This is a genomic window from Marinospirillum sp., from assembly GCF_035271045.1.
Taxonomy (GTDB): domain Bacteria; phylum Pseudomonadota; class Gammaproteobacteria; order Pseudomonadales; family Halomonadaceae; genus Marinospirillum.
The window spans coordinates 57672-115342 of sequence record NZ_DATESC010000018.1 but is presented as its reverse complement, the minus strand read 5'-3'; the positions used below and the strand labels follow the sequence as shown (position 1 = coordinate 115342).

Here is a 57671-nt window from a genome sequence, read left to right as displayed (position 1 = left end):
TCGACTTGCTCAGTACCCAAGGCTGCTTCTTCACCACCCACTTGTGCAGCATCCGATGCCTGTTGTGCGTGACGGGCTACTTCTTCAACCGTAGCAACCAGCTGATTCATTGCCACAGCAACTTGGTCAACTTCGGCTTGCTGCTTATACATTGCCTCGCCCATATTATGGCTGCTATTTTCAACTTGATTAGCACTAGTAGCCAACTGCTGAGCATTAGTACCGATGGTTTGAATCAACTCACGAATGCGTTCAACAAACTGGTTAAAACCTTTAGCTAACTCACCCAACTCATCTTGGCGATCAATGGTTAAAGTTTGCGTTAAATCGGCATCACCTTCGGCAATTTCACGCATCCGTTGCACCATATTACGAATCGGTAACACCTGCTGACGCGCCACAATAAAAATAATCAGCACCAATACTGCTACAACCACTAAAATTACCAAGCTGATGCGTTGCAGCAAGTTAGTAGTGGTGGCAGTAAAAACGGCTTTGGGTACGCTAACGCCGACTGTCCAGTTAGGAGTATTAGCAATAGGATGCCAAATCATCGTAACTGGCTCTTGTTGCAGGTTAAGAATATCGCCAATGCCTGACACACCAGTAATAAACTTCTTACCTAAAACACTAAGGCCGGTATAACCCTTGTTATCACCTTCGGTGACATTAATTTTCATACGTGCATTGGGTGACGGGTGAGCAACTAAAATACCGCTGCCATCCACTACCCAACCGTAACTACCCACACCCATTTCTAGGTTATTAGCGATATTAGAAAGCTCGTTCATGGTCAACGCAATGCCCAACATACCAATGCGATTGCCTTGTTCATCTTTAACCACTTCGCCTAATACCGCGATAGGATTACCGCTAGAAAGAGAAATAAGCGGATTGGTTAATACACGTTGTTTACTGCCTTTACGCACCAACTCGTCAAAATAAGAACGACTACCCACATTGGCAATCACACCATTATGAATAACAGCATCACCATCTAAGTCAGCAAAATAAAGGTTTTCAACAGCTTCATCTTTGCCTCTTTGCAAAGCCAACCAAGGTACTAGGTCTTCAAGGTTGGTCACGTTTTTTAATTCTTGAGCAGTGGCTAATGACCTTAACCATTTTTGATACCCTTCTAACCAACGACTTATTTCTGCACCTCTAGCCTGCACTTGTGCGCTGCTCGACTTTTCAATCAATGGCGGTAAGCTGGCATTTAGCTGATAAGTAATCAGCCAGCCAAGTATTAAAAAACCAATAAAAATAGGCAGCAAGATAGCCAAAAGCAGGCGCTGCATCATCGAAAGCTTACTAAACATAGGGTGTATTCCTTTTAAAACCTAATGGTATTTTTTTTAGTTTACTACAACAGTAAACTTTAGTTGAGTCAATATGCACAAATGTCAGTCAATTAACCTAATTTAACTGGTTGACATCAATATCAAGATAGTATTTATTGGCGTGCTGATTTTAGATAAAAAAAATAGTAAAAAATCTTATAGGATATTGATTATCATGGTTATTGCTAATTTACGTGTCACTCACCGACTAGCTATTATTATATTGCTTTCTGTTATTTTCTTGACCCTCGTCATAGCTTTATCATTATTTAATCAACGTAATGCAATGCTTGAAGAGCGTAAATCTCAATTAGTTAATTTAATTGATAGTAGCCACAGTATTTTACAAGCATTAAACCAAAAAGTTGTTAATGGTAAAATGACTTTAACACAAGCTCAAGAACAGGCCCGTTGGATCATTCACCAAATGCGTTTTGGTGATAACGAGTATTTTTATGCTTTAAACTCTCAGGGTGTAACCATGTTACATGGGGGTAATCCTGCTTTAGTTGGTGTTGACTTATCTAAAAAATCCCTACCTGATGGTCGTTTTATTTTTAAAATGATGGGTGAAGTCACCAGTAAAGGTGAAAATGCCGCTGAGTTTTTTGAGTATGAATACCCAAGACCAGGTGGCGAAGCGGTTTTTTTAAAGTTAGGTTATGTCAAGGGTTTTGCCCCTTGGGGCTGGTCTTTAGGTGTAGGAATTTACCTTGATAACCTTCAAGCTGACTTTAGAGCAAATATACAACGTATGGGATTGTTATTAATGGCTAGTTTGTTGGTATTAGCCTTGGTTACTATCCCCATTGCTCGCTCCATCATTTGTCCCTTACAGCACATTGGTCAAATTATGGATGAAGCCGCCAACGGGAACCTTAGTTTACGAACGAGCTTAACCAGTCGTGATGAACTGGGAGCTTTAAGTCGTCGTATTGATACTATGCTGGATCGGTTTTCTAAATTAATTAGCCACTTAACCGTTACTTCAGGTCATTTATACACTTCATCAGATCAATTGGCTGCCAGCGCAGAACAAGCAGGTGTCGCTTTACAGCATCAAATTGAAGAAACGAATCAGCTATCAACAGCAATGAATCAAATGACGGTAACGGTACACGAAGTAGCTAAATCTGCAACTGAAACGGCCAATGCTATTGATCAAGTTGATCTTGATGCGGAGGATGGCAATAAAAATGTCGTTATAACCATTACTAAAATCCAACAACTTGCCACTGAGATTAATGCGGCTGCTGAAGTTATTCGAGATTTAGAAACCAGCACGGATGAAATTAATCGTGTATTAGAAGAAATTCAGGGCATTTCTGAACAAACTAACCTTTTAGCATTAAATGCAGCGATTGAAGCAGCAAGGGCGGGTGAATCTGGACGAGGTTTTGCTGTTGTTGCTGATGAAGTGCGCCAGCTCGCTTTAAGAACACGCCATTCAACCGAAGAAATTGGCCGGATGAATGAATCATTAAGTAAAGCAGCACGACGTGCCGTAGGTGTAATGGAGCAATCACGCAAAACCGCAGAAGATAGCGTAATTTCAGCCAATCAAGCGGGTTCTGAACTAGAGAAGATAGTCAATAGTCTGGATTATGTTCGAAAAATGGGTATTCAAGTCGCTACGGCTACCGAACAGCAAAGCCATGTTGCAGAAGCAATGAATACTAGCCTAGGATCCATTTCTGAAGTATCACAGCATAGCCACCAAGCTGCTAACGCTGTAGCGGTTAGTAGTGAAGAACTATCCCGCTTAGCAACCAGCCTCCAACAAGCAATTAACCAGTTTAAAACTTAGTGGCTATTGTATTAAACTAAACTTTTACAAGGCAATACCAAGCACTTTGGCAATGCCTTGTTCTTTAATCACTTCAGCAAATTTTTCTATCGCTGCGATTTCTGCTAGCTCAAAACCACGGGTTGCATGGCCGGTCAGGTTTACATTATTTGCACCGACTAGCCTACCTTTATAATCAGTAACACTCACCTTAACTAGCATTTCAGCAATTTGAAAACCCATTGAAGCATTTCTTTGTGCATTTGTTTGCAAGTTAATGATTAAAACACCTTCACGCCGCACTGAATCACCTACGCTAAAACCTTGCTGCGACAGTGCATTTTTAATAGGTGCTGCTGCTTTATTACTTTTTGCATCCGTTTTTATAATAAATAAAATGTGCCGCCTTGCTTGTTCAACTTGTGTTTGTAAACTTTGAATTTCTTTTTGGTAATAGTCATTATCAAAATCTTCATCCATACTGCTTAAAACAATAAGGGTTGGCGCTAATTTTTTAGATTCTTCAGCAGCAATTTTTATTAGATGGTAACGCTTTAATGCATTATCAGCACTCGCATTCTTTATGGCTTGCTTTTCATTAGCTAGCAAATTATTAACTTGTTGTTTTAAATCTTTTATAAACTGCGTTCTTTTAGATTTAACCATTACAACAAATTGATTGTATTTTATTTGTTCAGAAAAAACCAATTCATAATTACTGATGCGAATTTTTGAAACCTCACTTTTTATGTATTCAACAGAATTATTAGAATAAGTATATTTTGTACTTTCAGTAACCGACTCAAACTTAGATTCAATACTAACACCCAAGCGTGAAACCAAATTACTTAAAGCAGAATCCGTGGCTTGCTCAAGCGTTGCACCGCCACCAATACCTGTCAGCACATCAAAAGAATTAGCCGGTGGATTCAAATACCAGTCAGGTAAGGGCTTTTCAGGTTGTAAAACTAATGCTGGTTTATTCGAACAGCCAATTATTAAGAATAGACATAATAAAGCAGTAAAAATTATTTTTGATTTTTGATTGACCATTATTTTCCCTTTTATCCGTAAAAAAAGGAACCTATTTAGGTCCCTTTTTTTATTAAATCATTAACGTTTAGCTTGTCGACCGATCTGCTCAAGCGCTACTTTGTGATCCGATATTATTTTATTAATGCGTACTAGCGCAAGATTAATATTTTTCTCTGGTGACAAAGTTAGCTTATCTGCTGTTTCATAAAGTTTCTTTGCTTCTTCAAACTTACCTTCAGCTTCTTTTATTACACCATAATTATAAACAACAGCAAAACTTCTAGCTTGCGTTGCATCCATTAATAGAGCAAAAAAATCTTCTGCACGATCCATACGACCCGCTTTAATGAACTCAATACCGGCTTTAAATTGATCCGCTTGTAGTTTTTCTAATTTAACTTCGGCTTTTTTATATAACTCTACTTTAAAAGTAATGTAGCGAGGTACTAAACGAAATACAAATGCCGTAGCAATTTCATCCGCTAAAACTTCTAAACCGTGACTTTTTGATGGAAGGCTACTGCTATTATCTTCACAAGTTCTCCAAGTTTTATTTTGATTGTAATTATTAGCAGTAATAAAGTCGCCACGCTCAACATCGGTTAATTTAACTTGAGCACCTAAATTAACCGTCCGAGATTTACAAGAAACCGTATATTCTCGCCTAGTACAGTTCTTACCTTTACTATCACAGTTAACATACTTAACACGGTCTTCACGGTAATTATTGTCTTCAATACCCGCTGAACTTACGTTGCCAACAACTAGCGCTTGAGCACCTGAAAGCTTACCAATCTTGGTTGCTTGGCTTTTATCTGTTAAACCTGATAATTGGAATTTTTGTTCTTTAATGATGGTTTCTAAGTTAGCACGATCAACAACATTATAATAATTAACGCCTTGCTCTAACTGATAGTTTGCTAATTCGGCTTCAATTTTAGAGTCTAAACTAACATTTGTTTTAGCTTGCTGATCAAAAGGCGCAACACCCACTCTTTTTAATGAAGCTGCAGCGCCAACTTCTGCGGGTTGCAATGCTCGAATATCAGTGGTGGTTGCACAACCAGTGGTTATCAATACAAGGGCTACCATTGTAACCAAACTGTGAAAAGATTTAAAAACCATCACATTCATCCTAACATTAAACAACAGTTAAATTAGATTATAATTTAACTGAATGATTTTTTTTACAAGTGCCTTTAGACTAATGATTGATAGTTATGATACAGGTGCATACCTAACCCACTAAAGCACAATAACCAGGCAAACATATTTAATAATTTAGAATCAGCTCTTAATGTTGTGATTTGTAATCTAGTTTTTAAAGGCCATAAGATTCTTAACCCTTCAGTGGTCATGGCATCACCAATTAAATGTGATAAAAAGCCAAAAATAAACGCTAGCATGGCTAAATAACCCACGCCATAAATAGAACCTTGCAAGGCATTATCTGCCATCCAGCCTAATTGCTCATTGTGACCTTGCATTAGCCAGCCTGCAAAAAACAGCATAGGAATCACTAATAAGGCTGAATGCGTAAAACCTCGATGTCCACCACAAAAGCTGTAAAAAAAGTGGCTAATGCCCGGTAGCCAACGGCCTACTTTAGAGCGGGGGTGATCGGCATCAGGAATTAACGAACCTAATGCTGCTGCGGCTAGCTCTATAATGCCTGGTGTATGCCCAACAAGGCTGGTGACAATTAAAAAAGACCCAGTACCAAAGGCTAGGTGTGCATTTCCCATCATAATCGTTTTACTCTTTAATAGTTGTTCTTCAAAAATAGCTCTTTAAAAATAGCTCTTTAAAAACAGTTAATAACCAGCAGCCTTTAAAAGCGCTTTCGTATAATGACTACTTGGCTGGCTAAAAAGCTGTTCAGTCATAGCACTTTCAATTTGCTTACCATCTTTAAGTACCAAAATACGGTGGCTTAAAGCTTTAATCACTTGTAAATCGTGGCTTATAAACAGGTAGGTTAACTGGTGCTTTAATTGCAGTTCCCTTAATAGCTCAATTACTTGCGCTTGCACGCTACGGTCAAGCGCTGAAGTCGGTTCATCCAGCACTAATAAACGGGGTTTAAGAATTAATGCTCTAGCGATGGCAATGCGCTGGCGTTGCCCACCCGAAAACTCATGCGGGTAGCGGTGGCGAGTTGAGGTTTCTAAACCCACTTCGGTTAATACTTCGCACACGCTTTCTTCTACTGCTTGTTTACTAAGTTGGGGCTGATGAAGTTTAAGCCCTTCAGCAATAATTTCTGCCACACTCATGCGGGGGCTAAGGCTGCCGTAGGGGTCTTGAAATACCAGCTGCATTTTACGCCGCCAAGGTAATAACTGCTTTTGTGGCAAGCTTTGTAATTCTGTACCCTCCATCTTAATAACGCCGCCAGCATTAGGTAATAACCTTAATAAAGCCAAAGCTAGGGTAGTTTTACCTGAACCACTTTCACCAACGATACCCAGGGTTTCGCCTTCTTTTAGAATCAGTGATTGGTTTTCTACCGCTACAAAAGGTGCGGGTTTTTTCCAAGGCAAAATACTGGTGGCTGGGCGAGCAAATTCTACTCTAAGGTTGTTTACTTCTAATAAAATCGGGCTGTTAGGGTCGATAGCTGGCGCTTGGCCGCTGGGCTCGCTGCCTAGTAGCTGCTTAGTATAATCAGCTTGAGGATTGGCAAATAATTCGGCAGTGGCTTGGGTTTCTACCATTAAGCCTTGGTGCATCACTGCCACTCGGTCACTGTGTTTACGCACTAGGTTTAGGTCATGGGTAATCAGTAAAATCGCCATACCAAATTGTTTTTGTAAGTCTTTTAACAAGTATAAAACTTCTTGCTGTACGGTAACGTCGAGCGCTGTGGTTGGCTCATCGGCTAATAAAATATCCGGATTATTAGCCAGCGCTATCGCTATCATCACCCGCTGGCGCTGACCGCCAGATAACTGATGCGGCCAAGCTTGGGCTATTGCAGTAGGGTTGGGTAGTTGCACTGCTGCTAATAGCTCTAAACAGCGCTGCTGAGCAGCTTGTCCGGTTAAACCTTGGTGCAAGCGCAGGGTTTCATTAATTTGCTTAGCAACTCGATGCAGCGGGTTTAACGAGGTCATGGGTTCTTGGAAAATCATCGCTATACGCTTGCCACGTAAGTAACGAAATTGGTTTTCATTCATGCCCACTAACTGTTGGTCTTTTAACAGTACACTGCCAGTTACCTTGGCATTAGCAGGCAGTAAGCCCAGCGTGGCTAAAGCAGTGACTGATTTCCCTGAACCACTTTCGCCGACCAGTGCTAGGGTTTCACCGGCATTAAGCTGTAAAGAAACGTCTTTTAAAGCGGGTGCATTATCACCAAAGCTAACCCTTAGGTTTTGAATAGTCAGTAAAGGCTTGTTAGGTAAGGCTTGATTAGTCATTTTGCATGGCCTTGCGTGGGTCAAAGGCATCCCGTACACCTTCACCAATAAATACCAACAGGGTTAGCAGCAAAGCCAAGGTCGCAAAAGCGGTTAATCCCAACCAAGGCGATTGTAGATTAGCCTTACCTTGGGCAACCAGTTCACCTAAAGAGGGTGTTCCCGGTGGCATTCCAAAGCCTAAAAAATCTAATGCGGTTAGGGTGGTGACTGCACCAGTAAATAAAAAGGGTAAAAAAGTTAGCGTAGCTACCAAAGCATTGGGCAAAACGTGCCTGAATAAAATTAAGTGATTGGGTAAACCTAACGCCCGTGCTGCGCGTACGTATTCTAAATTACGCGCCCTTAGGCATTCAGCGCGTACTAAATCGACCAAAGCTGTCCAACTAAATAGCAGCATAATTAATAACAGCCACCAAAAACCCGGTGCAATCATGCTGGCTAGAATAATTAGCACAAACAAGGTAGGCAGCCCTGACCAAATCTCGATAAAGCGTTGTCCCCATAAATCTAACTTGCCGCCGTAATAACCTTGAATCGCACCAATAAATACCCCAAACACGCTGCTGCCAAAAGTCAGCAACAGTGCAAAAACAATGGATAATCTAAGGCTGTAAATAACCCTTGCTAGTACATCACGGCCTTGGTCATCAGTACCTAACCAATTTTCACTTGAAGGCGGCGCGGGTGCAGGTTGGGTTAAATTATAATTAATGGTTTCATGGCTAAAGGGAATCAGCGGCCATAACACCCAGCCATCGTGTTGAATTAAATCTAACAAATAACTATCACGAAAATCTGCCGCTAAGGGTAAATCACCGCCAAAGGTGGTTTCTGGGTAATCAGTGACTAAAGGGAAATACAGCTCGCCAGCATAACTCACCAACAAGGGTTTATCGTTAGCCACTAGCTCGGCGACTAGGCTAATGCCAAACATTAACAAAAAAGCCCAAAGCGCCCACCAAGCTCGGCGGTTGGCTTTAAATAATTGCCAGCGGCGTTGATTAAGTGGGGATAGGTTTAAAACTGAAGTTGAGTTAGGTAGCGACATTAATTTTCCCTCGAAGAAAAATCAATGCGTGGGTCAATCAACATATAGGTAATATCGCTGATAATTTTTAACAATAAGCCTATCAAGGTGAATAAATAAAGCGTGCCAAATACCACGGGATAATCCCTTTGTACTACCGCTTCAAAACCCAATAAACCTAAACCATCTAACGAAAAAATCACTTCGATTAATAACGAGCCGGTAAAGAAAATACTCACCAAAGCAGCCGGCATTCCCGCAATAATAATCAGCATAGCATTACGAAATACATGCCCATAAAGCACCTGCTGTTCACTAGCACCTTTAGCGCGCGCCGTTAGCACATATTGTTTATGAATTTCATCTAAAAAAGAGTTTTTGGTTAGCAGGGTTAAAGTCGCAAAGCCGGAAATGGTCATGGCTAAAACCGGCAAGGCTAAATGCCAAAAGTAATCAGCGATTTTGCCTAGGCTGGTTAATTCACTAAAGTTATCAGACGTTAAACCCCGTAATGGGAACCAGTCTAAATAACTGCCGCCAGCAAAAAGTACAATTAAAAGAATGGCAAATAAGAAGCCCGGAATGGCATAACCAACAATAACAATGGAAGAAGTCCAAACATCAAAACGGCTGCCGTGTTTAAGGGCTTTGCGAATCCCTAAAGGAATAGAAATTAAGTAAATCAGCAGGGTAGACCAAAGCCCCAAAGAAATGGATACCGGCATTTTTTCGATAATTAAATCAGTCACACTGCGACCCCGAAAAAAACTTTCGCCTAAATCAAAGCGTAAATACTGCCCCACCATTTGTATAAAACGTTCATGGGCGGGTTTATCAAAACCAAACTGTTGCTCTAGTTCAGCAATAAAACGGGCATCCACACCGCGAGAACCACGGTAGGAAGACCCGCCATCATCAGAATGGCTAGCAACCGCTTCACCACCCGCAGAATCGATACGGGTGCTGCTTAGGCCATCCATACCGCCCATTTGCGCCATTACCTGCTCTATGGGGCCACCGGGGGCGGCTTGGATAATCAAAAAATTTAGTAGCAAAATGCCCAGCAAAGTGGGCGGAATTAATAACAAACGTCTTAGCAGGTAAGGCGCCATGAATTATTCAACCCACCAAGTATCTAAGGGTAAGCCGTAATACGGGCGTACTTCTGGAATTTTAATGTGTTTATGGCGAGCAACCCGATATTCACTTAAATGAAAGTGGGGAATCACATAATGTCCCCATAACAACACTCGGTCTAAAGCACGGGTAGCGGTTATTAAGCTGTCTCTGTCTTTAGCATTTATTAGCTGTTCAATAAGAGCATCCACGACTGGGTCTTCTACCCCTGAGGTATTTCTACCATCCGCAGAATGGGCAAACTCTGAATGAAAAAACTCACGCTGCTCGTTACCCGGTGACAAGCTTTGGCCGATAGAAGAAACCACCATATCGTAATCAAAACTGCGGAGGCGGTTTAAGTATTGGGTGACATCGACCACACGCACATCCATACGAATGCCGATTCTTTCTAGGTTTTGCCGCCAAGGTAAAACCACTCGCTCAAACGAAGTATCGTGCAGAAGTATTTCAAAACGTAACTGCTCACCCGCTGCATTCACTAGGCGACGACCATCAATCTTCCAGCCTGCTTCACGTAATAAACCTAAAGCTTTACGCGTTTGGTTACGGATATTACCGCTGCCGTCAGTTACTGGCAGGCTGTATTCTTGATTAAAGACTTCATCAGCTAATTGCTTGGTAAAAGGCTTTAAAAGTGCTAACTCGTTACTTTCAGGTAAACCGCTGCTGGCCAGTTCTGAATTACTAAAATAGCTTTGGGTACGGGTATAAGCACCATGAAATAGTTGCTGGTTAGACCATTCAAAATCAAACATTTGGGTCAGTGCCAGACGAACTTTGGGGTCTTTAAAAACGTCACGGCGGGTATTAAAGAAGAAGCCTTGCATACCGGCTGAGTTTTTATGAGGAATACTTTCAAGCACCAAATCACCGCTGCTTAAAGCGGAACCGCTGTAACCCGTAGCCCAATTACGGGCAATGTTTTCAAGTCGAAAGTCTAAATGTCCGGCTTTAAAGGCTTCCAGGGCAACGGTGGCATCACGGTAATAGTCGTAAACGAGTTGTTCTATATTATTACGACCTAAATTAACGGGTAAGTTTTCACCCCAGTAGTTGGCTACTTTTTGGTAAACAATGCGGCGACCAGAATCGACTTCAGCAATTTTATACGGGCCGCTGCCGAGGGGCTTGTCTAAAGAAGGCTGTTTAAAATCACGGTCTTGCCAATAGTGTTTAGGCAGAATAGGAATTTGCCCAATAATTAGCGGTAGTTCGCGGTTTTCATGACTGGCGAGTTCAAAGCGAATGCGTTGCGGGCTAAGTACTTTTATTGCCGTAATATCCGCATAGTAGGCGCGGTAAAAAGGCCGGCCTTCTTCACGCAATAACTTAAAGGTGAAAGCCACGTCTTCAGCAGTGACTGGTTTGCCATCGTGGAAACGTGCTTCAGGGCGAAGTTCAAATTCTATCCATTGGCCTGCTGGATCTAGCTGCATACAGCTGGCTAATAAACCGTATTCAGTAAAAGGCTCATCAGCGGTGTGGTAGGTCAGGGAATCATAAATATTGCCCAAACCTGCCGCTGCTGTGCCTTGCACTATAAAAGGATTAAAACTATCAAAAGTGCCTTGCGCCGCTTGGCTTAAACTGCCACCTTTAGGCGCTTGGGGGTTAACGTAATCTAGGTGGGTAAAATTAGCTGGGTATTTGGCCTCACCATGCAGGGTTAGAGCATGGCCCCAAGCAGGCTGGCTGCTTGGGGGTGAAGCCGCTAATAAAGGACTGGCAGGCAATAGGCCGGAGAGTAACGCTAGGCAGATCAGCTTGCTAAAAGACTTGGGCAAGGTGACTTTCCCTGACAAGTTCACCGACATAAGGTTATTCCTTAAAAGTTAATTACGGGTAACATCAACGTGTAAAGTTAAGCTTTGCCCCGGCTGTAAATAACGGCTGGGGTTAATACTATTCCAGCGGCTAATATCGCCTACACTGACTTTAAAACGGGTGGCGATGGTGGCAAGGTTATCACCATTACGAACCGTGTAGTTAACCTTACGTATCACGCTACGGTTATTGGCACTGGCATTAGTAGTGTTATTAGCATTAGCCAGGGTTTTAGCATTGCTGCTACGCGACCAAATCACTAAATGCTGCCCAGCCATTAACGGATCGCCAGGTGCCATGCTATTCCAGCTGGCTAATTCGCGCACGGATACACCGTGGCGACGCGCTAAAATCCAAAAACTATCGCCAGAACGCACCGTGTGCTCAACTTTTTCGCCTTTACGCGCTACGTTTTGGCGGCGTTGTTGGCGCTGATCTTCACTTAATGCATATTGGTTAGCGTTTTGGCTAGGAATCGGTATCAATAATTCATGACCGGCACGAATAATATCACCCCTTAGCTGATTTGCGTCACGAATCATGCTAGGCGTGGTATTAAAACGCTTAGAAATGGTTAATAAACTATCACCCGAACTCACGCGATAACGCTGCCAGCTCATACGCTGTTTAATCGGTAAATGTTTAAGATTGGCAGTCAATATATCCGCATTTTCAACCGGCACTAACAAGCGATGCGGGCCATCAGGACTGGTTGCCCATTGACTAAAACCGGGATTAAGCAAGTACAACTCATTCATACTAATGTCGGCTAATTCAGCGGCTGTTGCTAAATCAAGCTGACCTTTAGTGTCAACAGCAGCAAAGTAAGGACGATTAACAATCGAAGTTAAGTTAACACCATACTCTTCTGGATTCGCAATTAAACGCGCCAAAGCGATCATTTTGGGAACATAAGCACGGGTTTCTGAATGCAGTTTTAATTCCCAAAAAGTGCCATTACCACCGGCATTACGATTATTGCGTAAGGCGCGATTCACATTGCCACCGCCGGTATTATAAGAAGCTAAGGCTAAATGCCAGTCATCAAAACGGCGATTTAACTGATACAAATAGGTTAAAGCAGCATCGGTAGAAGCAACAATGTCACGGCGACCGTCATACCACCAGTTATTGTCTAAACCAAAATGCTTGGCTGTACCCGGAACAAACTGCCACATACCCGAAGCCCGACCGTGCGAATAAGCAAAGGGGTCGTAGGCACTTTCAACGATAGGAAGTAGAGCGAGTTCACCGGGTAATCCACGGCGTTCAATTTCTTCCAGCACATAAAACATATAACGACTAGCACGCTGGGCAACGCGATCCATGTATTGTGGATGGCGAAGGTACCAATTGATTTGGGCGATAACGCGTGGGTCGTTACTGGAAATATCCATAACAAAGTTTTCGCGCAGCCGATCCCACAAATCGTATTCAGGTAACGTAGGTTCTTGCCAATTTCGCACATCGGCACTGTTAGGTTTTTTTACTAATACCGCTAAACCTGAGTGATCGTTATGATGGCGATAGCTGGCTAATTGCTGGGTGTTATTAAGCTGACTCCAAATTTGCAACTGTTCTGCTTGAACGGTATCGCTGTTGGACGACAGCGTTTGTGGAAGGCTTTGGCAGCCTTGAATAACCAATAAGCCACCTGCCGCCAGTGGTAAAAGTAAAGACGACAAAGGGCGTAAAAAATGATGTATTGTAAGGCGCATAGGGTATCTGGGCATCTAAGTGAATAAACGAATTCGGCACATTTTACGCATTACATCCTTGTCTATACAAGTAAACACGATCAACCTATGCGTAATTACGCAGTATCTTTCCAAGCTCTAAGCAGTCTAAAGGCTTCGGTTGGTTCGGTTAAATTGGCTGTTGGGTGGCGTGCTTGTAGCGAAGCTATAACTGCTGGCTGGCTAACTCGCAAGAAAGGATTGGTGGCTAATTCAGCGGCGATAGTGGAAGGTAAAGTCGGCTGCTGCGCGGCTCTTAGCCGATTACAATCAATTATACGCTGCTGCAAATCCTCATTATTAGGCTCGACTAATAAAGCAAACTTTAAGTTACTTAACGTGTATTCATGCGCGGCAAAAACTTGTGTATCGGCCGGTAAAACAGCCAAACTTTGTAAAGAGGCGTACATTTGTTGTGGCGTACCTTCAAACATACGACCACAACCACCGGCAAACAAAGTGTCGCCACTAAATAACAAGGGTTGTTGATTAGTCGTTATAAAGTAAACAAGGTGGTCTAAAGTATGCCCCGGCACTTCCAGCACCTGCACTTTATGCCCTAATAACTCAAAAGTATCACCTTGCTGCACGGCTTGCGTTAAAACCGGCAAGCGTTCTGTTGCTTGAGAAAAACCCACCACTGCAACACCTGACTTAGCTAACGCAACCACACCACCAATGTGGTCGTTATGGTGATGCGTTAGCAAAATACCGTCTAAAGTTAAATTATTCGCCTGTAAGTAACGTTTAACAGGGGCAGCATCACCTGGGTCAACCACCCAGCAATGTTGTTGATTCGCTGTTTTAATTAACCAAATGTAGTTATCGTCAAACGCATTAATGGGATGAACTTCGAGCGTGGGATGAACTTCAAGCATGGTATGGTATCTCTTATCATTAAATTACTATTAACTTTACGGCATCTGCCATGCATCTGCAAAACTCAAGCAAGCAAACGTTAGACACCCAAACGTTAAACAATCAAGCCAACACCCAGCTTTGGCAAACTTGGCAACTGTTTTGGGATTCACACCTTGGTCAAGCCGTGCTACGCGCTGAAGCAGCACTGCTATCACCTATTTTAGAAGCCCAGCGCGGCTACCATGTGCTAAGCGTTGGCGCTTGTCCAGCAAAGCCATTATTAGCCAGCTGCACGATTAAACACCAAATGGAATGGCGACCCAGTTTTGCAACGGCTGACCATACTAGCTGTTTAATCACTGATCCTGCTCACCTGCCGCTGCCTAATGATTCGATGGATCTGGTGTTGCTGCATCATTCGTTAGAATTATTAGCACGCCCCCATGCGCTGTTAAAAGAAGCCGCACGGGTAACATTGCCAAAAGGTGAAATACTAATTTTAGGTTTTAATCCTTATAGCTTATGGGGACTTGCGCGAATACTACCCAAAAGTTTACAGGCCAAACCCCTGCAGGTATTAAAATCGGCACGTTTTATTAGCCAAAATAAGCTGCTGGATTGGTTTGAGTTTTTGGATTTAAAGCAAGAAGAGCGCCAGCGTATATTTCATCGCCCACCTTGTAACCGTATAAACATTTTGCAGCATTTAGAAAAACCAGATCAACGACTGGATAAAAAAAATTGGCCCTTAGCGGGCATTTATTTATTACGTATTAAGAAGCGTATCGGCAGCCCCTTGCGCCCCGAATTAAAGAAAAAAAGCCCTAGCTGGTTAGCGGCTCAGCCGGTAGTATCGCCAACCCGAACGAGCCTACCAACCCAAACCCGTTTAAAAACCGAGAAGTAATTTGTCTGATACAACCGATAATCCAAACACTGCATTAAAAAGAGTCATTATTTACACTGATGGTGCTTGCAAAGGCAATCCAGGTCCTGGTGGCTGGGGTGCGTTATTGCGCTATGGCGACGTTGAGCGTGAATTATGGGGTGGTGAAAGCGATACCACCAACAACCGTATGGAATTAATGGCTGCAATTAAATCGCTAGCAACGCTTAAACGCAGTTGTCACGTCGATTTGCACACCGACTCTCAATACGTGCGCCAAGGCATTACTTTATGGATGCCAAATTGGAAGAAAAAAAATTGGCGAACCGCATCAGGTTCAGCCGTTAAAAATAAGGATTTATGGCAACAGCTTGATGAACAAGCCAAGCGCCATCAAGTAGCATGGCACTGGGTAAAAGGCCATGCGGGTGATGCAGGCAACGAAGCGGCAGATGATTTAGCCAACCGTGGCGTAACCGACCCTAATCCTTCTTTAGAAAACTAACATTGTAAGGCAGTCAACATGAGGCAATCAGCATGAGGCAAGTTGTATTAGATACCGAAACCACCGGCATAGACCCTAAAGAGGGTCATCGACTCATAGAAATTGGTTGTGTAGAAATGCTTGGGCGTTGTTTAACCGGCAATAATTTCCATGAATACCTTAACCCTGAACGTGAAGTCGATGAAGAAGCCACGCAGGTTCACGGCTTCACTTGGGCCGATTTAAAAGATAAACCTTTATTTGCAACATTAGCGGATTCGTTTATTAGCTACATAGAAGGTGCGGAACTTATTATTCACAACGCACCTTTTGATGTGGGCTTTTTAGATACTGAATTAGCAAAAATCAACCATCAGCTAGGCGAACAACGCTATGGTCGCATTGAAGACTATTGTAAAATATTCGACACCCTTGCTTTTGCACGCCGCCGCCACCCAGGACAGCGCAACAGCCTAGATGCTTTGTGTAAGCGTTACAGCATAGATAACACGGCACGAACCTTACACGGTGCTTTATTGGACTCAGAAATTCTAGCCGATCTTTATTTAACCATGACCGGCGGGCAAACCAACCTGTTATTAGGCGGGGATGAAGACGATGAGATGAGCGGCGTGGTTCGGGATCTAAATTCCACCATACGCCGTGTTGCCTATGAAGATCAGCAGCAGTTAAGCGTGCTGTTAGCCACCCCAGAAGAATTAATCGCCCATCAAGCTAAATTAGAATTTGTTAGTAAAAAAGCCGGACAAACCAGCCTTTGGCAGCAAATGGAGCAACAAAATGTGGCATCCTTTACAAGCTGATTTTCCGCAACAACAGCCGTTAAGCGGTTTCCAACGTGGCCCAGATACCCTTCAAGCCGGTGAAGCCGTAGGGATTATTACCTGCGGATCGGGCTGTATACGCCCTGTCGAAGATTCAATGAATGGCTGGCTGGAATCAGGATTTTACGACCCAAAAAAACACTCCAAACTGGTGGTTATGGGGCGCAGGCATGGTCAACCGTTGCTGCTACGGCTAGGTCAGCGAGGTGAAGCTAAAGCCAAAAACTGGCCGAATTTACGCAGCTGGTTATTACAAAGTGATGCTGAAAGTTTTGATTTGCTGGCAACCGCAGCAGGCTTGGCTAATTGGCAAGAGCAACACCGTTTTTGTGGGCGTTGCGGCAGTAAAACACAACCCAGAAATGATGAATATGCCCATCAATGCCCGCGTTGTCACCTACGCCAATACCCACGTGTTTCGCCTTGCATTATTACCCTAGTGTGGCGTGAAGATGCTTTACTGTTAGCGCGTAGCCCACGTTTTGCAGCCGGCGTTTACAGCACGCTAGCTGGTTTTATTGAAACGGGGGAATCGGCCGAACAAGCCCTGCACCGTGAAGTACAAGAAGAAGTCAATGTACAAATTGGCAATTTTAAATACCTTGGCAGCCAGTCTTGGCCGTTTCCTAATTCGTTAATGCTGGGTTATTGGGCAGAATACCAAGGTGGTGAAATTGCGTTTGATGGCATAGAAATTGAAGATGCCAACTGGTACCCCTTTGACCAACTACCAGAATTGCCGTCTAAAAACTCCATTTCACGCTATTTAATTGATTCTTTCTTACAATGGAAAGGCGTTCTTTAATTCGCTTTAAGTGGTTTTTATTTTAACGAACAAAACGGAGTTTTTATGAATAGTAATTTAAGAATTGAACTGATTATTAGTGCATTTTTTATCGCTGCCGGTTTAATGGGCGCAGGGTATTTTGTGGGTCAAACCTTGTATAACTCAAATGTGGCGTTAAATACTGCCGATGTTAAAGGCTTGTCTGAAAAACGCGTTATGTCTGATATTGCACATTGGAAAATTCAGTACACGGTTGCAGGCAATGAAAAATCTGAAGTAGCCGCACTGTATGCTAAATCAAAAATTGACCAGAAAAAAATTATCGATTTATTAATAGCCAGTGGTTTTACCGATGATGAAATTATTTTAGGCGCTGTTGATTACGAAACTTATGAATACCGTAACGATAACCAAAAGCTAATTGAAACCAAGTATTTTTTGGTGGGTGCTGTTGAAGTCGAAACTAAAAATGTTCAGCTAGTGCCTAAAGTGCGTTCTAAAATCAATGCGCTAATTGCTGAAGGCTTAGACATTAAAAATACCGCACCAAACTACTATTTTACTGAATTAAACACAATTAAGCCGGATATGTTAAAAGAAGCAACCCAAAATGCACGCATTGCAGCCAATGAGTTTGCTGAAAATGCCGGCGTAACGGTGGGTGGTATTCGCAGCGCCTCACAAGGTAACTTTTCGATTTTAGACGTGGGTGAATCTTATGGCGATGATAGAAAAATTGAAAAACACATTCGCGTCGTCACTGCGGTTACTTTTTACCTAACCAAATAGTTAACGGTATCCCAGCCCATGCCAAAGTGGTAATTTTTGATTTTTATAGTGCATACGGGTAATTTTTCCCATGTCAAAATGCACAGCACCGTGGGCTGCGGTACTAAGTTGAGTGACGTTAAGCTGCCTGAGTCTTTGCACTACGCTGTTATGCGGATGACCATAACTGTTGCGCCAGCCGTTGGTATGCACCGCCCATAAAGGCTGAGTGGCTTGTAGCAAAGGTAGGCCAGTAGAGGTTTGGCTACCGTGGTGGCCAGTAATCAGCAGGGTTAGCGGTTGTTGCTCGCCTTGTTGATTCGTCAGCAATTGCGGCAACACTTGGCTAAAAAACGCTTCTTCGGCTAAGCCTGCATCGCCGGTTAATAAAACACTGGTGATACGCCCATTATGCTCAGGCGCTTTAATCAGCAGCACACAAGAATCTGAGTTATTAGCTCTTTTTTTATACACTGTTAGCGGTGGCTGTGGTGGCCACAGTGCGGTGATTTCTAGCTGACCTAATTGCCAAATTTGCCCTGCATAGCAGTTGTGTTGTTGAGCGCTGTATTCTTGCTGAATAGCCCAGCGTTTTTTAATAGCAGTTAAACCGCCCACATGATCTTGGTCATCGTGACTAATAATCAGCTGATTAATACCTTTTGGCGCTGCTTTAGGCGTTAACCAAGGCGTTAAAGCAGGCACTACTGCTGCCCAACCTGAACTAAAACCTTTGCCTGTGTCGTAAAGTAATTTTTCGCCGGCACTTTCTATTAAAACAGCCGTGCCTTGACCAACATCTAAAACTTTAACCTGCCAGTTGTGTGGCTTATTTATTAACGGCTTGTTTAATAGAGGTTCGTTATTCAGCGTGTGCGGCAAAAAAGCTAATAATAAACCTAACCACGAAAAGTGCCTTAACGGTATGCCTGATGGTAATAAGATAAGTAAACCTAGCCATAGGTAAGATGCTTGTTGAATTAATGGCTGTTCTAGTTGTGCAGCATACGCCAAACCTTTGACCAAATAATTAAAAGCTATGGCACACATTTCTAAAGGCCAATAAAAGTCTACTGTGCTTAACGCTAAAGCTAACAGCGTAATGGGTAACAGCAGCAGCCCCACCAACGGCACTAATAGCAAATTAATGGGTAAAGACCAAGGATTAAACCAGCCGCCTTGCCAAAGAAGTAATGGGGTAAAAGCCAGCAGCAGTAATACTTGTACTTTTATAAGGCTGATAACTGGATGACTAATCGCGCGACCATAAAAACCAGCAATTAAAATAACCACTGCGCCAAACGACAGCCAAAAACCTTTACTGAGCACAATTAACGGATTAACCAGCAATAAAATAATCAGCGCTAAACTAACCGCTAACCAAGTGCCCAACTTGCGCCAGCCACTAAGAATTAACAAACCTAACAGCAGCATCAGTGCCGACCTTTCGGCGGCTAAACCCCAACCGGCCAACTGAGCATAACCTAGCGCAGCAGCAGCGGCTAAAGGAAAAGCAATACCCTGTCGCCAACTAAAAAAACGCGCCAATCCCAGCACTAAGCCAGCCAGCAATCCTAAATGCAAACCAGAAACCACCCATAAATGCAAAGTGCCGGTACGCTGTAAAAGCTGCCAATCATCTGCAGTGAGTAGCGTTTTAGCACCTAATCCAAGTGCAAACAAAAAGCGCCAGCCACGTTGTGAATCAGCAGAATAGCTATCGATTTGATTAATCAGTTGATTACGCCATTGATTAACACGGCTCGCTTCTTTGATTTTTATAACTTTAGCATCACGGGCGATATAACCACCAACAAGTTGTCCAGCCGCCAGTTTATTACCTGTCGAGTCGGTTTGACCAAAGTTTTGTAAACTACGCAAAGGTCTAATTCTGGCTTCTAACTGCCAAAGTTCGCCCTGCCGAGGCAATGCTTGCTGAGATGATGTTCGTGGAATATACCAATTAAGGCGCGTATTACCCACGCGAATCGTGTTAGGGTAGGTTTGCGTAATAACGCCTTTAATTAAAGTATTGTGGCTGCTAGGGTGATTTGTCAGTGGTGCTTGGTGTATTTGCCAAGCTAAAAAAACTAACAACCAACAGTAGCCCAAAAAACTAGCACCCATAAAAAAATAGCCACGCTTTAATAGCGTTAAACTAAAAAGGCTGATTAACACCAAAGCTTCTATGGGTAACCAAATACTTATCAATACAGCGCTTAAAATGCCAAACAGCAAACCCAGTGCAAAATGTAAAAAACTATAAGGGGTTAATTTCATTTTAATACTGCTCGCTTTTGAGCTAGTATAGCCGCACTTTTTAGAGGAAAGATTTGGTATAAATCATGCCACGTAAACTTATTAAACGCTTTATGCCTAAACCTGAAAAAATTCGGGCACATAAGTCACTCGGATTTATGGCCCCGCACATGGGCGATCCTAACTTATGGATGCTTACGCGCAACAGTGTGTCAGGTGCATTTAGTGTAGGTTTGTTTGTGGCGTTTATTCCCATGCCTTTTCAAATGCTGGTCGCTGCGGCTTTAGCAGTGTTATTGCGAATTAATTTACCTATTTCAGTAGGCTTGGTGTGGGTCAGCAATCCGTTGACTATGCCGCCGTTATTTTATGGTTGTTACCGCGTTGGTGCTTGGTTAATGAACATCCCCGTGTCGCCGCACCCCAGCGAAGGCACACTAGACTGGGTATTAATCCACTTTAATCAAATTTGGCCATCGCTCTTGTTAGGCTGCGTTTTAGTGGGCGCTCTTTTAGCCATTGCTTCTAATGTTGCCGTGCGCTTGTTGTGGCGTTGGCACGTATCACACAGTTGGAATAAAAGGCAGTCGAATCGTTCACTGCCTATAGTCTTATCAAAACAAGCGCCTTCAAAGCAACCAGCAGACGACTAAGCTTCGTTAGCTGCCCGCAACTGACCTTTATCAAGGCGCAACACACGGTTTTGTTGCTGTGCAAGTTCAATATCATGCGTAACAATAACAAATGCGGTGCCTGAGTTTTCTGCAAGCTCGGTGATTAATTGCTGTACTTGGGCGGCTGTTTGCTGGTCTAGGTTACCTGTTGGTTCATCCAATAAAACGCAACTAGGGTTGGTTACTAGCGCTCGGGCTAAAGCAACCCTTTGCCTTTCGCCCCCCGAAAGCTCGGCTGGTTTGTGCTCTGCACGTTCAGCCATACTGACTTTTTCCAGTAATTTTAATGCTTGCGCTTTGGCTTCCTTCATACTTTTACCGGCAATTAATAAGGGCATCGCTGCATTTTCTAAAGCCGTAAATTCCGGTAGTAAGTGATGAAATTGATAAACAAAACCTAGGTGCTGATTCCTTAACTGTCCACGTTGCTTTTGGTTAAGCTTAGAAAAATCTTTTCCTGCCAGTTCTACTGTACCGCTGCTAGGTAAGTCTAAACCACCCAGCATATTCAATAGCGTTGTTTTGCCTGAGCCTGAACTGCCAATAATAGCAATGCGATCGCCTGCAAAAATCTCAAAATCAATCGCTGTCAACACCTGTACTTCTTGCGGGCCTTCAGTGTAGCTTTTATTTAAGGTAGAACAGCGCAAAACAGCCTGTTTAGTCTTTAAAGTCATGTTCATTTCCTTGTGTTTTAACGCAGGTTAGTCATAGCGCAAGGCTTCAGCAGGCTGAATTTTAGATGCACGCCAAGCAGGATAAAGCGTTGACAGTAGGCTTAATAACAGTGCCGAAATGGTAATAAATCGCACATCATCCCAACGCAACTCTGAAGGTAAGTAACTAATAAAATAAACATTAGCATCTAAAAACTGAATACCTAACAACCCTTCTAGCCACAAGACTAGATCACTAACATTAAGTGCCAACACAATACCCAGCGCTACGCCAACCAAAGTACCCACCACACCTATGGTTAAACCTTGCACCATAAAAATACCCAAAATAGTGCTTGGACTCGCACCTAAAGTACGCAAAATTGCAATGTCGGCTTGCTTATCAGTAACAACCATTACCAAGGTAGAAACAATGTTAAATGCAGCTACGGCAACAATAATCATCAGCAACAGACCAATCATGCGCTTTTCCATTTGTATTGCTTGAAAAAGATTGCCTTGCGTTTGTGTCCAATCTTGACCACGGTAGGGATAACCCAGCTCATTAACTAATTCTTGCGTTAGGCGGTTAGCTTGAAACAGATCATTTAGCTGTAAACGTAATCCTTCAATATTGCCATCCATACGCATTAAAATTTGCATATCGCTCATATGAACATAAGCAAGGTTGCCATCTAATTCAGCACCCACTTTAAATGTACCCAACACAGTAAAACGCTTTAAACGTGGAAAAACACCTGCGGGGGTAATCGACGCTTCTGGCAGTAACAGGGTCACCTTATCACCCGTATTAACACGTAAAAACCGTGCTAATAATTCACCCAGCAAAATACCATATTCACCCGGCTGCAAAGCATCTAGCTGAACGCCATCTTGTAAGTGCTGCCCAACAATGGATACTTGATTTTCATATTCGGGTAAAATGCCTGCCACCAAAGTGCCACGATTATAGCCTTGATGAATCAGCATACCCTGACCGTTCACAAAAGGTGCGACACCAATAACTTCTGGGCGCTGTTTAATTTTATCGGCAACGCTAGACCAATCAGTAAAGTCTTGATAGTTTTTAATCGCTAGGTGCGGCACCATGCCTAAAATGCGTTCCCGTAATTCACGATCAAACCCATTCATTACCGACAGCACTAGGATTAACACCGCCACACCCAATGTCATACCAAGCATAGATGTGAGTGAAATAAACGAAATAAAGTGATTTCTGCGTTTAGCACGGGTGTAACGCAAGCCTATTAACAGGGGTAGAGAGGCCATAAAAAGCTGCTTCCTTAACGAATTTTGAACTGCATTGTAAAGGATATTTGCATGGGTACACACTACCGTCTAGTGTCTCAGTTAGATCATTGTTTTGATTTGCTAGTTAATAACTTAAATAACCTAGCCGCATTATTAAAAACAGCTCAGTTACCTTGCTGGATGTTGGGTTGTGAAACCGAAGCCACCAGTCGTGAGCGCTTATTATTTGCTTTATTAGATTTGTGGTATTTAGAGGGTCAAGATGGAAGAGTAACGCGCAGCTATCCAGGGTTAGTTGTGTGTAATGAACAAATTTGGGCGCAGTTGGGCGCAGTTAACGATGCCAAGGTCGCTTTTTCTGGTGCAATTGATGCTATTCGCCGCGAAAGCCCCGATTTATTACTCGATGCTCGGCAAAATTTAGTAACAAGGCACCCTAAACTACACGCCCATTTAACCGCAGAAGGTTTAGCACGTTTGCATTTAAAGCAGTCTTGGCGACAAATCCCTGGTTGTACAATACCTTTACGGCAAGTCAGATTCAGTTGGTATTCCAGTGGTCGCAGTATTCGGCGGATAAGTTATAAAGAAGCGGTCTATCGCTTAGAACAGATGAATGTTGAAGCACCACACATTAAAATTCAGTTACAAAAGTTAGCCAGTATTCCAACAGCAACGCCCTTGGCGCAAGTACAAAGTCAAGCGCCGTTAATGCGTGCCAACTTGTTTTTTACCGATCAACAAGCCGGTTTACCCGACAGACAAGCCATGAATATTGCGATGCCTTTGTTTATTTTATCCGATCAAGCAACGCTACCGCCTTTTAATATACCTAGCATTGCACCACCTGAAAAACGTACCCGTGCCGTTCGCTCTGATGCTCAGTTAGAAGATGAACCTTTTTTGCCAAGCATCAGAGTATTTAAGTACAGAGAATATTAAACAAAGAATCTTAAAAAACGCGGTTTAAGCCATTAATTGCTGCCACTCGGTAAGCCTCTGCCATCGTAGGGTAGTTAAAAGTGGTATTAACAAAATACTTCAAGGTATTGGCTTCACCTTTTTGCGACATAATGGCTTGGCCTATATGTACAATCTCTGATGCTTGGTCACCAAAACAGTGAATGCCTAAAATCTGCAACGTTTCACGATGGAAAAGTATTTTCAGCATACCCACAGGTTCACTGGTAATTTGTGCTCTTGCCAAGGTACGAAAAAATGCCTGCCCCACTTCATAAGGCACTTTTTCGGCCGTTAATTCACGCTCAGTTTTTCCTAACGAGCTGATTTCAGGAATCGTATAAATTCCCGTTGGCACGTCGTCGATAAAACGAAAATCTGGTTCATCAAGAAAATCAGCAGCAGCAGAACGCCCTTGGTCATAAGAGGCAGACGCTAGGCTAGGCCAACCAATCACATCACCTACCGCATAAATGTGCGGAATGCTGGTACGGTAGTGGTCATCAACCGTCAACTGCCCACGTGAGTTGGCTTCTAAGCCAATGTTTTCTAGTGCCAAATCTGCCGTATTACCTGTACGCCCGTTACACCACATAAACGCATCGGCTTTTAATTTTTTACCACTTTTTAAGTGCAGCGCAACGCCTTGCTCAACTACTTCCACTTTTTCATAGTCTTCGTTATGCCTAACTAGCACACCGTTGTTACGCAAGTGGTAACTTAAACTGTCAGAAATCTCATCGTCTAAGAAAGAAAGTAAACGGTCGCGGTTGTCGATTAAGTCGACTTTCACACCTAAACCACTAAAAATAGACGCGTATTCACAACCAATAACACCTGCACCATAAATAATGATTGAACGTGGTGTGTGGGAAAGCTCCAAAATAGAATCTGAACAATAAATACGCGGATGATCAAAATTAATATCAGCAGGGCGATATGGACTAGAACCCGTTGCAATAATGATTTTTTGCGCTTTTAAAAACTCGATGCCATCATGATGATCTCTAACTTCAATGGTATTAGGGTCAACAAAACGTGCCGTACCAAAAAATAAATCAGCACGGTTACGGGCATAAAAACCTGTACGCAAAGAAACTTGTTTTTCAATAACCCGCTTAGAGCGCTCCAAAACCTTAGGAAACGAAAACCAACGTGGCTCACCAATGTCACGGAACATACGGTTGGTGTTAAATTGAATAATTTGTTTTACCGCGTGACGTAAAGCTTTAGATGGAATAGTGCCTTTATGCGTACAATTACCACCCACAAATCGCTGTTCTTCAATAACAGCCACTTTCTTACCATGTTTAGCGGCATTCATAGCAGCACCTTCACCTGCAGGTCCTGTTCCTATCACAATAACATCATAGTTATAAACGGCCATTCACTACCCCTTAGTGTTTGTGTTGTTCACTTGCGTTGCATCTTGGGCTTGTGTTGCATCATAACCTAAACTTTTTTGCGATTCCGTTTCGCAAATGGTTTGATCTCCACCACAAATATCACAAGCAACGTCCATACCTAAAGCACTCATACCACCGCATGAACCAGCGATAGGTTTGCGCCCCATAATAACGCCAACTGACATGATAAGCATGATAGTGCCAAGTACCAATGTGCTAAGAAAGAACATTTGCATAATAAATACCTCTAAAGTGAAAAAGGGTTGCCTCTTATTAAAGAGACAACCCATTTCTGCTAAATATTCATTGGTTTACAAAAAATATTTGCCTTACAAAAAATAGTTACGTGCATTAGCCACCAAAATCATCCAAGAGAATATTTTCAGGCTCTACACCTAGATCTTCAAGCAGCTTAATAACTGCTGCGTTCATCATGGGTGGTCCACACATATAAAACTCGCAGTCTTCGGGTGCTGGGTGGTCTTTAAGGTAATTTTCAAACAAAACGTTGTGAATAAAACCTGTTGCACCTGTCCAGTTGTCTTCAGGTAATGGATCTGACAAGGCTAGGTGCCAAGTGAAGTTCTCATTTTCTTTAGCTAACTGGTCAAACTCTTCAACATAAAACGCTTCGCGCAGTGAACGAGCACCGTACCAGAAGCTAATTTTACGCTTGGAGTTAAGGCGTTTTAGTTGGTCGAAAATGTGCGAACGCATGGGCGCCATTCCCGCACCACCGCCAACAAAGACCATTTCCGCATCGGTATCTTTGGCAAAAAACTCACCAAAAGGCCCGTACACATCAATGGTGTCGCCAGGTACTAGGTTAAACACATAAGACGACATAATACCCGGTGGCAAGTCATCACGGCCAGGCGGCGGTGTAGCTACACGAATATTAAACTTCACCAAGCCACGCTCTTCAGGGTAGTTAGCCATGGAATAAGCACGAATGGTGGTTTCTTTGTTCACTGCCACGTAACGCCAGATATTGAACTTATCCCAGTCGCCATGAAATTCTTTTTGAATTTGAAAATTCTTATAAGGAATTTCGTAGGGCGGGCATTCAAGCTGTACATAACCACCAGCACGGAAGTCTACGTTTTCACCTTCAGGTAGCTTAAGCGTAAGCTCTTTAATGAAGGTAGCTACGTTGGGGTTAGATACCACTTCACAAGTCCACTTTTTGACGCCGAAGATTTCTTCATCAACTTCAATTTTCATGTCTTGCTTTACGGGTACTTGGCAAGATAAGCGCCAGCCTTCTTTCTTTTCACGCATGGTGAAAGCTGATTCTTCAGTAGGCAGAATTGAACCGCCGCCTTCAATTACCTTACAAGTACACTGGGCACAACTACCACCGCCACCACAGGCCGATGATAGGAAAATGCCATTTGCTGCCAAGGTGTTAAGTAGCTTACCACCTGCGGCTGTTACCAGTGTATGTTTTGGATCACCGTTGATTTCAATGGTTACATCACCGGTACTGACCAGTTTGCTACGCGCTGCCAGGATCACCATAACGAGACTAAGCACGATTACGGTGAACATGACGACGCCGAGCAGAATAATTGTAGAGTCGACCATGTTATTTCCCTTTTATAGCTGGATGCCGGAGAAGGACATAAAACCCAATGACATTAAGCCCACCACAATAAAGGTGATACCTAAGCCTTGAAGTCCTGCAGGTACATCGCTGTATTTTAGTTTTTCACGAATACCGGCTAAAGCAACAATCGCCAAAGCCCAACCAATACCAGCACCCGTACCGTAAACAACGGATTCAGCAAAGTTATAGTCGCGTTCTACCATAAACAATGACGCACCCATAATCGCGCAGTTTACGGTAATTAGCGGTAGAAAAACCCCTAAAGCGTTGTAAAGTGCTGGCACAAATTTCTCGAGAAACATTTCTAGAATTTGCACGATAGCGGCGATAACACCGATATAGCTTAATAATCCCAAGAAAGATAAGTCGATTTTTTCTGCACCTTCAAGACCTGTCCAAACTAAAGCACCTTCGCGCAATAATAGGTTATAAATCAAGTTATTAACTGGCACAGTAATGGCAAGTACCACAACCACTGCAACACCTAGACCAAAGGCAGCATCAACTTTTTTAGACAAGGCTAAAAAAGTACACATACCTAAGAAGAAGGCTAGCGCCATGTTTTCAATAAACACAGCAGAAATAAACAGCGATAGGTAATGTTCTAACATAATTACATCGCTCCTTCAGATTTAGTGTTGGCAGTAATTTTAAACTCAGGAATTTCATTTTGGCTTGGCTGCCATGAGCGTAATGCCCAAATAAGCAAACCAATAATAAAAAACGCTGAGGGTGGTAATAGCAATAAACCATTGGGTAGATACCAGCCACCATCTTTAGTGAGGGCTAGTATTTGATAACCAAAAAAGCTACCTGCACCAAAAATTTCGCGCACAGCACCCACCAGCATTAGCACAACGCCATAGCCTGCGCCATTACCGATACCATCCCAAAAGCTGATGATAGGGCCATTTTTCATGGCATAGGCTTCAGCACGACCCATAACAATACAGTTAGTAATGATAAGGCCAACAAACACTGAGAGCTGACGGCTAATTTCAAAGGCGTACGCTTTTAGTAGCTGGTCAACCACAATAACCAAGGAGGCAATAATGGTCATCTGTACGATGATTCTTATGCTGCCGGGAATGTGGTTACGAATTAAGGATACAAAGAAGTTAGAGAAAGCAGTTACAAACATAACTGCAATCGTCATAACTACTGCAACCTGCATACTGGTAGTAACCGCCAGCGCCGAACAAATACCTAATACCTGTAAGGCAATAGGGTTGTTCTTGAAGATAGGGCTGATTAGTACCGTTTTGGTTGTATCATTGGCCATGATTAAGCGCCTCCCTGACGGAATTTAGCTAGGAATGTCCCGTAGGCTTGTTCACTAACCCAAAACTGCAGCAGGTTAGTTACGCCGCGCGCGGTAAGGGTTGCACCCGATAAAGTGTCTACTTCATGCACACCGTCTGGCTTTTTAGAAAGGCCAAGCAATGGCTGCATAGTCTTGTCACCGTAGGTCTTTTTACCCGGCCACTGGGCTTTCCACTTAGGGTTATCTACTTCACCACCTAAACCGGGCGTTTCGCCATGATCGTAAAAACCCATACCAGCAATGGTGTTGCCGTCGCCTTCTAAGGCTAAGAAGCCATAGAGGGTTGACCACAAGCCAGGGCCGCGTACCGGAATAATAATACGATCAGGGTTAGCTTCGTTACCGACTAGGTAAACTAGGCCGTAGTTTTCTAAGCGATTAACACCCAGTGCTGCCTGTTTTAACGCAAAAGACTGAGCAGGGTCTTTAGACGCACGCACTTGGTCGTAGTCTTCTGCTTTTACCTGGTTGGTAAATTCGCCAGTACGAAGATCGACCACTTTGATTTGAATTTTTGCAAATTCAGCAGTTACACGATCACGAGTCGCTTCTTTAGCAGTGATTAAACCAGCGGCAATTAAAATATTGCTGCGGCGGTCTAGTTCTTGGTTAGCAACTTGTAGCGGCTTAAGTGCTACAGCTGAAACAGAAACTATGACGGCACAAACTAAACAGAGTATTAAAGCAACTGTTAGTGTTTTTGAGATGGAGTCATTACTTTTAGACATTGCGCAATACCCTCCGCTTGATATTGGCTTTAACCACTAAGCTGTCGATCAGTGGGGCGAACAAGTTAGCAAATAAAATGGCTAGCATGATGCCTTCTGGGAAAGCTGGGTTAACCACACGTATCAGAACAGTCATAACACCAATTAGCGCACCAAAAACTAGTTTACCTTTGTCGGTCATGGAAGCTGATACAGGATCAGTTGCCATAAACACCATACCAAAGGCAAAGCCACCGGTGACTAAGTGCCAGTACCATTCCATAGCAAACATATTGTTGGTTTCTGAACCTATCATGTTAAACAGGGTGGCGGTTGCCATCATGCCTAACATTACACCCGCCATAATGCGCCAAGAGGCAATGCGAGTCAGCAATAACACTGCGCCACCTATCAAGATAGCTAGGGTTGAAGTTTCACCCACTGAGCCGGGCATAATGCCTACAAAGGCATCCCACCAGCTAAGGTTTTGCTGCAAGGTTGCCATGCCGTCTTGGAAAGCCATCGACAAAGCTGTTGCACCTGTGTAGCCGTCTGCTGCTACCCAAATTGCATCACCCGAGATTTGTGCAGGGTAAGCAAAATAAAGGAAGGCACGACCAGTAAGGGCTGGGTTAAGGAAGTTTTTGCCGGTTCCGCCAAAAATTTCTTTACCTATCACAATACCAAAGGTGATACCTAAGCCAACTTGCCATAAAGGAATGGTGGCAGGAAGAATAAGCGCAAAGAGGATAGAAGTAACAAAGAAACCTTCGTTAACTTCATGGCCACGGCGCATAGCAAATAGCACTTCCCAAAAACCACCCACAATAAAGGTGACGGCATAAATGGGAATAAAGTAGGTAGCACCATGAATGATGTTATCCCACATGCTGGTTGGGTCGTAGCTACTAGCACCCAAAAGTACAATAAAGCTTTCGCGCAAACCGCCTAGTGAACCAAAACCTGCTTCAATGGCTTGGTTGGCTTGTAAACCTGTATTCCACATACCAAAGAACATGGCAGGGAAGGTACAAAACCAAACCGTGATCATCATGCGCTTTAAGTCGATACCATCGCGCACAAAAGCGGTTGTTTTGGCAATGCTAGGTGGTGTGTAGAAGATAGTATCTGCTGCTTCATAGAGCGCGTACCAGCTTTCAAAACGTCCACCCTTATGAAAATGCGGTTCCATTTTATCGAGAAGATTACGTAATGCCTTCATTAAATCAGCCCTCCTTCTCTATCAGCGTTAGGTTGTCACGCAGAATTGGACCGTATTCATATTTGCCTGGGCACACATAGGTGCATAAGGCGAGGTCTTCTTCATCGAGTTCTAAACAGCCTAGCTGCATAGCGACTTCAATATCACCAACAATCAGTGAACGTAAAAGTTGCGTGGGCAGAATATCTAGCGGCATCACTTTTTCGTAGGAACCAATTGGCACCATGGCGCGTTCAGAACCATTGGTGGTGGTGGTGGGTGCAAAGCGCTTACCTAAGCCTAAGAAGCTAGATAGGTAAATACCCGTGACTGAGTGGTTGTTGCTACCTGGCATACCCGGTGTTAACCAACCTAAGAAACGACGGTCACTACCATCTTGCAATACGCTGACTTGATTATGATGACAACCTAAGTAGTTCATCGCACCACTCGCCGCACGGCCACTAAAGACCGAACCTGAAATCACTTGTGAAGTGGTAGCAGTGGTCAGTTCACCAGCTAGTAACTCGTCAAGGTTTGCACCTAAACGTGTACGCACTAAGCGCGGCTCTTTGACTTGTGGGCCAGCAATGGCAATAACGCGGTTAGGATTAACCTGACCGGTCAAAAACAAATGACCAAAAGCAATCACTTCTTGGTAGTTTAAGTGCCAAACGTGTTTGCTAGCACTAACAGGGTCTAAGCAATGAATGTGCGTACCCACCAAGCCTGCTGGGTGAACACCTTCAAATTCAACCACTTCAACTTTACTACCCTCGACTGAAGGGATCTCTTTACCCGCGTCTTTGCAAAGGTAAGTTTTACCTTCTGTAAGCTTACTCACCACAGTTAAACCTGCTAAGAAGGCTTGTTGTTGGTCAGCAATAATAACAGCGGGATCGGCAGCCAACGGGTGGGTGTCGATAGCAGTGACAAAAACAGAGTTAGGCTGGGCTTTGGGGGCTGGAACGCGGCTAAATGGCCGTGTTCTTAATGCAGTCCATAAGCCTGAAGCAATTAATTGCTCTCTAACTTTTTCGCCAGAAAGGTCGGCCAACTGATTTTCACTGTAGGCAGTGAAAGTTTCGGCTTCTTCCTGTGCAGCTATTTCAATTACTACGGATTGTAGAACACGACGTTCGCCACGGTTAATGGCTACTACCGTTCCTGCTGCGGGTGCTGTGTAGTTCACACCGGCAGTTTTTTTATCCGTAAAGAGGATCTGACCCAATTTCACCTTGTCACCTTCTTGCACCAGCATAGTAGGTTTCATGCCTACATAATCTGGTCCTAAGACTGCAACGGAGCGCACTTTTTTGCCGTCCAAAATGGACTGCTTAGGTGCACCGGCGATGGGTAGATCAAGTCCACGCTTGATTTTTATCATAGGTCACGCCCAATCACCAAGTTAAAAGATAAAGCTTTTTACAGCTAAGGTTTTACATCTGAAAAAACTAACAACGGCCGCTTATGACTACGCTTGGAGCGCTATGCCCGAAAATCTGCGTCTTTTTGTCGCACAAGTGACTGCTTAAAATGCAAGCATTATAAAGACCCTAAGCCCCAAACGCTACCCGACTCTAGGATGAATTAGAATCTAGTGTCAAAAAAAACCACTAAAAAATAATTAAAAAAGTAATTTAAAAAAATAAAAAAAAGCTGTATGCCTAAACATACAGCTTTTATAAACACCACGCTTTTAATACAAAGCCTTATTTAGCCACGATCTGCAGGAAAATAAGGGAATTTAACGTGAGAAATTTCTTGTAAAATCCGAACAACTTGACAGCTATAACCAAACTCGTTGTCATACCAAACGTAAAGTACAGCTTGTTTACCACTCACGATGGTGGCTTTAGCATCAACAATACCCGCGTGGCGATTACCAACAAAGTCAGAAGAGACAACTTCGTTAGAATCCACAAAGTCAATTTGCTTTTGCATAGGTGAATATAAAGCCGCCCAACTTAGATAGTCGTTCATTTCTTCAGGCGTACTTTCTTTTTCCATTGTCAGATTAAGAATTGCCATAGAAACATTAGGAATAGGCACACGGATCGCGTTACCCGTTAACTTACCTTCTAGCTCAGGTAAAGCCTTCGCAACGGCTTTAGCAGCACCCGTTTCGGTTAATACCATGTTCATCGCAGCAGCACGACCACGCCTATCACCTTTATGGAAGTTATCGATTAGGTTTTGATCGTTGGTGTAAGCGTGAACTGTTTCAACGTGACCGCTAACCACACCATATTTGTCGTTAACCGCTTTTAAAATAGGCACAATTGCGTTGGTGGTACAAGAAGCCGCCGAAATGATTTTATCAGCATCGGTTAAATCACCGTGGTTAATGCCATAAACGATGTTTTTAATTTTGCCTTTACCGGGTGCAGTTAAAACAGCGCGCGCAGCACCTTTACATTCTAAATGCTGACTTAAACCGGCTTCATCACGCCAAATACCCGTATTATCAACGATTAACGCACTTTCAATGCCATATTTGGTGTAATCAATTTCGCTAGGTGCATTGGCATAAATAAACTGAATGTAATTACCGTTAACAATCAATGCGTCATTGGCTGCATCAACAGTAATCGTACCGTTGAAAGGGCCGTGTACTGAATCACGACGCAACAAGCTAGCACGTTTTTCTAAATCGCCGTCTTTACCGCCACGAACCACAACCGCACGCAAGCGCAACAAACTACCACCACCAGCTTTTTCAATCATAATACGTGCCAACAAGCGACCAATACGACCAAAACCGTAAAGCACTACGTCTTGTGGTGCGCCGCCTAAATCAGCTTCTTTATGCTTACCCAGTACATCGCCCATTTCTGCGGTTAAAAAAGCTTCCATATCAGTGCCGTTTTCTTTACGAAACTGAGCGGCTAATTTACCAATATCAACGTGGCAAGGGCCAGGCTTTAACTTTAATAGTGTTTCTACTAACAGGTGGCTGTCACGAACATCTAGCTCAGTGCCTTCAACCTGACGCACAAATCGGTGGTCTTTTAAAATACGGATAACAGAACGGTTAACCAGTGCGCGACCAAAAATGGATGTTACCACGTTGTACTTGCGGTATAGACGACCGATAATCGGGATCATTGCTTCGGCAGTGGTTTCACGCGCTTGCCAGTCTTCAAAATAGCTATCTAATTTGCTGTCAGCCACAGGTTGAACCTCTTTGTTGGTATTAAAAGTAATGTTTAAAAGCTGGATAAAATTTTTGCGCTATTATGCTTGTTGGTTACAAGTTAGGCAAATGGACTGGTATCATGCGGCTTAACTTTTGCTAACTAGGTTAACCTTCTGATGAATAAAGTGGTCAATAGCGGTCAACTTTTATCCAGCAAACCACCGTCTAAAGCCGGTTTTTTACAACGCTGGTTAAATGTACACGATGCAGCAGCAGCAGTGGCATTGGTTGAAGCAGCGCAGCAGCACCCAGCGCCCTTATTGGTTATTTGTCCTGATACCACCAGCGCCCATTTATTGGCTGATGAATTAACGTTTTTTGCGCCCGCCGATTTACCAGTGCTAAGCCTGCCTGATTGGGAAGTGCTGCCTTATGACCGCTTTTCGCCACACCAAAACATCGTTTCAGAGCGCTTAAAAACTTTATTGGCCTTACCATCGCAACGCCGTGGTTTATTAGTCGTACCCATAAGCACACTGATGCAGCGTTTGCCGCCAGCCGAATTTGTAGTCAGTCATGCCCTTGACCTAAAACTAGGTCAGCAGTTGGATATGCACGCCTTTCGCCGCCAATTAGAAGAAGCAGGCTACCGTGCAGTGGATACCGTTTACGAACAGGGTGAATTTACCGTTCGTGGTGGTTTGCTAGACTTGTTTCCTATGGGCAGTGAGCAGCCATTACGCATTGAACTCTTTGGTGATGAAATTGAATCACTGCGTTTTTTTAATACCGAAACGCAGCGCACAGAACACAAAACCGAGGCCATTTCGTTATTACCAACGCATGAATTTGTATTAACAAAAGACGCACTAACAATTTTCAAGACGGAATTCCAAACCCGTTTTAATCTTGACCTATCACGCTGCGACATTTATCAAGACACCATTAAAGGCTTAGTCACACCGGGTTTAGAGTTTTTATTGCCTTTATTTTTTACGCACACTGCTACGTTATTTGATTACCTGCCAGCGAACACATTAATTGCTGAAATAACAGCACCTACTGATACCAAGTCAGGTCAAACCTTACAAACAGTACCGTTAGCAGCGACGCATTATTGGCAAGAAATTGAACGGCGTTACGAAAGTTTGCGCCATGATATTCGCCACCCTTGCTTGCCGCCCAGTGAATTATATTTACCATTAGAAACCTTAAACCGTGAACGTAATTTATTTGCACGGATTGAAGTTCATGCAACGCCGCCCAGTGATACGCTTTCCGGCGATCAGCAGCTATTAAGCCAACCGTTACCTAATCTAGCTGTCGCTTCTAAAGCCAAACACCCACTAAAAGCGCTGCAAGATTTTATTGCCGCTAATCCACAAACCAACATTCTGTTAACTGTAGAATCGCGCGGTCGCCGTGAAGCCTTGTTAGCGCTATTAGGTCGTCATGGCTTAGTACCTTTAGATGTAGCCGATTGGTCAAGTTTTCTAAAGCAGCGCCCTGCTTTGGCATTAACCTTAGCCCCTTTAGATAGAGGCTTATTTTTACCACAAGCGCAAACCCTGTTGATTACTGAATCAATATTATTTGGTGAACGCATTTTACAGCGCCGCCGCCGCGAAACATCCGCTGTTAACCAAGAACTCGCCTTTCGCAGCTTATCCGAACTGACGCTTAATGCGCCGGTGGTACACCTAGACCACGGCGTTGGCCGTTATTTGGGCTTAGAAACCTTAACATCTGGCGGTCAAACTCAAGAATTTCTAAAGCTGGTTTATGCCGATCAAGCCCATTTATATGTGCCCGTAACCGCTTTAGACCGAATCAGCCGTTACAGCGGCAACAATGATGATAACGCACCGCTGCACCGTTTAGGATCTGACCAGTGGGATAAAACCCGCCGTAAAGCAGTTGAAAAAATTCGTGATACCGCAGCTGAATTATTAGACATTTATGCGCGGCGTGAAGCACAAAAAGGTTTTGCCTTTAATTTAGACGAAGACGCTTGGGCGCAATTTTCTTCGGCTTTTCCTTTTGAAGAAACCGTCGATCAACAGCTAGCCATTAATGCCGTGATTGGTGATATGGCAAAAATGCGCCCAATGGACAGAGTTGTCTGTGGTGATGTGGGCTTTGGTAAAACTGAAGTTGCCATGCGCGCAGCTTTTATAGCAGTGCATAACCATAAGCAGGTAGCGATTTTAGTGCCCACCACGCTTTTGGCGCAGCAGCACTTTGATAACTTTAAAGACCGTTTTGCTGATTGGCCGGTGAATATCGAGCTGTTATCACGTTTTCGTTCTGCTAAAGAACAACAAGAAAGCATTCACCGCTTAGAAGAAGGCAAGGTCGATATTTTAATCGGCACTCACAAACTTTTGCAGTCTTCCGTTAAATTCAACGATTTAGGCTTGGTAATTATTGATGAAGAGCACCGCTTTGGGGTGCGTCAAAAAGAAAGCCTAAAGGCTATAAGAGCCAACGTTGATTTACTTTCTATGACTGCAACGCCCATTCCGCGTACTTTAAATATGGCGATGTCGGGCATTCGTGATATGTCGATTATTGCTACGCCACCTGCTAAGCGTTTATCGGTTAAAACCTTTGTGCGCCAGCGTGACGAGGCAATTATTAAAGAAGCTGTACTGCGTGAACTGCTGCGTGGTGGGCAAGTATACTTTTTGCACAATGACGTTAGCACTATTGAAAATACTGCTGAAAAACTGCGTGAAATCATTCCAGAAGTACGCTTAGGTGTGGCGCACGGACAAATGCCCGAACGCCAGCTTGAAAAAGTCATGCAAGATTTTTACCACAAGCGTTATAACCTGCTGCTGTGTTCGACGATTATTGAAACAGGGATTGATATCCCCAATGCCAATACCATCATTATTGAACGCGCTGATAAATTTGGTTTAGCGCAGCTGCACCAGTTACGTGGCCGTGTAGGACGTTCACACCACCAAGCTTATGCCTATTTATTAACGCCTGAAGGTAAAAATCCCACCGCTGATGCCCAAAAACGCTTAGAAGTAATCGCCATGAATGAAGACTTAGGTTCTGGTTTTGTATTGGCCTCGCAAGATTTAGAAATTAGGGGTGCGGGTGAATTATTGGGCGAAGAACAAAGTGGGCAAATTGCCAGTCTAGGTTTTAGCTTATACATGGATTTATTAGACGATGCCGTTAAAGCCATTCGCAGCGGTAAAACGCCTAGTATTGACCTACCCTTACAGCGTGGTACTGAAATAAGCTTGCATTTACCCACACTCATTCCTGATGATTACTTACCCGATGTAAACAGCCGTTTACAACTGTATAAACGCCTAGCCAGTTGCAGTAATGCAGCCGAACTTAGAGACTTGCAAGTAGAAATGATTGACCGTTTTGGCTTATTGCCCCTTGCCACTAAAAATTTATTTCGCTTAACAGAATTAAAACAACGCGCCGAAACGATGGGTATTTTACGAATGGATGTGGGTAAAGACCGCGGTGTGTTGCATTTTGGTAGTCAAACCAGCGTTGAGCCTATTAAGCTAGTGCAGTTAATGCAGCAAAAGCCGCTCACTTATAAACTGGATTCAGCGCAATCGTTAAAATTTACGATGACAATGGATACCGCTGACCAATGCTTTGCAGCGCTAGAAAAGCTTTTAGATGCTTTGCAATGATAAGCATTAAACTTTTATAAAACAGGAATAGACAAGAATGCGATTATTAGTTTTATTGCTGACGGGATTAATTATTTCAGCCACAGTGGTTGCTGAAGAAGTAAAACCTCACCCCAATGAGCGCGATTATATTATTGAAGTACTTGTTTTTGCTCAACAACCCGGTGCAGGTGCAACAGAATTACCCAGCAGACCGCACCTTTACTTACCCATTGAAGAACAGGCATTAAAAATTGGTACAGCACCGGCTTGGACAAAGTTAAGCCGTATCACTGGCCCTTCTTACTGGCCACAAAGGGTTAAATTAACCAGAGAAGCTACTGCGTTAGAGCGCAATAATGATTACCGTTTATTATTTCACCAAGCTTGGCGAATGCGCCTCGTGTCTGAAGTGAATAGTATTCCGTTATTAATTGAAGGCGGTGATTATTTTGTAGGTATGCCAGAGCTGCAAGGCAAATTAAAGCTTAGCGTCGCGCGTTATTTACACTTAGAAACGGATTTGTTTTTGAATACTTTTGAAGCTGTTAACGCAACGGATTATAAAGTTGTTAGCTCAGCTGGGATGCATCAACGCCGTAGAATGCGTAGCAACGAACTGCATTTTATTGATAGCCCTTATTTGGGTTTACTTATAAAAATAGATAGAGCCCCTTAGTTCTTAAAATAAACATAAAAAAACGCCCCGCTTAAATTAGACGGGGCGTTTTTATTGATTAAAAGTGTTACTTAAAAATTCATACCGTATTCATTAGCCAATGACTTTAAGCCACCTGCATAACCAGCACCTACAGCACGGAATTTCCACTCACCGTTGTTACGGTAAAGTTCAGCAAAAATCATTGCTGTTTCCGTTGAAGCATCTTCTGCTAGGTCGTAGCGTACCACTTCAACACCAGTCACTTCGTTTAGAATGCGAATGAAAGCACCACCTACTTGACCAAAGTTTTGATTACGCTCTTCTGCACCATGAATAGTAACAGTAAATACCACTTTCTCAACATCAGCAGGAATAAGGCTTAGATCAACTTTAAGTTGTTCATCGTCACCCTCACCTTCACCCGTAAGGTTGTCGCCAGTGTGCTCAACCGAACCATCAGAGCTTTTTAACTGGTTGTAGAAAATAAAGTCATTGTCTTTACGCACTTTACCGTTAGCACCCAATAAAAATGCGCTAGCGTCTAAATCGAATTCTGCACCGTCGGTTGCACGCGGATCCCAGCCTAAACCAACCAACAACTTGCTTAATGATGGGTCAGTTTTTGACAAAGATAAGTTGCCACCTTTTTGTAAAGTTAATGCCATGTTTACAACTCCTTCTTCGTTAATAAAATTATTTATTTTTCAGCTTCTTTTGCTGGAAATAAAACACTGGCCACAATTCCGATGGCTAAGACCACCAAGACTATTATTAAACTTGTATTGGGGTCAAGCGTATAACTATGACCAAAGATATGACTTGTTGCGTTTAACCCTAGTTTTATCGCAATAAAAAACAATAAAACTATCACTGACTTTTCTAAATGCACTAGGTAGTGTTTGAGTGCTTCAAGCACAAAGTACATGGTACGCAAGCCTAAAATAGCAAACAGCATGGCGGAATACACAATTAAAGGTTCACGACTAACGGCGATAACTGCCGGTACTGAGTCAAATGCAAACAGCACATCCGACACCTCCATAACCACCAAACAAAGAAATAACGGCGTAGCAAAAATACCACCCTTTGCCGCTAAACTCAGTCCTTGGTGTTCAGGTTTTTGCACTTCTTCTTCTAAGACTTTACGGCTAACAAAAAAGTTATGCCCATAAAGTTTTGGCCAAACAGGAAACAGTTTTTGTGCAAAGCGATAAGCCATGTGTTTTGAATAATCTTCTTCTGCTTCTTCGTCATCGCCACTTTTTAACATCATAACTGCAGTCCAAGCGACGATAAGTGCAAAAATCACTTCAACCCAAGGACCAAATGCTAAGAGGCTGCTACCGATAACGACAAAAATTAGACGGAATAGGATAGCGCCTATAATGCCCCAATAAAGTACACGGTGGCGCAAGCCATTAGGTACTTTAAACCAAGCAAAAATTGCCATAAATACGAATAGGTTGTCGACACTTAAAACTTTTTCCAGCGCATAACCAGTGATAAATAAACTGGCAATGTCTGGGCCGTGTTCAAAGTACAAGAAACCTGCAAAACTTAAAGATAGCAAAACCCAAAAAACTGACCAAATAGACGCTTTGGTTAAGCTAATCGGCTTGTCATCTTTATGGCTAAACATATCAAGCAACATTGCACCCAGCGCCATCACCACAAATACCGTAATGGTTAAGGGTGGAAAACCCAAATGGGTCGTTTCCATTAATGATCCTTAAAGGTCAAATTCAGCGGGTGGAAGACCAAGCTCTACACAAATTTTACGGCAAACAGCTTTTTCATCATCATCAAAGTCACCATCAGAAGCACCAATCGCACAAGCCACTCTAACCAGCAAACGCGCAGCACCTTCTTTATTTTTGATTTTGTTAATCACTTTTAAAGCTTCTGCTTGACCAATTTGCACATCAAACTCAAATTTTGAACAGGCATCATTAAATACAGCAATCACATCCGTTAATTTAAAGGCTTTTAGCTCAGGCGATTGGTTAATAAACTCGGTCATTTTAACTTTTTCTTCTGAGCTGATAGAACCATCAGCTGCGGCAACTAGCGCACAAGCATTAGCAACTGCGGCCATAAATTCTTTATTTTTGAATTTAGACACTTCATTGCTTAGTTTTTCTCTGGCTTGCGCGGTGTTTGTTTTTAACCATTGCAACATATTATGTACCTTATTTTTAAGTGAAATCTATTTAGACCCAGCTTTCCAGTTCATACCCCAATTATTAGCTCTATCCATAGGCTCGTGCCCATTAAAAAAGTTCACTAATCGGTTTATTTTTACAGCACCTTTAACGTTTTCTAGCAAAGCAATCGCGCACATATTAGAACGCCCACCTTCTTCATTCAAACGCACTTCGACTGGGGGCTGGTTAGGCATATAAATAGTAACAATGCCGTCAGTTGCTGACCAATCAGGCGCACCTTCGTAAATAAACGCATAAATAAGAATACGGCTAACTTTATCCCAATGCTTACCGTTAATGCGTAACCACTCACCATCATTGGATGCACCGCTGCGATCATCGCCCATCAGTTGAATATAAGGATCACTATCAAAGCTACCAAAACGATTGCCTAAAGCCTGTACCGCACTTTTATCGCCATTTTGCATTTCAAATAGGCAACCTACATCCAAATCAATTTCTTTTTTGCGTGAAAAAAAGCCACCACCTTGAGTATTTTTAGTCCATTTAAGGTTCACTTTTATTTCACCAAACCCTTCACTACGCTTTTCTAGGCTGATGGATGTGTTTTTCTTATCTAAAGTAATCTTACTTAAACTAACAGTCGGTTTAGCTGCTTCTGGCTTAGGGACTTCTGGTTTAACCGCCATTGGTGCTGTAGCAGCAGGAGCAGCCACTTCAATGCCAAAATGTTTAGCCAGTGGCTCTAAACCACCAGCAAAACCTTGCCCAACGCTACGAAACTTCCAACTGCCTTGACGACGATAAAATTCACCTAAAATAAGGGCGGTTTCTTGCATACCTGCCGTCGTAATCGGGGCACTTAAAACACCAGCAACGTCAATACTTAAAGTAGCCACTTGTGCAAAAGCGGCTTTATTTTCATAAATAGTCGCCGTCAGTGCAATGCGCTCTATAACAGCATCCACAGCAGCCAGATTAAGGCTGAATACCGTGCGACCCGATACGGCTTGAGTTAATTGAACCGCACCACCCAGCAGGCTGGTTTGTCCAAAAAAGCACATATCGCCATCGCCACGAACCTTGCCTTCGGTACCCAATAAAAAAGCAGACACATCTATGTCTGCGCCAGCCAAAGCACTGTAAGTAATTTCAACTTGATGAGTTGCTGTTGCTACGCCTGTATTACCACCGGGTACGAGGTTAACCATTTGTTCATTCCTCTATTTAATTGTTAATTATGAAAATAGCACCAATGCGGCTCTTGCGCTGCGGCTAATAATTGCTTATCGCCGGCTGAATCACCCCAAGCGCGTAGGTGATACTGGTCTAAATCACCATAAACGACTTGTAAACGCTGCACTTTACTAGCACAACGGCAGTTAATACCAATAAGTGCGCCGGTTAAATAACCATTAATTACTTCTAGCTGAGTTGCAATAAGCTTGATGTTTAATTTAGCCGCAAATGGACGCAACACTAATTCAGGTGAAGCTGAACACAAGGTAACTTCATGCCCTGCCGTAATTTCAGCAGCAACACCTTTAAGCCCAGAAGGACGCAATAGTTTTTCCCAACGCTGATCACAAAAAGCTTGTGCTTTTTTATTCAACCAAACTTCTGAAACGCCAGTTAAAAAATGAGCAATTAGCTTTTCTTTTAATTGGTCACGGCTAATTCTGCCGGATAAATGCGCTAAACTCGGCAAAAATAAGCCAATCATTTTACGAGTAAACGCAGTCGTGCCAAAAGCATACTTTAAAAAAGGCACAAAACTGTCGTGATAAGTCAGCGTTCCATCAAAATCAAAAACGGCTAACACGGGTTTTGGTGACGATGCCATTAAGTATTAGCTCCAGCAAGGCGAACGTGAGATTCTTGATTACTTTTTAGCGTGGCTTTTACACCATACAACTTAGCCCGCTGTAAAATATTCATTGCCCATTTTAAGTGGGTGGCAGGTTCACACATCGCACCATTGTATTGAAACACTGCCGGTGCTGAATCACTTAATAATAAATTAGCGCTATTAAGGTCATCTAAACTCACCCTTAAACTGTGTTGAATGGTATTAATTTGACTGGGGTGAATGGCTGTTTTACCTACCAAACCGTGGGCAATGTCCAACTCCAATTCGGCTTTTAAAAGCGGTGAACTTGCCAGTTGTTCAAAAACAGGTGCGGTTAAAGCAAACCCTTGTGTTCCCATAATGCTAACCAACATAGGGATGGCATAACCCATCGGCGTATCATAAAGAGTAGTTTGTGGGTTTCTACGCAAACCTAAGCAGCCTAGCAGATCATTACCCCCAATACGCAAGGCAATAATGCGTTTGTCTAACGTACTTTTAAGTGCTGAGCCAAGCTCTACCATAGCGTTAGGATTAAAAACGTCGGCTGTTTCTAACGTTGGCATCAGCAATAAGTTAGGATTAGTCACCGCTGCTGACCAAGCGGATAAATTACTTAGGCGTATTTTAGGTAACACAAAACCATCAATGTGCTTTATTAGCGGCCAGTCATTTAAAACGGCTGCCATTGCTGCATCGCGTGGGCGCACAAAAAGCAACGGGCCTTTCGTCAAACGTCCACCGCGTTGTTCAATATTAGTCAGCAACCAATGCAATTTTTCAAGTGCCCTAGGCACATCAACTTCAGCAACCGCATCTTCTAAACACACCACTAAAGAACGTAGCTGAGAAAGTTTGTGGCGAAAAACAATGTCTAAAATATCCTCTCGCAACGCAGGCATATATAAGGTAGCACCTAAAGCATAGGGGGTTATTTGCTTCATTAACCTAAGCTCCGAATTAAGGTTAAAGCGCTGTAAGGCCCAAGTAGTGATCCAATTTCTTGTACTGTAACGCCATTTTTTTCTGCTAAATAAACCAAAAGTTGTACGTCAGTGTCTTGTTTATTTTGCACAAATACTGCTTCAGGTACGCGGCGCAACACCGCACGGGTCGCTTCAGCAATGCCCGGTTTAATGCGGTTTAAGTTAGTCACAGCAAACTGCTCGGCTAGCTGGCTTACCACTGAATTAGCCCGTTCTTGCAAGAAAGTTTTTTGAGCGGGTAGCCAAGGCTGACAAGCTTCTAAATTACCCAAGGTTAAACGCAGCGCATCCAGTTGTTCAATAAAGGCTTGGCTAACGTCATAGTCCGCTAATTCATCATAAAATACGCAGCCATGTACACCCGATTCTGTTGGCCAAATAGAACGCGACACCAAACCCGACACAGTTGCACCCAAAATACCCGAAGGAATTAACCAATCTTCAGCAGAAGCCGCCATCCAAGCTTTGCCACAAGGATCAGCAAGCACAACTAACTTAGGGGCGCTATTAAAGTGCGGGTGTTGCGCTAAACAAGTTTTTAATTCGGTAGCAATCGCACCCTTACCCGTCCAGCCATCAACAAACAGCAGATTATCCGCACCGTGTTGTTCAATCACCGCATTCAAGGCAACTTGGTCGATGCCTCGATCACGAATAATACTAATACCATAATGAATCGCTTCACGACCCAAACTTAATAAAGCACGGCGCAACAGTACGCCCAAAGGTAATCCGGCACGCACCAAAGATAAAAGAATAATCGGATCTTGGGGTAATTGCTGACTGATACCTAAAGCAAGGCGCTGTACACCTTCTGCCATGCGCTGACTGTGCTGCTCTAGCGCTTGGTTGTATAATTCCAAGTGGGCGGCACTAGGCGGCTGCTCTAAGCTAATCATTTCTGAGTAATGCTTTTTTTTAGTTTGAATTAAATACTCTTTTTCTGCTACATCAGTCGTGGCAAGATTCACGGCTTTTAGCAAAAAACAAACCTCATCTGCTGCATAGCTACCGCTGCCTATCGTATCTAATGTTTGCAGCTTATTAGTCATTAACACCTCTTTTCAAAAATTTAGTAGCTAGTTGGCTTTGCGCTGGCGTTGCCCAAAAATGACACTGCTGTAAAAAGCCTAAGTCACTGATGCTATCACCAAAACCAAGTACAGGTCGCTCACCGTGCAAAGCTTGGTCGCGCTGCAACCATTCTTTAACCGCATTTTGTTTAGACAAGCAATTAGGCAAAAATGCTAAATTATTACTATTGGTGTGTGCCTGCATACCCACCAATAAGCCTTGTGCTGCAACGGCTTGTAAGACCTGCTGCAGCAGTGCATCGTTACCTTCGCCTTGCTTAACAACAACATACAGACCTAAACCTTCCTCTTCCACGACCCAACTTCTTATACTCACGCCTAATTCATACCCTACAGCAAGGCTTGCCACACTCAGTTGTTTTAAGTGGGCTTGCAACGCATCAAGCTGCTGATGCATTAAATGATGCCAAGTCTTATCAAGCTTGCCATTAGCCAATAAAATACTACCACCAAACGAACAAATCGCCCCGTGGGTAAAGGGAAGTTTAACGCGACTATAAGCTTCAATGCTGCGTGCTGTCACAGGAATCACATCAGTAGAACGGCTTAACCAGCTAAATAAGCTTTGTTGCACTGAATTCATAAAACTATTAGGTTGCCCTTCTTTATCAAACGCAGCTACTTGCTTAGCTTGCTGATTAGGCATTTTTCGGGCGGTTTGAAACAAAGTATCGTCTAAATCAACAAAAACCAGCGGACGTTTAGCATCCATCAATTACCACCTCTGCACCTAGTTGATTGATTAATGCTTCAGACAGTGAAGCAGCAGGGGTTTCTGCACACAAGAAAATTCGGTTGTATTCGCTGGGGTCAACGTTATACAAGTAGTTAGGAATGCCTAAACCATAATTATCCGTAAAATAAAAAGCACTTTTTATCGCATGGCCTAACGCAATCGGTGAACGACTGGTTGAACTAAAATGCACCTTGGCACCGGCTTTTTCTAAGCGTTCGGCCAATAAAAAAGGTCGCCACACAAATTCACCCGTTCCTAATACCAAAATACGCTCACCGGCTTGCACCTTTATATCAGCACCTAAATTATCTGCAACGTGAGTAACGCCTAAACGCCCCCAATCTTGAGCAGGATTTATTGGCCATGCGCCCGCTGCTGTTGTGGCAACGTCGGGCATTTCGGGCAACGGTGCTTGTAAATCTTCTTCAAAACTATAGCGGCCTTGCAATAATGACACTTCCTGCACGGGCAACTGGGTAATCGTGCGGCTAACTGCACCGGCTGACCAATCGGTTAATGTACAAGTGACTAGCTGTTCTAGCTGATTTAATCCAGCTTGAGTTAAAGCACGAAATAAATTAATAAACGTATTGCCCGTAGACGCTTCGTCATCGACCAACACTAAAGAACGCGCTTGCAACATGAGCTTACGTATTTCTGGTTGAGTTGGCAGGTGAATTAAATGATTGCTAGCGTGGCTATGCTCTTCTTCGAAATGGGTAAATAGCGGTGCGTTTCCTGCTTCATCGCCAACAGGGTGACGCGTACTCACCAAGTAAACCACGTCTGAAATACTTGAATCGCCATTACGCTGCTGGCTGTAAGCCCTGTGTACGCCAGCACCTAAACCGACCGCTGTTTCAGCCATGCCAATCATTAATACTGGGCTAGGTAAATCGGTAGGAATTTTTGCCGCTAATGCTTGGTAACTGTGTTCCATTAATGCCGGCTTAACCGGAATATGACGACCCAACACCTTTGATACAAATAAAAAGGCGCGTTTAGGGTTTCTGCGTTCAGCAAAATCAAAAAAGTCACATGGATTTAAGGGTGTTGCAGCAAGATCAACATGAATAGTGCCACGTTTTAACGCTGCACTTAATCGGGAAGTAGAAGGCATTTTTGTCATCTTAAATAATTTAATGGCAGAAATAAAAAAGGAAACTAGAGTCCTTTAGGCGCATAAATGGCAGGTAAGTTGCGTAAATAACCTTGATAGTCCATACCACAACCAAATAGGTAGCGGTCTTCAATCGTTAAACCAGTAAAATCAGCCGTAAAACCTTCAACAGCTTTACGATTATGTTGCTTATCAACCAATACCGCACAAGTCACTTCTTTTGCACCCTGAGCACGGCAATGATCCAAAATTGCCGCAAGGGTTGCACCTTCATCAAGAATATCATCAATAATAAGCACTGTACGACCCTTCATAGCGACTTCAGGTTCTACACGCCAATGTAAGTCACCTGCTTCAGTTTTACGGCGATAACGCGTCGCGTGTAGATAATCAACCTCTAGTGGAAAATCAAGGCGTTTAAGTAATTCTGAAGTGGTAAACATACCGCCATTCATTACACAGTAAACCACTGGCAACTTGTCTTTTAAACGCTCAGTAATCGCTACGGCCATTTGATCAAACGCCTGCTTTACTTGTTGTTTAGTTGCTAGACAATCAGCATCTTGTGCGACCTTACGAATACGTCCAATTTCATTGTGCAGATCATCGTTCATTAAGGGTTAACCTGTCCTAATGCTGAGGTCGTTGGTTCCTCAAGCAAATGCAAAGTTTGGGTTGGGAAAGCTATATCTGCACCTTCGCTACGGATGATGTCAAAAATCCCTAAAAGCGTAGCTTGCTTAATACCGTGATAATCAACCCAGTTAGTTGTCTTAGTAAAGGTATAGATAAAAAAGTCTAATGAAAATGGGCCATAGGTATTAAAATTAACAATTAATGTTCGGTTTTCCGTTTCTAAATCATCACGCTTAATTAAGTATTGACGCACGCGCTCAATAATAACGGGCATTTTGTCGGCATCTTCGTAACGAATACGAATGGTTTCATTAATTCGACGATTGAACATACGTGAAGGATTTTCTACCGCTATATTGGCAAATACTGCATTAGGTACATAAAGCGGACGCTGATCGAACGTTCTAATGCGTGTAAGTCGCCAACCAATGTCTTCTACTGTGCCTTCGATTTCACGGTCAGGAGAACGTACCCAATCGCCCACGACAAAAGGGCGGTCAAGATAAATCATAATGGCACCAAAAAAGTTGGCAAGCAGGTCACGGGCTGCAAAACCAATCGCAATGCCGCCAATACCACCAAAAGCAAGCACGCCAGAAACCGAAAAACCAAGGGTCTGTAATAAAACCAATGCAGTAGTAATAAAAGTAGCCGCTTTAAGCAGCTTACTCATGGCTTTAGCGGTGGTTAAATCAAGTGGTTTTTTTAACGTACCAGAACTGGTTAAACGCAGTTCCATTCCTGAAATAAAACGAAACATAAACCAAGTAAAAAGAATAATAAAAACTGAGCGTCGCATTAAATCAATGGTTTCAGCCATTTCAAACGTTGAATGAAGGTTTAAAATATTTAGAGCCAATAACAAACCTTGCGCCCAAATAAACACACTAAAAGGCTTGCGAGCAGCATCTAAAAACAGGTCGTCCCATACATTGGCAGATTTTTCAAACCTGTGATGCAGTTTATCCATAAAGCGATTAGCAAAAAAGTTAATCACTAGGGCAAGCAAAATCACAATAAAAACTTGAATGATCCAAGCATAGTCAATGGGTATGATGCCACCCAAAGAAGAGACTGTTTCTAAGACTTTAATCATTGCCTTACCTTTTTAATTTTAAATAAGCAGGTTTAACACCGACTGCAAATCTTTTGCAACAAGGTGCTCTGCTAGTTGTCGTGCTAATAGCGCCTCTGGCGAAGCTAGCCAATGGCTACTGCTGGGTGATTGTGCTTTTAATGCCGCCATTTTACTACACGTTTCAATTTCTTGGCTTTCTAACCAATTTAAAACCTCAAGCGCTGCAGCTGGATTATTACAAACGAGCACTTGATCGCAGCCAGCTTGTAAAGCTGCTGCTGCACGTTGTGGAAAACTACCTGCTTGGCTCGCGCCTTCCATTGCTAAATCATCACTAAAAATCATGCCTGTAAAATTTAATTCTTGACGCAGCATTTTTAGCCAGCGTTTAGAAAAACCCGCGGGGTGTTCATCGACAGCGGTATAAATAATGTGTGCTGGCATAATGCCTTGTAATTGACTCGCCAAAGCAACGAAAGGCTTTAAGCAAGTAGCCTGAATTTCAGCTAATGAACGTTTATCTAATGGTATGCAGGTATGCGAGTCACCAGCAACATAACCATGACCGGGGAAATGCTTACCCGTAGCAGACATACCTGACTGGTGCATACCACGAATAAAAGCTTGGGCAAGTTGTATTAAACTGTCGATATTAGAGGCAAAAGCACGATCGCCAATAATATCGCTATAACTATAGTCAATATCTAATACGGGGGCAAAACTTAGATCTAAACCCACATTAATGACTTCAGCTGCCATTAATTGACCCATTAAACGTGCGGCATCTAATCCTGCGTTATTATTAAGCGTATACAAATGACCGAGTTCACGCATAGCAGGCAAGCGCGTAAAACCCTCTTTAAGCCTTTGTACACGGCCACCTTCTTGGTCAACTGCCAATAAAATATCGGGGCGGATGGAGCGTATTTCAGCCGCTAAAGCAGCCACTTGGGCTGCATTTTGAATGTTTCTAGCAAAAAGAATAACGCCACCAACGTGCAAACGTGTTAATAGTTGTTGTTCGTCAACCGTTAATTGATGGCCTTGCAAGTCAAGCATTAATCTAGTCATGGTGTAATCTGCCTAACGTAGCGTTATTTTAGCGTTACGTTCAAGCTGCTGCACAAACTTGTTCTGCATCCGATAACCTTGGTCGTCTTCTAGCATACGGTTTAATTGTTCAATTTCCGCTTCATTCGTGCTTATTTTACCTTTAATCACGGCTTGCAACTCGATTAATGCCGAATCACCATTAAGTAATCGCACAGAACCACTAGCGTTATTTAAACTTAAACGAAAAGCGGCTTCGTTAATGCTTCGATCATGGCGTAAATCATTACGAGTCACACCTTCAACACTTTGCCACTCACCTTTAACTTCTTGCTTAGCTTGTAAAGCGTCTAATTCTTGCTGAGCCATTTTACGCACCAGTTCAGTGGACTCTTGTGCCTTTAACTCAGCAGTAACCTGCACTAAAACATCATCAAGTGGCTGTTGTTGCTGTGGCTTATACGTTTCACGCGCCACAACCAAATAACGACCATCGTTTAAACGCAAAGGCTCGGTTAACCAATTGTCTTTAATTAAATCATCAGTAAATAAAGCTTTGCTAACCGTAGGTTCTGCCCAAATACCAGTTAATGCTTCACGCGCCAACCAATCACTTACTTGAATTTTTAGATCTGCGGCTTGGGCTACTTCGCCTAAATTTGTTGAGCTAAAACTTAGATTGCGTAGTTGCTCTAACTTTTCAGTGGTTGCATTACGTACCGGCTGAGCAATAACACGCGCGACTAATTCTTCACGCAAACTGGCAAAGTTGGGTAGCGCTACGCTTTCTTTGGCCGTTAATTGAATAAGGTGCAAACCAAATTCCGTTTCAATAATTTCGGAAAGATCACCGACTGTGTCTAACTCAAATAAAGCTTGCTCAAAACTTTTATTTAAACTACCCGGCTGAATACGACCTAACTTACCACCTTGTTTGGCCGTTGAAATATCGTCTGAAACTTCAGCCGCTTGGCTTGCAAAGCTAGCACCTGCTTGAATAGCTTCTTTAACCGCTTCTAAACGCTGCGTTGCTGCTTGTTTTTCTTCTGCTGTTTTGTAAGTCAGCAAAATATGTGCAGCACTGTAGTTACTGTTTTGATTTTTAAGATTGGTTATGTAGCGATCGTACTCAGCCTGTAGTTGAGCTTCGGTAGCTGTAAACTGCTTGGCTAGGCTAGCTGGGTCAAAAATCAAGTAATTAACACGCAGTTGTTCTGGCGTTTGGTAGTTTTGAAGATTCTGCTGATAAAAACGTTCAATTTGTTCACTGCTAATTTCAATTTGGCTTAAATAATCTTCAGTTTTAATGATTTTGTAACGGTAATCACGCGTTTGACCAACAAGGCTTTGAAATTGCTCAACTTCATTAGTTAATAAAAACTCAGTGTCTGCTAAACCGCCTAACAATTGCTGATTCAGTAAATCTTGTTTTAATTGCTGACGAAAACCTTGCGGCGTTAAACCTTGCTGATTCAACACTTGGCTAAAGTTGTCTTGCTGAAAGCGACCAGCCTCGTCTTGAAAAGCACTCATACGCACGATCTGCCTTTCTAATTGGCGATCTGAAATTTGCATATTAAGCTGTTGAGTTTTTTGTTGCAGTAGCTGTTCTTGAATTAACTGGTTAAGTGCAAACTGACGCAGCAAATTCATATCAACTTGCTCTAAATCAATTTGACCTTGCTGCTGCAGCTGACGCATTTGTTGTTGGGCAACTTGGTCAACCTCAAACTGGCTAATGGATTGCTTGTTAACTTGCGCCACTTCATTAGGATCGCCGCGCATCGCAGTGAACAACGAATCCATTCCCCATAGGGAAAAAGCAATGGCGATTAGGCCTACTAAAAAGTAAGCAACTATTCCTTTTGATCTTTCTCTAATTTTTACCAGCATGTCGCTCTCAGTTCGGGCAAGGTGTTGTTTAAAATGTATTTGACCACTAATTATAACGCTTTATAAAAAAAAACGCACCGTAGAAGGTGCGCTTGAAAGCATCAGCTATTATTGAATCAATTAACAGCGTCTTTTAAACCTTTACCTGGCTTAAAGCTAGGTACTTTAGCGGCTTTAATGGTGATTTCTTCACCGTTTTGTGGATTACGACCTTTACGCTCTGCACGCTCTTTAACTAAGAACGTACCAAAACCAACCAAAGAAACGCTATCGCCTTGCTTTAATGCACCGGTTACAGCTTCAAGCACTGCGTCTAACGCACGACCAGCAGAAACTTTAGGAAGGTCTGCCTTAGCTGCTATTGCGTCGATTAGTTCTGATTTATTCACTCGTCTACCCCTTATTTTGGTATTTTGCAAAACGCTTAATTTTCTTTAATCAACCATACGGCCGGTATCTTAGCCCTTAATGCCGCTGCATGGAAATACTTAAAAGCAATTATTTGAGCTTTTAGTGCGTTCCAGGCCGCAATTCTAGGTTTTTTTCGTCCGTTACAACGGCAGTTTTATTCGGTAAAGGGGTTGGCATAACTTCTAATGCAATATCCAATACCTGATCGATCCATTTTACTGGAATAATCGTTAAAGGGCCTTTGATACTATCTGGAATCTCTTTAAGGTCTCTTTCGTTGTCTTTAGGAATCAAAACAGTTTTAATGCCGCCACGACGCGCCGCTAAAAGCTTCTCTTTTAAACCACCAATTTGCATCACTTCGCCACGCAAGTTTATTTCACCCGTCATAGCCACGTCAGCACGAATCGGTATACCCGTTAAAGCTGAAACCAGCGCTGTACACATACTAATACCTGCGCTAGGGCCATCTTTTGGCGTAGCACCTTCAGGAACGTGAATGTGGATGTCTTGCTTTTCAAATAGCTCGGAGTCAATCCCTAGCGACTGGCTACGGCTACGTACAACAGTCAGTGCGGCCTGAATGGACTCTTGCATTACTTCACCCAAAGAGCCTGTTTTAACCAAACGGGCCTTACCAGGCATCACAGCTGCTTCAATACTAAGCAACTCGCCACCCACGCTAGTCCAAGCTAAACCAGTAACACGACCTACTTGATTATCAGCATCGGCTAAACCGTAGTTGTATTTACGCACACCTAGGTAATTTTCAATCGCTGCGGCATCAATGTTAACGGGCGCAGTCGCTTTACCTTCACCTAATTCACGCACAACTTTACGGCACACACGGGTAATTTGCCTTTCTAGCTCACGCACACCGGCTTCACGACTAAAATAACGAATAATTTCTAATACCGCTTCTGGGGTAAATTTTGCTTCTTTAGCTTTTAAACCTGAACTTTCCATTTGCTTAGGCACTAGGTAACGCTCAGCAATATTACTTTTTTCATCTTCAGTGTAACCGGGCAAACGCACCACTTCCATACGGTCTAATAAAGGTGCAGGAATATTCATCGAGTTAGCCGTACAAATAAACAACACTTCGGATAGATCGTAGTCAACTTCTAAGTAATGGTCGCTAAACTTGCTGTTTTGTTCAGGATCAAGCACTTCCAATAAGGCTGAAGAAGGATCGCCACGGTGATCCATGCCCATTTTGTCGATTTCATCCAATAAAAACAGTGGATTTTTAACACCCACTTTGGCTATTTTTTGAATCAGCTTACCCGGCATAGAACCAATATAAGTACGGCGGTGACCACGAATTTCAGCCTCATCCCTTACGCCACCCAAAGCCATACGCACGTATTTACGGTTTACAGCACGCGCAATGGATTGTCCTAAAGACGTTTTACCAACACCTGGTGGCCCAACCAAACAAAGTACCGAACCTTTAATTTTTTTAACGCGCTGCTGCACGGCTAAATAATCAAGAATGCGCTCTTTAACTTCTTCTAAGCCATAATGGTCGGCATCCAGAATTTCAGCCGCTTTTTTAAGATCAATACTGGCTCTGGAGCGTTTTTTCCAAGGCAAGTTAACCATCCAGTCTAAATAACCCCGCACAACAGTCGCTTCGGCGGAAGTCGGCGACATCATTTTTAACTTATGCAGTTCAGTGGTGGCTTTTTCTTTTGCTTCAACGGGCATTCCCGCGTCTTCAATCTTTTTAGTCAGTTGCTCTATTTCATTGCCACTGTTATCTAAATCTCCCATTTCTTTTTGAATGGCTTTCATTTGCTCATTCAAATAGTATTCACGTTGGGTTTTTTCCATTTGCTGCTTAACACGCGCACGAATACGCTTTTCGACTTGCAGTAGATCAATTTCTTCTTCGATTTTAGTCATCAAGCGTTCGATACGCTCACGAACTTTATCGAGTTCTAATAACTGTTGTTTGTCTTTAACACTAAGCAGCATATGTGCAGAAATGGTATCGACCATACGCGTTGGATCAGCAATGTTTTCTAAGCTACTAAGCACTTCAGCAGGTACTTTTTTAGAAAGCTTAACGTAGTGTTCAAACTGCCCTAAAAGTACACGCGTTAGCACTTCTTGTTCACGCTCAGTTAGCGTTTCACTGGCTAGCGGCTGACCTTCTGCCATAACATAGCTAACTTCCTCGCCGTCTTCATTGGTTCTTTCTTGGTCAAACACGCGTGTAATTTTAGCGCGTTGTGCGCCTTCGATTAATACTTTTACAGTGCCGTCAGGTAGTCGCAGCAGCTGTAAAATATTGGCTTGTGTACCAATACTGTAAAGATCATCTAATTCGGGATCGTCTTTTTCGGCATTTCTTTGTGCCAATAAAAAAACTTTTTTATCTTGTGCCATAGCGGCTTCAAGCGCATGAATGGATTTTTCACGCCCCACAAATAGCGGAATAACCATTTGTGGATAGACCACTACATCCCTTAAAGGCAATAAAGGCAGCTCAATTGGACTGAGCAGATTTGTTTCTGTTAGCTGCGACATTGCAGTGGCACCTCTTTAAATTTTAATTCAGCGAATTTAGCTCTAAAGCAAGGTTATGGAGGCTGTCGGCTAAGAAAAAAAGGGCGCTAGGCCCTTTTTTTATAATAACTTAACTCAATAAAATATGATTTTTAATGCCTAATCACGATTAGCAGTAGTTTCTAGGTCATCATTTTCATAAATTAATAAAGGCTTAGCTTCGCCATTAACCACCTTTTCATCAACAATCGTTTTTATAACGTGTTTAAGTGAAGGGATTTCATACATGGTATCAAGCAGTATGCTTTCCATAATCGAACGCAAACCGCGCGCACCTGTTTTACGTTCTAGCGCTTTTTTGGCAATTGCACGTAATGCTTCTTCACGAAACTCTAGTTCAACGCCTTCCATTTCAAATAACTGACCGTATTGCTTAGTTAAAGCATTTTTAGGTTCAGTCAAAATCTCGATCAGCGCATCTTCATCTAGGTGCGTTAAAGTTGCAACCACAGGCAAACGACCAATAAACTCTGGAATTAAACCAAAGCGCACTAGGTCTTCTGGCTCGACTTCTAACAGCGCTGCGCCCATTGCTTCATCTTCTTGCTTACTTTTTATTTCTGCACTAAAGCCGATGCCGCCTTTTTCAGTACGCGCACGAATCACCTTATCAAGGCCAGCAAACGCACCGCCACAAATAAACAGCATATTACTGGTATCTACTTGCAAAAACTCTTGCTGCGGGTGCTTACGCCCACCTTGCGGGGGAACTGAAGCGACCGTACCTTCAATCAGTTTAAGCAGGGCTTGCTGTACACCTTCACCCGAAACATCACGTGTAATCGAAGGGTTGTCTGATTTACGAGAGATTTTATCAATTTCATCAATATAGACGATACCACGCTGAGCACGTTCTATGTCGTAATCACATTTTTGCAACATTTTCTGAATAATATTTTCAACGTCTTCACCCACATAACCCGCTTCGGTTAAGGTGGTTGCATCAGCCATTGTAAAAGGTACATTCAGCATACGCGCCAAGGTTTCTGCTAGCAGGGTTTTACCCGAACCCGTTGGGCCGATTAGCAGAATATTACTTTTACCTAGCTCAACACCTTTATTACCTTTTAATTGCGACTTTAGGCGCTTGTAGTGGTTATAAACAGCCACTGCTAACACCATTTTGGCGCGGTCTTGACCAATAACATAGTCATCTAGGTGCGCACGAATTTCTTTAGGAACCGGCAATTTCTCACTTTCTTCACCAAGCTCTTCTTCTTGAAACTCACTACTAATAATATCAGTACACAGGCTTACGCAGTCATCACATATATAGACAGATGGCCCTGCAATTAGCTTTTTAACTTCATCTTGGCTTTTGCCACAGAAGGAGCAATATAGAAGCTTATCTTTACTTTTTTTGCCGTCGGCCATTATTTACCCCGTTTACTTCGAAACTTATTTTATTCTGGGCGCTTATCAAGCACAGCGTCGATTAAACCATAGCTAACTGCCGTTTCACCGTCCATAAAGTTATCGCGGTCAGTGTCTTTGGCAATCGTTTTAATGTTTTGACCCGTGTGGTGTGCCAACAGTCTATTTAATTTATCACGAATGCCCAAAATTTCACGCGTGTGAATCTCAATGTCAGACGCTTGACCCTGAAAACCACCCAATGGCTGGTGAATCATCATGCGCGAATTAGGCAAACAAAAGCGCTTACCTTTAGTTCCACCGGCTAATAGAAAAGCACCCATGCTGGCTGCTTGACCAATACACATAGTCGACACATTGGGTTTGATAAACTGCATAGTGTCATAAATCGACATACCCGCAGTGACTGAACCACCCGGTGAGTTAATGTAAAGATGGATATCTTTGTCTGGGTTTTCAGATTCTAAAAATAGCATCTGGGCCACAATTAGATTAGCCATATAGTCTTCAACAGGGCCAACCAAGAAAATAACGCGTTCTTTTAATAGACGTGAATAAATGTCATAGGAGCGCTCGCCACGGGCAGATTGCTCTACAACCATGGGTACTAGGCCACCTGCATTATTAATATCCAAATTTTTAAACATATTACATCCCCAATATACATAATGCCGACTAAACTAACCGAGGTTGAAGATAAATTCCACCAAGATTTAGCCTTAGCTTAAAAAAAAAGATCCGGTGTTTGCACACCGGATCAGTTTTAAAGCGCTGTTTTCTTACAATTTTTACTGCTGAGCAGGCATAGCTAGTTCTTTAAAAGTCTTGCTTACATCAGTCACTTTTGCTTCAGCTAATAACTTATCAACCACTTGTTGCTCTAGTGCTGCGCCTTCAACTTGACGTAGCATTTCAGGATTAGTCTTGTAGTAATCCACTACTTTTTGTGGTTCTTGGTAAGACTGAGCCATTTCGTTTAGTAAATCATCAACAACGGTTTGATCGGCTTTTAGTTCATTGTGCTTAATGACTTCACCCACTAACAAACCTAACACCACATTGTTTTTAGCTTGATCTTTGAAAAGGTCAGCTGGGATTTGATTAATATCAAAACCTTCACCCAAATTGTACTGCTGCGCAGCTTGACGACGCAAATTGTCAACTTCACTAGTAATTAATGCACTAGGCACTTCAATTGGATTAGCTTTCATTAGCGCTTCAAAAACGGCTTGCTTAGTTGCGCTACGAATCGCTTGTTTAAGCTGAGCAGTCATATTTTTACGTACTTCAGTACGGAAAGCGTCTTCACCGCCTTCTTTAACACCAAACTGACTAAACAACTCGTCGTTTAATTCAGGTAGCTGCTGCGTATTAACGGTATTAACGGTACATTTAAAAATTGCTGCTTTACCGGCTAGGTTAGCCGCTTGATAATCGTCAGGGAAGTTGACTTCAATGTCTTTAGCTTCGCCTGCTTTAGTGCCGACTAGCTGATCTTCGAAACCCGGAATGAAAGAACTAGAACCCAATACTAGGTCGTAGCCTTCACCTTTACCGCCATCAAATGCCTCACCGTCAATAAAGCCTTCAAAGTCGATATTAACTTGATCGCCAGTTTCAGCCGCTTTTTCAGCAGCAGCCCACTCAGCGCGTTGCTTACGCAAATCAGCAATGAGTTCTTCTAAATCAGCGTCGTTAATCGCTGCAACTGGGCGCTCAACGGTTTCAGTTTCTAAGCTTTTTAGTTCGATTTCTGGATAAACTTCAAATGTAGCAGTGAACTCAAAAGGTTGACCTGCTTCATTGACTGTACCCGGTTCAATTTCTGGTGTGCCCGCTGGGTTCAGTTTTTCTTGGGTCACAGCTTCGACAAAGTGATTACGCATAACTTCCGACAGAACATCTTGACGTACGCCTTCACCGAAACGACGCTTAACAACACTCATTGGTACTTTACCAGGGCGATAACCGTCTACCTTGGCTTTACGTGCAGTATCTTTTAGGCGTGCTTCAACAGCGGTATCTATCTTCTCTGCTGGTACTTGAATAGTTACTCGACGCTCCAGCGTGGAAGTTGTTTCTACGGAAACTTGCATGGACAATCCTCGTTAAACACTCATTGATTTTATTTAAGTGGCTTTTATTTAAGTAAAAATTAGCAAAGGGGGGATTTTAAGAGTTACTGACGTTTGCAGCAAGCCTTAAAACAAAAAAAGGCATCCTTTACGGATGCCTTCTTTAAAAATCTGGGGTGAACGATGGGGCTCGAACCCACGACCGCCGGAGTCACAATCCGGAGCTCTACCAACTGAGCTACGCTCACCATCAAAAACAGGTACATATTAACAATCTAAACTACTAGAGAGCGCTTTGGCGCGCCCAGCAGGAATCGAACCTGCAACCTACGCCTTAGAAGGGCGTTGCTCTATCCGATTGAGCTATAGGCGCATTGGGTGATTAGCCTACAAAGATTGCTTGAAATAATTGGTCGGGATAGAGGGATTCGAACCCCCGACATCCTGCTCCCAAAGCAGGCGCGCTACCAGACTGCGCTATATCCCGATTATTTCTGTTGCTAACATTAACGCTACTACAATCAAGTAATGTGGCTTGGCTTTCGCTTCAAGTCCCCGTCAATGTGGAGCGTATTATAGGGGAATATTTTCGTTCGTCAAGCCTTATTTTAAACTTTCTTAAAATTATTTTTAACAAGTAAGAAAGCTAGCATTCCTCTTAGTCCTAAGTCATGCGACAATAAAGCATCTACCGCTGCTATGGAATCTAAAATCAGTATGAGTGCTCAATTAATAGATGGCAAGCAAATTGCCTTAAACTTACGTGAAGTCATTGCAAAAAAAATCAACTTACACTTGGCAGCAGGTCAACGCAACCCAGCTTTAGCCGTTATTTTAGTTGGGGCTGATCCAGCTTCAGAAGTTTACGTGCGTAACAAACACGTTGCTTGTGAAAAAGCGGGCATTATTTCGCATTCTTTTAGCTTAGAAGCAACAACAACGCAGCAAGCGCTAGAAGCTTTAATAGACAAGCTAAATGAAGATGCCTTAATAGACGGTATTTTATTACAGTTACCACTGCCTAAGCACTTAGACGCCAACCCACTTTTAGAGCGCATTAATCCTGCAAAAGATGTTGATGGTTTTCATCCTTACAATCTTGGGCGCTTGGCTCAACGTCAACCTTTGCTTCGCCCTTGTACGCCCAAAGGAATAATGA

51 protein-coding genes and 3 tRNA genes (2 of these 54 cut by a window edge) are annotated in these 57671 nt (G+C 42.9%); 11 read left to right on the top strand and 43 right to left on the bottom strand.

Annotated elements, in window-relative coordinates:
• On the bottom strand, positions 1 to 1322 hold the 5' portion of the coding sequence (locus tag VJY63_RS07870) for a methyl-accepting chemotaxis protein (protein ID WP_324049688.1). The gene continues 604 nt to the left of window position 1, outside the view; the window shows 1322 of its 1926 coding nt (coding positions 1–1322); the start codon lies at positions 1320 to 1322; its stop codon lies off the left edge, out of view.
• 196 nt (positions 1323 to 1518) lie between these two features.
• Between VJY63_RS07870 and VJY63_RS07865 the strand changes: the two genes are divergently transcribed.
• A complete protein-coding gene (locus tag VJY63_RS07865) occupies positions 1519 to 3150 on the top strand; it encodes a methyl-accepting chemotaxis protein (RefSeq protein ID WP_324049686.1) in 1632 nt (543 codons plus the stop codon).
• A gap of 24 nt (positions 3151 to 3174) precedes the next feature.
• On the opposite strand, the gene VJY63_RS07860 is transcribed toward VJY63_RS07865, so the two are convergent.
• The 9 genes from VJY63_RS07860 to gloB form a co-directional block, all read right to left on the bottom strand.
• Positions 3175 to 4182, bottom strand: a complete 1008-nt coding sequence (locus VJY63_RS07860) for an LPP20 family lipoprotein (RefSeq protein ID WP_324049684.1) — start codon at positions 4180 to 4182, stop codon at positions 3175 to 3177.
• A gap of 60 nt (positions 4183 to 4242) precedes the next feature.
• A complete protein-coding gene (locus VJY63_RS07855; protein WP_324049682.1) occupies positions 4243 to 5289 on the bottom strand; it encodes a CsgG/HfaB family protein in 1047 nt (348 codons plus the stop codon).
• Positions 5290 to 5363: 74 nt separating this feature from the next.
• Positions 5364 to 5912, bottom strand: a complete 549-nt coding sequence (locus VJY63_RS07850; RefSeq protein ID WP_324049680.1) for a metal-dependent hydrolase — start codon at positions 5910 to 5912, stop codon at positions 5364 to 5366.
• A gap of 66 nt (positions 5913 to 5978) precedes the next feature.
• Complete coding sequence (locus tag VJY63_RS07845) at positions 5979 to 7586, bottom strand: dipeptide ABC transporter ATP-binding protein (RefSeq protein ID WP_324049678.1); 1608 nt, start codon at positions 7584 to 7586, stop codon at positions 5979 to 5981.
• Entirely contained in the window at positions 7579 to 8637 is a 1059-nt protein-coding gene (locus VJY63_RS07840) for an ABC transporter permease (protein WP_324049676.1), read from the bottom strand. The genes VJY63_RS07845 and VJY63_RS07840 overlap by 8 nt, the downstream gene beginning before the upstream one ends.
• Positions 8637 to 9728 (bottom strand): microcin C ABC transporter permease YejB, encoded by a 1092-nt coding sequence (locus VJY63_RS07835; RefSeq protein WP_324049674.1) that lies wholly within the window; start codon positions 9726 to 9728, stop codon positions 8637 to 8639. Before VJY63_RS07835 ends, VJY63_RS07840 begins: the two co-directional genes overlap by 1 nt.
• A 3-nt stretch (positions 9729 to 9731) precedes the next feature.
• Entirely contained in the window at positions 9732 to 11570 is a 1839-nt protein-coding gene (locus tag VJY63_RS07830) for an extracellular solute-binding protein (RefSeq protein WP_324049672.1), read from the bottom strand.
• Between the two features lie 18 nt (positions 11571 to 11588).
• The gene (locus VJY63_RS07825; protein ID WP_324049670.1) at positions 11589 to 13298 is read right to left on the bottom strand and encodes a lytic transglycosylase; all 1710 of its coding nucleotides are present in this window, start codon (positions 13296 to 13298) and stop codon (positions 11589 to 11591) included.
• 95 nt (positions 13299 to 13393) lie between these two features.
• Positions 13394 to 14194, bottom strand: coding sequence for a hydroxyacylglutathione hydrolase (gloB, locus tag VJY63_RS07820; protein WP_324049668.1), 801 nt, complete (start codon positions 14192 to 14194; stop codon positions 13394 to 13396).
• A gap of 50 nt (positions 14195 to 14244) precedes the next feature.
• On the opposite strand from gloB, the gene VJY63_RS07815 reads away from it, so the two are divergent.
• Genes VJY63_RS07815 through VJY63_RS07795 form a run of 5 tightly spaced genes read left to right on the top strand, consistent with a single transcriptional unit; the run spans position 14245 to position 17968 of the window.
• A complete protein-coding gene (locus VJY63_RS07815; RefSeq protein WP_324049667.1) occupies positions 14245 to 15084 on the top strand; it encodes a class I SAM-dependent methyltransferase in 840 nt (279 codons plus the stop codon).
• Position 15085: 1 nt separating this feature from the next.
• Complete coding sequence (rnhA, locus tag VJY63_RS07810) at positions 15086 to 15568, top strand: ribonuclease HI (RefSeq protein ID WP_324049665.1); 483 nt, start codon at positions 15086 to 15088, stop codon at positions 15566 to 15568.
• Positions 15569 to 15600: 32 nt separating this feature from the next.
• Positions 15601 to 16371, top strand: coding sequence for a DNA polymerase III subunit epsilon (gene dnaQ, locus VJY63_RS07805; protein WP_324049663.1), 771 nt, complete (start codon positions 15601 to 15603; stop codon positions 16369 to 16371).
• The gene (nudC, locus tag VJY63_RS07800; RefSeq protein ID WP_324049661.1) at positions 16349 to 17197 is read left to right on the top strand and encodes an NAD(+) diphosphatase; all 849 of its coding nucleotides are present in this window, start codon (positions 16349 to 16351) and stop codon (positions 17195 to 17197) included. Before dnaQ ends, nudC begins: the two co-directional genes overlap by 23 nt.
• A gap of 45 nt (positions 17198 to 17242) precedes the next feature.
• Positions 17243 to 17968, top strand: coding sequence for an SIMPL domain-containing protein (locus tag VJY63_RS07795; protein WP_324049660.1), 726 nt, complete (start codon positions 17243 to 17245; stop codon positions 17966 to 17968).
• Here the strand turns inward: VJY63_RS07795 and VJY63_RS07790 are convergent, their stop codons facing one another.
• A complete protein-coding gene (locus VJY63_RS07790) occupies positions 17969 to 20227 on the bottom strand; it encodes a DNA internalization-related competence protein ComEC/Rec2 (RefSeq protein ID WP_324049658.1) in 2259 nt (752 codons plus the stop codon).
• A gap of 65 nt (positions 20228 to 20292) precedes the next feature.
• Here VJY63_RS07790 and VJY63_RS07785 point away from each other — a divergent pair, with 65 nt between their 5' ends.
• Positions 20293 to 20859 (top strand): DUF2062 domain-containing protein, encoded by a 567-nt coding sequence (locus tag VJY63_RS07785; protein ID WP_324049656.1) that lies wholly within the window; start codon positions 20293 to 20295, stop codon positions 20857 to 20859.
• Here VJY63_RS07785 and lolD read toward each other — a convergent pair.
• Together lolD and VJY63_RS07775 are read right to left on the bottom strand one after the other, a co-directional pair.
• Entirely contained in the window at positions 20856 to 21557 is a 702-nt protein-coding gene (gene lolD / locus VJY63_RS07780; protein WP_324049654.1) for a lipoprotein-releasing ABC transporter ATP-binding protein LolD, read from the bottom strand. The two genes, VJY63_RS07785 and lolD, sit on opposite strands and share 4 nt — an antisense overlap.
• A 27-nt stretch (positions 21558 to 21584) precedes the next feature.
• The gene (locus VJY63_RS07775) at positions 21585 to 22826 is read right to left on the bottom strand and encodes a lipoprotein-releasing ABC transporter permease subunit (protein ID WP_324049653.1); all 1242 of its coding nucleotides are present in this window, start codon (positions 22824 to 22826) and stop codon (positions 21585 to 21587) included.
• A 51-nt stretch (positions 22827 to 22877) separates the two neighbouring features.
• Here VJY63_RS07775 and VJY63_RS07770 point away from each other — a divergent pair, with 51 nt between their 5' ends.
• Positions 22878 to 23750, top strand: coding sequence for a DNA replication terminus site-binding protein (locus tag VJY63_RS07770; RefSeq protein ID WP_324049651.1), 873 nt, complete (start codon positions 22878 to 22880; stop codon positions 23748 to 23750).
• Between the two features lie 10 nt (positions 23751 to 23760).
• On the opposite strand, the gene sthA is transcribed toward VJY63_RS07770, so the two are convergent.
• The 9 genes from sthA to VJY63_RS07725 form a co-directional block, all read right to left on the bottom strand.
• Positions 23761 to 25155, bottom strand: a complete 1395-nt coding sequence (gene sthA, locus VJY63_RS07765) for a Si-specific NAD(P)(+) transhydrogenase (protein ID WP_324049649.1) — start codon at positions 25153 to 25155, stop codon at positions 23761 to 23763.
• Positions 25156 to 25158: 3 nt separating this feature from the next.
• Positions 25159 to 25410: a (Na+)-NQR maturation NqrM gene (gene nqrM / locus VJY63_RS07760; protein ID WP_324049648.1), complete on the bottom strand. Its 252-nt coding sequence runs from the start codon at positions 25408 to 25410 to the stop codon at positions 25159 to 25161.
• A gap of 115 nt (positions 25411 to 25525) precedes the next feature.
• Positions 25526 to 26761, bottom strand: a complete 1236-nt coding sequence (gene nqrF / locus VJY63_RS07755) for an NADH:ubiquinone reductase (Na(+)-transporting) subunit F (protein ID WP_324049646.1) — start codon at positions 26759 to 26761, stop codon at positions 25526 to 25528.
• Positions 26762 to 26773: 12 nt separating this feature from the next.
• The gene (gene nqrE / locus VJY63_RS07750; RefSeq protein ID WP_324049644.1) at positions 26774 to 27394 is read right to left on the bottom strand and encodes an NADH:ubiquinone reductase (Na(+)-transporting) subunit E; all 621 of its coding nucleotides are present in this window, start codon (positions 27392 to 27394) and stop codon (positions 26774 to 26776) included.
• A 2-nt stretch (positions 27395 to 27396) separates the two neighbouring features.
• Positions 27397 to 28065: an NADH:ubiquinone reductase (Na(+)-transporting) subunit D gene (locus tag VJY63_RS07745; protein WP_324049643.1), complete on the bottom strand. Its 669-nt coding sequence runs from the start codon at positions 28063 to 28065 to the stop codon at positions 27397 to 27399.
• Between the two features lie 2 nt (positions 28066 to 28067).
• Positions 28068 to 28835, bottom strand: a complete 768-nt coding sequence (locus VJY63_RS07740) for a Na(+)-translocating NADH-quinone reductase subunit C (protein ID WP_324049641.1) — start codon at positions 28833 to 28835, stop codon at positions 28068 to 28070.
• On the bottom strand, positions 28828 to 30036 hold the full coding sequence (locus VJY63_RS07735) for an NADH:ubiquinone reductase (Na(+)-transporting) subunit B (RefSeq protein WP_324049639.1): 1209 nt from the start codon (positions 30034 to 30036) through the stop codon (positions 28828 to 28830). Before VJY63_RS07735 ends, VJY63_RS07740 begins: the two co-directional genes overlap by 8 nt.
• 4 nt (positions 30037 to 30040) lie before the next feature.
• Positions 30041 to 31402 carry a Na(+)-translocating NADH-quinone reductase subunit A gene (locus tag VJY63_RS07730; protein ID WP_324049638.1) on the bottom strand — a complete coding sequence of 454 codons (1362 nt, stop codon included), beginning with the start codon at positions 31400 to 31402 and terminating at the stop codon, positions 30041 to 30043.
• A gap of 329 nt (positions 31403 to 31731) precedes the next feature.
• Positions 31732 to 33189: a glyceraldehyde-3-phosphate dehydrogenase gene (locus VJY63_RS07725; protein WP_324049636.1), complete on the bottom strand. Its 1458-nt coding sequence runs from the start codon at positions 33187 to 33189 to the stop codon at positions 31732 to 31734.
• 141 nt (positions 33190 to 33330) lie between these two features.
• Here VJY63_RS07725 and mfd point away from each other — a divergent pair, with 141 nt between their 5' ends.
• Entirely contained in the window at positions 33331 to 36831 is a 3501-nt protein-coding gene (gene mfd / locus VJY63_RS07720) for a transcription-repair coupling factor (protein ID WP_324049634.1), read from the top strand.
• Positions 36832 to 36868: 37 nt separating this feature from the next.
• Complete coding sequence (locus VJY63_RS07715; protein ID WP_324049633.1) at positions 36869 to 37489, top strand: CsiV family protein; 621 nt, start codon at positions 36869 to 36871, stop codon at positions 37487 to 37489.
• Between the two features lie 71 nt (positions 37490 to 37560).
• Here VJY63_RS07715 and VJY63_RS07710 read toward each other — a convergent pair whose 3' ends face one another.
• From VJY63_RS07710 to VJY63_RS07610, 21 genes are all read right to left on the bottom strand, one after another.
• Positions 37561 to 38136 (bottom strand): TerD family protein, encoded by a 576-nt coding sequence (locus VJY63_RS07710; RefSeq protein WP_324049631.1) that lies wholly within the window; start codon positions 38134 to 38136, stop codon positions 37561 to 37563.
• A gap of 32 nt (positions 38137 to 38168) precedes the next feature.
• The gene (locus tag VJY63_RS07705) at positions 38169 to 39191 is read right to left on the bottom strand and encodes a TerC/Alx family metal homeostasis membrane protein (RefSeq protein ID WP_324049630.1); all 1023 of its coding nucleotides are present in this window, start codon (positions 39189 to 39191) and stop codon (positions 38169 to 38171) included.
• A 9-nt stretch (positions 39192 to 39200) separates the two neighbouring features.
• On the bottom strand, positions 39201 to 39650 hold the full coding sequence (locus tag VJY63_RS07700) for a tellurite resistance TerB family protein (RefSeq protein ID WP_324049628.1): 450 nt from the start codon (positions 39648 to 39650) through the stop codon (positions 39201 to 39203).
• 27 nt (positions 39651 to 39677) lie between these two features.
• Entirely contained in the window at positions 39678 to 40847 is a 1170-nt protein-coding gene (locus VJY63_RS07695) for a TerD family protein (protein ID WP_324049627.1), read from the bottom strand.
• A gap of 23 nt (positions 40848 to 40870) precedes the next feature.
• Positions 40871 to 41479, bottom strand: coding sequence for an HAD-IB family hydrolase (locus VJY63_RS07690; RefSeq protein WP_324049626.1), 609 nt, complete (start codon positions 41477 to 41479; stop codon positions 40871 to 40873).
• Positions 41479 to 42429, bottom strand: a complete 951-nt coding sequence (locus VJY63_RS07685) for an HpcH/HpaI aldolase/citrate lyase family protein (protein WP_324049624.1) — start codon at positions 42427 to 42429, stop codon at positions 41479 to 41481. Before VJY63_RS07685 ends, VJY63_RS07690 begins: the two co-directional genes overlap by 1 nt.
• The gene (locus VJY63_RS07680) at positions 42429 to 43523 is read right to left on the bottom strand and encodes a cysteine protease StiP domain-containing protein (RefSeq protein ID WP_324049622.1); all 1095 of its coding nucleotides are present in this window, start codon (positions 43521 to 43523) and stop codon (positions 42429 to 42431) included. Before VJY63_RS07680 ends, VJY63_RS07685 begins: the two co-directional genes overlap by 1 nt.
• On the bottom strand, positions 43516 to 44277 hold the full coding sequence (locus VJY63_RS07675; protein ID WP_324049621.1) for a hypothetical protein: 762 nt from the start codon (positions 44275 to 44277) through the stop codon (positions 43516 to 43518). Before VJY63_RS07675 ends, VJY63_RS07680 begins: the two co-directional genes overlap by 8 nt.
• Positions 44267 to 45421, bottom strand: a complete 1155-nt coding sequence (locus VJY63_RS07670; protein ID WP_324049619.1) for a phosphoribosyltransferase domain-containing protein — start codon at positions 45419 to 45421, stop codon at positions 44267 to 44269. Before VJY63_RS07670 ends, VJY63_RS07675 begins: the two co-directional genes overlap by 11 nt.
• Before the next feature lie 44 nt (positions 45422 to 45465).
• On the bottom strand, positions 45466 to 46035 hold the full coding sequence (locus VJY63_RS07665; RefSeq protein WP_324049618.1) for a hypoxanthine-guanine phosphoribosyltransferase: 570 nt from the start codon (positions 46033 to 46035) through the stop codon (positions 45466 to 45468).
• On the bottom strand, positions 46035 to 47153 hold the full coding sequence (locus tag VJY63_RS07660; protein ID WP_324049616.1) for a mechanosensitive ion channel family protein: 1119 nt from the start codon (positions 47151 to 47153) through the stop codon (positions 46035 to 46037). The genes VJY63_RS07665 and VJY63_RS07660 overlap by 1 nt, the downstream gene beginning before the upstream one ends.
• An 18-nt stretch (positions 47154 to 47171) precedes the next feature.
• Complete coding sequence (gene nagZ / locus VJY63_RS07655) at positions 47172 to 48206, bottom strand: beta-N-acetylhexosaminidase (RefSeq protein ID WP_324049615.1); 1035 nt, start codon at positions 48204 to 48206, stop codon at positions 47172 to 47174.
• 12 nt (positions 48207 to 48218) lie between these two features.
• A complete protein-coding gene (locus tag VJY63_RS07650; RefSeq protein WP_324049614.1) occupies positions 48219 to 50078 on the bottom strand; it encodes a SurA N-terminal domain-containing protein in 1860 nt (619 codons plus the stop codon).
• Positions 50079 to 50194: 116 nt separating this feature from the next.
• Positions 50195 to 50467, bottom strand: coding sequence for an HU family DNA-binding protein (locus tag VJY63_RS07645; RefSeq protein WP_324049612.1), 273 nt, complete (start codon positions 50465 to 50467; stop codon positions 50195 to 50197).
• A gap of 121 nt (positions 50468 to 50588) precedes the next feature.
• Complete coding sequence (gene lon, locus VJY63_RS07640; protein WP_324049611.1) at positions 50589 to 53024, bottom strand: endopeptidase La; 2436 nt, start codon at positions 53022 to 53024, stop codon at positions 50589 to 50591.
• Between the two features lie 138 nt (positions 53025 to 53162).
• A complete protein-coding gene (clpX, locus tag VJY63_RS07635; RefSeq protein WP_324049609.1) occupies positions 53163 to 54437 on the bottom strand; it encodes an ATP-dependent Clp protease ATP-binding subunit ClpX in 1275 nt (424 codons plus the stop codon).
• 29 nt (positions 54438 to 54466) lie between these two features.
• The gene (gene clpP / locus VJY63_RS07630) at positions 54467 to 55084 is read right to left on the bottom strand and encodes an ATP-dependent Clp endopeptidase proteolytic subunit ClpP (protein ID WP_324049607.1); all 618 of its coding nucleotides are present in this window, start codon (positions 55082 to 55084) and stop codon (positions 54467 to 54469) included.
• A 141-nt stretch (positions 55085 to 55225) separates the two neighbouring features.
• Positions 55226 to 56533, bottom strand: coding sequence for a trigger factor (tig, locus tag VJY63_RS07625; RefSeq protein WP_324049605.1), 1308 nt, complete (start codon positions 56531 to 56533; stop codon positions 55226 to 55228).
• Positions 56534 to 56684: 151 nt separating this feature from the next.
• Positions 56685 to 56760, bottom strand: a tRNA-His gene (locus tag VJY63_RS07620).
• A gap of 48 nt (positions 56761 to 56808) precedes the next feature.
• A tRNA-Arg gene (locus tag VJY63_RS07615) sits at positions 56809 to 56885 on the bottom strand.
• Positions 56886 to 56922: 37 nt separating this feature from the next.
• Positions 56923 to 56999: transfer RNA gene (locus VJY63_RS07610), tRNA-Pro, on the bottom strand.
• A 230-nt stretch (positions 57000 to 57229) separates the two neighbouring features.
• Between VJY63_RS07610 and folD the strand changes: the two genes are divergently transcribed.
• On the top strand, positions 57230 to 57671 hold the 5' portion of the coding sequence (gene folD, locus VJY63_RS07605; RefSeq protein WP_324049603.1) for a bifunctional methylenetetrahydrofolate dehydrogenase/methenyltetrahydrofolate cyclohydrolase FolD. The gene runs 425 nt beyond the window's last position; the window shows 442 of its 867 coding nt (coding positions 1–442); it begins with the start codon at positions 57230 to 57232; the stop codon falls past the right edge of the window.

What these genes read in the sequence shown, in the direction of transcription:
- VJY63_RS07865 (WP_324049686.1), top strand. Translation starts at nt 1,519, where the DNA reads ATGGTTATTGCTAATTTACGTGTCACTCACCGACTAGCTATTATTATA.
- VJY63_RS07860 (WP_324049684.1), bottom strand. Translation starts at nt 4,182, where the DNA reads ATGGTCAATCAAAAATCAAAAATAATTTTTACTGCTTTATTATGTCTA.
- VJY63_RS07855 (WP_324049682.1), bottom strand. Translation starts at nt 5,289, where the DNA reads ATGGTTTTTAAATCTTTTCACAGTTTGGTTACAATGGTAGCCCTTGTA.
- VJY63_RS07850 (WP_324049680.1), bottom strand. Translation starts at nt 5,912, where the DNA reads ATGATGGGAAATGCACACCTAGCCTTTGGTACTGGGTCTTTTTTAATT.
- VJY63_RS07845 (WP_324049678.1), bottom strand. Translation starts at nt 7,586, where the DNA reads ATGACTAATCAAGCCTTACCTAACAAGCCTTTACTGACTATTCAAAAC.
- VJY63_RS07840 (WP_324049676.1), bottom strand. Translation starts at nt 8,637, where the DNA reads ATGTCGCTACCTAACTCAACTTCAGTTTTAAACCTATCCCCACTTAAT.
- VJY63_RS07835 (WP_324049674.1), bottom strand. Translation starts at nt 9,728, where the DNA reads ATGGCGCCTTACCTGCTAAGACGTTTGTTATTAATTCCGCCCACTTTG.
- VJY63_RS07830 (WP_324049672.1), bottom strand. Translation starts at nt 11,570, where the DNA reads ATGTCGGTGAACTTGTCAGGGAAAGTCACCTTGCCCAAGTCTTTTAGC.
- VJY63_RS07825 (WP_324049670.1), bottom strand. Translation starts at nt 13,298, where the DNA reads ATGCGCCTTACAATACATCATTTTTTACGCCCTTTGTCGTCTTTACTT.
- gloB (WP_324049668.1), bottom strand. Translation starts at nt 14,194, where the DNA reads ATGCTTGAAGTTCATCCCACGCTCGAAGTTCATCCCATTAATGCGTTT.
- VJY63_RS07815 (WP_324049667.1), top strand. Translation starts at nt 14,245, where the DNA reads ATGCATCTGCAAAACTCAAGCAAGCAAACGTTAGACACCCAAACGTTA.
- dnaQ (WP_324049663.1), top strand. Translation starts at nt 15,601, where the DNA reads ATGAGGCAAGTTGTATTAGATACCGAAACCACCGGCATAGACCCTAAA.
- nudC (WP_324049661.1), top strand. Translation starts at nt 16,349, where the DNA reads ATGTGGCATCCTTTACAAGCTGATTTTCCGCAACAACAGCCGTTAAGC.
- VJY63_RS07795 (WP_324049660.1), top strand. Translation starts at nt 17,243, where the DNA reads ATGAATAGTAATTTAAGAATTGAACTGATTATTAGTGCATTTTTTATC.
- VJY63_RS07790 (WP_324049658.1), bottom strand. Translation starts at nt 20,227, where the DNA reads ATGAAATTAACCCCTTATAGTTTTTTACATTTTGCACTGGGTTTGCTG.
- VJY63_RS07785 (WP_324049656.1), top strand. Translation starts at nt 20,293, where the DNA reads ATGCCACGTAAACTTATTAAACGCTTTATGCCTAAACCTGAAAAAATT.
- lolD (WP_324049654.1), bottom strand. Translation starts at nt 21,557, where the DNA reads ATGACTTTAAAGACTAAACAGGCTGTTTTGCGCTGTTCTACCTTAAAT.
- VJY63_RS07775 (WP_324049653.1), bottom strand. Translation starts at nt 22,826, where the DNA reads ATGGCCTCTCTACCCCTGTTAATAGGCTTGCGTTACACCCGTGCTAAA.
- VJY63_RS07770 (WP_324049651.1), top strand. Translation starts at nt 22,878, where the DNA reads ATGGGTACACACTACCGTCTAGTGTCTCAGTTAGATCATTGTTTTGAT.
- sthA (WP_324049649.1), bottom strand. Translation starts at nt 25,155, where the DNA reads ATGGCCGTTTATAACTATGATGTTATTGTGATAGGAACAGGACCTGCA.
- nqrM (WP_324049648.1), bottom strand. Translation starts at nt 25,410, where the DNA reads ATGCAAATGTTCTTTCTTAGCACATTGGTACTTGGCACTATCATGCTT.
- nqrF (WP_324049646.1), bottom strand. Translation starts at nt 26,761, where the DNA reads ATGGTCGACTCTACAATTATTCTGCTCGGCGTCGTCATGTTCACCGTA.
- nqrE (WP_324049644.1), bottom strand. Translation starts at nt 27,394, where the DNA reads ATGTTAGAACATTACCTATCGCTGTTTATTTCTGCTGTGTTTATTGAA.
- VJY63_RS07745 (WP_324049643.1), bottom strand. Translation starts at nt 28,065, where the DNA reads ATGGCCAATGATACAACCAAAACGGTACTAATCAGCCCTATCTTCAAG.
- VJY63_RS07740 (WP_324049641.1), bottom strand. Translation starts at nt 28,835, where the DNA reads ATGTCTAAAAGTAATGACTCCATCTCAAAAACACTAACAGTTGCTTTA.
- VJY63_RS07735 (WP_324049639.1), bottom strand. Translation starts at nt 30,036, where the DNA reads ATGAAGGCATTACGTAATCTTCTCGATAAAATGGAACCGCATTTTCAT.
- VJY63_RS07730 (WP_324049638.1), bottom strand. Translation starts at nt 31,402, where the DNA reads ATGATAAAAATCAAGCGTGGACTTGATCTACCCATCGCCGGTGCACCT.
- mfd (WP_324049634.1), top strand. Translation starts at nt 33,331, where the DNA reads ATGAATAAAGTGGTCAATAGCGGTCAACTTTTATCCAGCAAACCACCG.
- VJY63_RS07715 (WP_324049633.1), top strand. Translation starts at nt 36,869, where the DNA reads ATGCGATTATTAGTTTTATTGCTGACGGGATTAATTATTTCAGCCACA.
- VJY63_RS07710 (WP_324049631.1), bottom strand. Translation starts at nt 38,136, where the DNA reads ATGGCATTAACTTTACAAAAAGGTGGCAACTTATCTTTGTCAAAAACT.
- VJY63_RS07705 (WP_324049630.1), bottom strand. Translation starts at nt 39,191, where the DNA reads ATGGAAACGACCCATTTGGGTTTTCCACCCTTAACCATTACGGTATTT.
- VJY63_RS07700 (WP_324049628.1), bottom strand. Translation starts at nt 39,650, where the DNA reads ATGTTGCAATGGTTAAAAACAAACACCGCGCAAGCCAGAGAAAAACTA.
- VJY63_RS07695 (WP_324049627.1), bottom strand. Translation starts at nt 40,847, where the DNA reads ATGGTTAACCTCGTACCCGGTGGTAATACAGGCGTAGCAACAGCAACT.
- VJY63_RS07690 (WP_324049626.1), bottom strand. Translation starts at nt 41,479, where the DNA reads ATGGCATCGTCACCAAAACCCGTGTTAGCCGTTTTTGATTTTGATGGA.
- VJY63_RS07685 (WP_324049624.1), bottom strand. Translation starts at nt 42,429, where the DNA reads ATGAAGCAAATAACCCCCTATGCTTTAGGTGCTACCTTATATATGCCT.
- VJY63_RS07680 (WP_324049622.1), bottom strand. Translation starts at nt 43,523, where the DNA reads ATGACTAATAAGCTGCAAACATTAGATACGATAGGCAGCGGTAGCTAT.
- VJY63_RS07675 (WP_324049621.1), bottom strand. Translation starts at nt 44,277, where the DNA reads ATGGATGCTAAACGTCCGCTGGTTTTTGTTGATTTAGACGATACTTTG.
- VJY63_RS07670 (WP_324049619.1), bottom strand. Translation starts at nt 45,421, where the DNA reads ATGCCTTCTACTTCCCGATTAAGTGCAGCGTTAAAACGTGGCACTATT.
- VJY63_RS07665 (WP_324049618.1), bottom strand. Translation starts at nt 46,035, where the DNA reads ATGAACGATGATCTGCACAATGAAATTGGACGTATTCGTAAGGTCGCA.
- VJY63_RS07660 (WP_324049616.1), bottom strand. Translation starts at nt 47,153, where the DNA reads ATGATTAAAGTCTTAGAAACAGTCTCTTCTTTGGGTGGCATCATACCC.
- nagZ (WP_324049615.1), bottom strand. Translation starts at nt 48,206, where the DNA reads ATGACTAGATTAATGCTTGACTTGCAAGGCCATCAATTAACGGTTGAC.
- VJY63_RS07650 (WP_324049614.1), bottom strand. Translation starts at nt 50,078, where the DNA reads ATGCTGGTAAAAATTAGAGAAAGATCAAAAGGAATAGTTGCTTACTTT.
- lon (WP_324049611.1), bottom strand. Translation starts at nt 53,024, where the DNA reads ATGTCGCAGCTAACAGAAACAAATCTGCTCAGTCCAATTGAGCTGCCT.
- clpX (WP_324049609.1), bottom strand. Translation starts at nt 54,437, where the DNA reads ATGGCCGACGGCAAAAAAAGTAAAGATAAGCTTCTATATTGCTCCTTC.
- clpP (WP_324049607.1), bottom strand. Translation starts at nt 55,084, where the DNA reads ATGTTTAAAAATTTGGATATTAATAATGCAGGTGGCCTAGTACCCATG.
- tig (WP_324049605.1), bottom strand. Translation starts at nt 56,533, where the DNA reads ATGCAAGTTTCCGTAGAAACAACTTCCACGCTGGAGCGTCGAGTAACT.